This is a genomic window from Enterococcus sp. 5H (genome assembly GCF_028128615.1).
Classification (GTDB): Bacteria; Bacillota; Bacilli; order Lactobacillales; family Enterococcaceae; genus Enterococcus_L.
Window position 1 is genome coordinate 1 of the sequence record NZ_AMDP01000034.1, and the last position, 57671, is coordinate 57671.

Here is a 57671-nt window from a genome sequence, read left to right on the forward strand (position 1 = left end):
AACACTTTTTAAATCCCAATCAGTCTCAAAAGTAAATGTCCCTTTTAAATTTAACGTTTCTATTCTATTCGGATGTTCCACAGAAATTGACACGCTACCCTTGGGCCTTTTTTTCATGTTATTCACAAAGTTTGATTTTTCATCAAAATAAAAAAATAAGGTTACATAACCAGTTCTTTCTACTATTTTAGATACTGTTACACTTAACGGAAATCCATAATCGTCTATTGTTGACACAACATAGGATGATGAAGCTTTAATTATTTCTTCAGCTGTATTCATTTTTGCCTCCAATAATCTTTCGTTTTTATTATTATAACGAAAAAAGATTGTATTACAATCGACAAAAAAGAAAGTATGTCTATAAAAAAGCCACCGCATAAGCGATGACTAAAAATTTCTATTCGTTATTTTCTTTTTCTCGTTTCTCTTCTTCTCTAATAAATCTTTTCAGATGTTTTTCGTCTTTTTCTGATTCCACATGCTCTCTGTTGTTATCAATTTCAGCTTCAAACTTCTCTTTGTTTTTTTGTTCTTTAAATGATTCTCTATTTTCTTTTTCTCCGTGACGTTCACTTGGCATAATAAAATTTCCCCTTTCGTATATCATGAATTAATTGTATTCCTATTTGAGGGATTATACCAATATTTCAATCACCCACAGGCTGTAAACTAGGTATTACCTATGGGTGAATATTAAACCACCTACAACAGTAATCATCATGGTTTAATTTAGTTGGATTTCGTTTAATTGTTTGCTGTAGGTGGTTTAGATACTTATTTCACCTTATCATTATATAACGGAAATTGTGGCGTTGTGGTGCATCGATTGTGCATGGAATGTGCATTATTTTAGTTCTAAGGCTTCAACCCCATATAGAATTTCAGAAAGTTCGTTTGTCGCATCTTTAATCTGCCTATTAATCGTAGTTCTATCTACGCCGTAATATTCCGCTATCATCTCGTCATTCATTTTTATACCAAAATATTTTTTCTCTAGTAATTTGTAACCTCTGCTATCCTTTTTCTTGCAAAGTCTTTCATACTCATCAAGCCCGCGAGTTACATGGCGCATAATTTTGACTGTTTTAGCTCTGTTTTGCATTAATGCACTCAGCGTTAAGTATTTATGATTCCAAAACGTCTCCTGATCTGCAGTTAGCTGGTCATCTATAGTTTCTACATGAGCTTTTAATACGTCATACTTTCGAAGTAACAATCTAGTATTATGAAAAGCATATTTCCTCATTTTTTTAAACTCTTCCTGTTGTTCTTTTGTTAATTTGACAACAATTTTGTTTGCCAATACATCTAGTTGTTCATCTGATAATTCTGTAATTTGATTCAATCCTTTACCCCTCCTCTATTAAACAATCCCCCAAACGCTTGCCGCCTGTCCATCGTGCCGTTGCGTTTGTTTGGCTTTGGTTTTAAGTCTGGCTGTTTAGATAACTCCTCCCAAGCCGACAAATCGACAGAGCCTTTACATAGCATTCTTGAGACTTGCTCGCTTGCTTGTACTGCAGTTAAGCCAACTAACGACCATTCATGCATTAGCTTTCACCCTCCACGATTTCAATTGCCTTGGCCTTGCTTAAATTACCCTTGTGCTGTTCAATGCGATTGATGATTGATTGTTTGACCTCTGATCTAGTTTTCTGGATTAGATAACGGCCATAAGATTCTCGACTTTTTTTAAGCTCAGTTACCTTAATAGCATAGTCATCAATTTTACGATTTCTCTCATCTATTTTTGTTTTTAGTTGTTCGATTTTTTGATTCTCAAATTCTAACTTCCAGATTTCTTCTTGTTTTTCAGACAAAATAACTTCCAGCGCATCAAAATCTTCTAGCTTAGACTCAAGTTCTTTGATGGTTTGATTCTTCATATCCAACTCAGCAGTCAATCGTTTTTCCGTCTCGTATCCACGAACTACATAAGCTTTTAAATTATCCACTGGTACATGATCGGTCAATTGTGTTTCTGGCTCTGGTTGTTTCTTTTTAAATAGATTAAACATTAGCTTTCACCTGCTTTCATAAATCCTAAAATATGCGCGATTACATCCACTGTCCAACCATTACCAAGCGCTTTATAACGTTGTGTGTTACTAACACCCTCTGTGTAATTATCAGGCAACGTCTGCAATCTCTCACACTCAATCGGTGTTAACTTACGGATATAGCCCTCAATCAATACACCGTGTTTATCTTGGGCGGTTAATGTATAAAATTTACGTCCTTCATTAAAACGTTGACCATTTTGGCGCTTATTTACTCTATCTGGTGTGATACAGCCAAATAAATATTGACCCATCTTTGCAGCACCCCCACCAGCATCACCGCAAAGAGTAATAGCTTTGTTGTGGATATAGTAAACTCTGTTTGCTTGGCTATCCTTACGAAAATAACCCACTTTGCCTCGCTCAACTTCTTTGTCTAAAATTTGTAGAGTCTTATCAAAAGGTACGATGTACTCATTAAGAGGTATTGCTATCTTTGGTGCATCACCTTTATTAGTTGTGATAGTCGGGTGTTTAAAGTTAAGCGGTGTGACCACTCCGCCCATACCTCTGCCACAAGGATTTACATTAAAAGGATCAGAGTCAAATAGTATTTCTCCAAAACTCTCGTGTACAATATCTTTTAACAGAATATTTTTATCCTCTGGCTGCTCAATCCCTGGAATATTGGTCCAATACAACCGACGTCTATTTTGTGCCGATACTAAATTACTGTTAATCTCTATTGGCTCAACACCTAAATAACTGCTGATAATGTCCTGATACTCTTTTTTCATTTTGACGTTCTCAAGCAAAAAATATTTAGGTTTATAATGCTTTAGCACATCCACATACTCAAAAAACAATTTACTACGTGGATCATCAAAATTTAGTTGTTTACCGGCAAAACTAAACCCCTGACAAGGACTGCCACCAATCAATAAATCAATCTTGTGTAAGTCCCACTCTCGCCAATTTTGGACGTCTCCTAAATGGATTGTATTAGGGTGATTTTTTTGAGTGACTGAAATAGCGTATTTATCTATCTCACTTGCGTAATAATGATTTACTTTGATTCCTGCTCTTTGTAATGCCACTTGACCGCAACTAATGCCGTCAAATAATGATAAAATGTTCATAATTTTAAAAGGAGTAAAAAGCTTTTTCCTGCGCGCGCAAACCTCCGCTCCTTTCTGATGGTTATTCTTTATAAAAACTCAATGTTCTGTAATATCCAGAACCTTCAATATCATAACTTTCTCCATTAATTTCTACTGGAATCCAGAAATCCATTTGCCAGCCATTGGTGTCCATTTCTGAAATATCTATCTCAGCATGAAAGTCATCAGTCAATATATCTATAAGAACATTTGCAGACAAAAGGATATCATTAAAATTAACTTTCTCCTCAGTGCCTTTTATAACTGATTCTATCCTCTTTTTTACTAAATCTTTTTCATTTTTTGATAATACTTCCATCCCTACTCAGTCCTTTCAATCATTGCCAGCCATCCTGCACCATTTTTGGTTTATATTCTTTGTCTGACCATCCATGACCATCACATAAATTACATTCAGTTCTCTTGTACTCAATACTATCTGGTACCCATCCAGAATCGGGTAACCCACTTGGGTATGGAACTACTATTTTTTTCTGATAAAATCCAGTGCCGTTACACTGTGGGCATTGAAAGGGTCTCTCAAAATCTTCAAATATTTCTTTCAGAGTTGCATTAGCTGAATATTCTCTAATCATCATTTTTACTTCATAAGCTTTCATTATTTTCTACCTCCCGCAGTTCTTCGGCTGTTTGGATGAGGGTAATATGTTTTAATTCTTCCTTCGACAAATACTCTTCTCCAAACTGATTACCATAAAACCAAAGATCACCAGCACCATCTAATTCCTGAATTAAAACTACTTTACCTCTGAAAATACATATGTCATCTGTTTTAAACTCATCCAACTTACGCCTATGAGCTGCAAAATGTTCGGCACGTTTAAATGTGGCTATCTGTTCGGTGGTGGCTGGTTGTACATACTTCATATCAAGCTCAATCCTTGTATTGACTAATTTTCCTGTTTGAGTATTTAAAAATTCTGCTTCTACAATATCTCCCATAACAGTAGTAATTTTTAGGATATGCAACACATTCTCTAAGCTTCTATAACTGTAATACTCCCCAACCTCAAATGTTGGTTGGTGGTCTGACAATGTCCAATCTGCAAATTCTTTTACAACTTCCATGAACTGACTTACGTTCAATGTTTTATGTGCTTCTACTACTTCATTATCTTGACAACATCCGAACTTTTGAAGGTAAAACAGACTTCTAAGTGTATTTTTTTCATCTGAATCATCCTTTAAATCATCTTTTAGCCATTGCAATACTAACTCTTGATTTCTGTTTAATTCTACTGTTTTCTCTGTCAATGAATTTCCTCCTCGTGCTATAATTAAAATAAAAAAGCGGGTGTTCATTTTGTCTAAGAAATTTGGGTATTTATCTTGTATTTTCTTTGTCTTCAACTTATTTTTCCTAACGCATCAGATGTTTAAGCCATTTTTTATAGTAATGGCAATTTGGATATTGTGTTGTATTTTACTGATTATAGAAACCTTTAGAAAAGATAGTTCCTCCAAATCATCTGAAAAACAGTAGAGCTTAGCTCCTAGAGTTTATTCTCTAGGCTTTTTTGTTACTCAAAGCTTCTTTTTCTCTGTCATTGCGCTTCCTCCTTGTCTTCCGAATAACCATAACTGCAGTATGAGCTAAAAATTTCTCTTGCTTCCTCAGCTATTTCTTCATCAGTTGCATCATCAGATACTTCAAAGTATTCCGTCTCACCGACCCCAGCCCATGTAGTTTCTATGTCTACTCTAAATCTCCTTGTCATTGTGAGTCCTCCTCCAAATCTGAACCGTCATGCTCCTCCAGCTCAAAAAGTCCGTCAGGTTTTTCGTAATATCCAAACGCCTTTTCAATTTTTGCCAAAATGACTTGATCCCCTTTATCTGATTCGTCAATCCAAGGTAAATTCAATTTACTGTATTCTTCCTTTTTTTCTTCATATATTTTTCGGCATTGTTCTTCATCTCCAACCGCTTCAATACCAAAATCATTAGTCCAAACCATCCACATTTATTCTTTCTCCTCCACTGGTACAGCCTCGCCGCCGATAGCTACTGCAACCCCTTCTGCTTTATCTAAAGACAATTGAGCTGCCATATTTTCCCAACCAGTGCTATCAGTTGTGCACATTTTTGCTACAAAGCTATCGTCCCAGTCCATAAACGCCATAATCCCAACTTTGACATAATACAACTGCTCTTTCTTCACTGTGTAGCCGTTAGCTAAACTCAACAGGTCATGCAAAGAAGTATTCCTTAGCCATTGTTTCAACTCCCCTTCTCTCATTTCACAAGATAAGAAATTGCGTTTACATGAAATTAAGTAAGCCAAATTTAACTCTTTATTGCCATTATTCAAAAAAACATCTGCACATGGCGGCACCTCTACCAGTTCTGGTTGGGTTGGCTCTTCCATTGCCTCCACTTTGTCGTATATATCCTTTAAACTATCTAATCCAGCCATTGCATCCATAATTACTCTTATTACTGCACGTTTACTAAATTCAATTCCCATGCGTTGTTCCCTCCTTAGTCAAACCGTAAGTTTTACTTACGTATAGTTCCTCAATTACTTCACCCTGCTTATCTGTGTTACTGTTAATACATCAAGAAAGTAGGAATAATTATGTTAAATTTATATCCTGTTAAAGTCTATGCTAGCGCCGATCAGTTTTATTGTTCAGAAAACGATGCTCAAGCCAGTAAACCAAACAGCAGAGACATCCACATTGTATTTGTCCTCATCGGATTAGATAAAATGCGCTTGCTTTTCCGCCCTAGGGGCATTTCAAGCTTTGGTCTCATTACCTACTCAGAATTAGCCGTTGCTGTCAATCAAATTTAACTATAAGTAACTCTACCAATACTCTTATTTATTAAGAGTATTTTTCTATCTACTCCACCTCAACTAAATCTCTTTTTAAAAACCAGATTACCTCGCCATTTTTAAATCTAAGTTTTAACAAAGGGATTTTTATATGTTCGATGTCCACACACATGCCTATAGCATCTTTTGGCACTACAGTGGAAAATCTTGTTCTGTATTTTTTCTTAAGCATTATCCGCTCACCTCATTCAGTAATCCCCAGTAAGGCTTTTCTTTATAAAACTTAACTAGTTCTCTTGATTGTGACCTGACCATACTCTCTAGTAAATTTGAGCGTTGCATGGCTTTCAAATACTTTCGCTTGGGCTTAATAGCTATACTTATATTCCCTCTTGGATTTACAGTTATTAGCCCAATGCCTTGGCTCTTTAGTCGTTCATCAAAAGCTCTAGAGTTATCTTCGCCTTTGCGCCACTCATATTTACTCAATTCTTTTTCTACATCTTTTCTTAGCTCGTCCAATAGCTCTGTGGGAATGACGTAATAGTTGAAATCTCCTACGAAAGAGAGCTTAGCTTTACTCTTGAAATCAGACTTGCTTACTTTTATTTCATAACAACGGAATTCACCGTAAGAATCATAAGTGATAAAATCTACTATTCCATCTGTAGACCAACCAACGCCTATTGTGACCTCAAAACAACCATAAACACCTTGCAGTCTTGCTTTTTCCCATAACACAGATTCTATAAATTTGGTCATTTCTGTTTTTGCCATCTACTCCACCTCTCCCACACCCGAAACGTTGGTTTATTCATTTGGTTCAATCCTTTCCAAAGAATATTTTTTGACTACTGCTTCTGCGCCTAATTCTGTTGTTTCCTTTATCAACTTATCTAATTTTAAATTTTCTATATGCGATTTATAGACTTTCTCTGCCTCAGCACTCAGAACAATTACTTCCTCATAATTTAAGGTTCTAATCTCATCTACAATTTTTACAGTGTTTTCTATGCCGATAACTTCGTTGACCTTCAAAATATAGTTAATGTGCTGTTGACGATTGTCTTCGAGCGCTTCATCATCGATTAGTTTATTCATTTGGTTCGCCTGCTTCTTCAATGTCTTCTCTGCCACAAATAAGTGACTCAACACCCCAAATTCCGCCATGTTCCAGCGCAAGTTGGTGCCGATTTTCTTTTGGTAACCACAGCATATAATTGTTATTTACTAAGCATCGTCTTACTTTTAATATTTTTCCCGTGTATTTCGGAAGTGCCGTACCAATGTATTTGACGTTGTCTCCTTGTTTAATCATTTGGTTTCGTCTCCTTTACTATCTCTTCGAATAAAATGGCGAAATCATCAATTTCCAAAAGCTCCGCTATATTCTGTACCTTTTCTAACGTAATATTTCTTGTTCGACCTTTTGCCGATTTTGCATTTCCGCCAACCAAATCAAACCAAGTAATTTCTTTGTTTCGCCTATGCCAGTCAACGTTCGACCAAAAGAGTTTCTTTATATCTATTGGATCTTTCGCCATTTTCTCACCTCTGGATATTTCCCGCCGATCGTTTGACAGCTTTGCGAATCAAATCCCTCGCATTTCAAACGATTTGCTTTTCTTTTTGTTTTGAAATTCTCGTCTAAACTATCTTTATGGACCATGTGATGTCCGCCTTTGGCTGTCCGGACAATCACAGTATTTTTGTTTATGGTCACTATTTCACCAGTGATTAACTCACCGTAAATTGTTATATAATTTTTCATTTTCTTATCCCCCTAAAATGGCAGATCGTCGTCTGAAATATCAATTGTCGAGCCTGTACCACTAAACGGATCACCCTCAGTTATCGGTTTATTTGGGTTAAAAAACTGTCCTTGTGATTCTTGGCTATTATTCTGCGATTTAAAGTCGTCGTTCCCGCCGAATGAAGAATTACCCTCAGAACTGTTTGAAACGCCTGTATTTTGATTCTGCGCACCCTGAGCGCTATTCCTGTTCTCGTTTGCTTGTCTTGGTTCCAACAATTGGAAATTCTCGCAAACAACTTCCGTGACATAAACTCGTTGCCCTTGTTGATTCTCGTACGATCTCGTTTGAATACGACCGACTACACCTAGTAGTGTGCCCTTACGTGCATAGTTCGCCATTGTCTCGGCTGGTTTGCGCCAGATCACACAGTTAATGAAATCTGCCTCTCGGTTGCCATCGCTATTTGTAAAGTTGCGGTTAACAGCTAGCGTAAATGTAGCAACCGCTGAACCGTTGCTTGTATAGCGTAAGTTTGGATCAGCAGTTAATCTGCCAACTAGAACTACATTATTTATCATAAATATCCCTCAATCCTAAATAATTTATTTTGTTATACACTGTTCTTCTTGTGATTCGTAGTTCTTTTGCTATTTCAGTCGCTTTGAACCCATCCTTAACCATCTGAGCTAAGTCTTCATCTACGTTTTTGTAAAAAGGATGATTTTTCTTGTTTTCGAATCTTTTTTTCGCAGCTCGAGAAATATTTTCTCTTGTTTCCTTGCTTCTTTTAGATCCAAAATGATGATGTATTGTATGCTCAATTGGATCTACTATTTGCAAATTAGATATACGATTATCATGTTTTACTTTATTTTTGTGATGGATTGATTCATCTTTTCTTAAAAATCTGCCAATAAAAGTTTCTGCAACTAATCTATGCTCCATCATGTAGCCAAGTGAATCTGTATTCGGGTGTCCATGGACACACACTAAAACATATCCTCTTTTTGTTCTTTTTCTCCCTGTTATATCAAAGGTTTTGTCTCCAATTTTTACAGAGTAATATATTTGTTTTTCTAAAGGCGCTGGCATGTAATCACTCCTTTATTTTGTCAGTCTTCCAACTAAAGTAACGTTGTTAATCATTTGAGTTCCTCCACTTCGATCTCTGTTCTTGGGTTAAGGCTATACAACTTTTGCATCGTCACTACAGCTATTTGCCCATCGTTTTTATATAAAATTCCTTCTGCAGCATCCGTCACCGCTTTAAAATAATTGTCAATATCTGGCTTTTTATCCACGTATAGGGTTTCGTTTTCCAAGTCCTGAGCGGCTGACTTCTTACTCAATATTTTTTTAGGTGGATAAATGTAAAACGTAATTGATACACCCAAAGAGCCAGATTCAATCAAACTAGGTTTACACGCCATGACATGATATTTAACCGATTTTTTATAGGCGGTCATAGCACTATCTTCGTAAGCTCGTTTACTAAAACTGTTAAATCTTGGCCGTGCTTGTGGTTTGGGCGCTATTGGTATAGTGATTTTCATTAGTTCCCTTCTTCCCTCTGCTTGCGCAACTCTTTCTGATTTATTCATAGCCTTACACCTCATCTTCTTGAGTTAGCCAATTATGCAACGTGACTTTTGGAATCGGCTTTTGTGATTCTTCATAGGCTTGTAAGTCTTGCTGTTGCATTTTTAGTTTCTCAGCAAGTTCCTGATCTCTCTTAGCTTCAAAGCGTTCAGTATGCGCTCTGGCTTGCTCTATACTAGTGATCCCTAACTTTTCCCAAGCTTTTAGAATCGTTTCAAAATATTTAGGCGTACTAGCAGCATTTTGCCCAGCTTGCTCTATGGCATAACTGACAATTTCCTCATGACCGTTGAAATCATTTATCCATGCGGCAATGGATTGGGCGATGAATTCGTTTATCGGTTTTTCAGGGTATGCTCGTCTGTACATGTCACACGCGTTTTGATATTTATTATTTATATCTCTGTTAGTACCTAAAACATTTTTTTTATTGTTATTATTGTTTACATTGTTGTTTGTGTCGGTTTGTTGTTCACTTGTTGTCGGTTTGTTGTTCAACTGTTGTTCACTTTGTTGTTCAAAACCTTGATACATATTCCAGTTAGTTATTGATATGACGCTATATTTTGTTGTTGATTTGATGTTCAACATTTCCATGTTTTCTAATTTCTTTAGCAAGCGCCATGCTGTACTCTCAGAAATTTTGTCTTTCTTTTTTAAACCTTTGTTGTATAGCTCTGTCAGTACTTCTCTCCCTGTTATAAACTGACCAGCATCTATAGGAGCTGGCAAACCGTTAAAAATATATTTTGGGTTCGCTTTATGATTTGCAACCATCAAGCATAAAGACCAAAATCTATAGAGTACTGGATCAGTCCAAACTAAAGATTCCATTGTTTTTCTGTGGAGTGCTACCCAGCCTTTAGTCATGCTTGATAAGTTACCCTCCTATCTTCAATTTCTTTCGTTCTTCATAATTCAATTTAATCGGCGTTATATTATACTTTTTCAAAAATGCATTAATTCCAATGGTATGTTCTTCTTGGTGATGTCCTCTACATCCAGCGTAGAATCTGAGTTCGCTATGATCTATTTTCTTTCGATTCCGCCCACTTCCGACGACATCCGCATGACAGATATCAGCGTGTTTACCGCATATACAGCATTTACGATGCTTAAGACAAAGATAGTAAAAATAGCTCTCGTTTCGAGGTAATAGTTCAAACCCTTTTTCAAAAGGCACATCCCATTCGAACATAAAATCTATGACAATTTCTATTAGTTTATTCATTTGTTCAACACTTGTATTCGCGTTATTTTTTGTACTTATTTCTTGGTCATATTCTACCTGGTACATTTTCTTAAATTCTTTATGCGAGCTAGTTGTAGCATTGCCAAAATGATTGTATATATCTTTTAGCAATGCCCAATATAAAGCTCTCTGTTTATGAGTAAAGGATCGTGGATCTGATAGGGTCAAACTACCTAGAACATTGCTTAAATCACCTTTGTAATAAGTATTGAGCCTTTCTAGATTTAATGTCTCATCAAGTTGTACCTGAAGCGTATTTGTTTTTTCGTCATACCCCACGACCTTTAGTGAGTAGTCCATTTAGATCACTTCTCTTCAGTTTCTTTTTCCGCTGCTTCTCTGTCCTTCTTTTCTTTTGCTTCGTAGAAATTAATATAGTCTTTTAAGACGGTACATAGGTTACCGTATTCGTAGCCGTTGTACTCTTCAAATTCTTTGTTTGGTGATAACTTTGCGGTCGCTTTAGCCTGATTAATTACTGTCAGCGATTCTTGATTTGCCATTTGAGCTACTTTATCGACCAATACATAAATCATGTCGATTTGTCTTGGTGTAATTGGTGTTTTCTTTAATTGTTCTTTTTGAAATTTATCAGGATCATCATCGTCTGTTGCAATATTGAAGAATTTCAACATGAAATATTTTTCTCCATAGGTCAACGCCTTACCTACACCTTTTTCTCCTGCAATATCAACGCCTTGGGCGTACCATCTACATTCAACTCTATCTTGAGGATCGTCTATATTAACCCACGTCATAAGCATTTCCAATTCAGTGAAATAAGTTATACGATCTGTTGGTATAGGTTCCTTTTTTACTTTGTCTTGCATCCATCTCTGTTCATGGTTATCATTTACATGCCAATTAATTATTTCTGGTTTAAGGATCAATCCAACTTTGTTTATTTCTTCGTTCAAAGCTCCTAAAACACCACTTGATCCTACATAGCTATACTGATTGCTTTTTTGATCTTTTTTTAGATACGGTACTTTTTTTCTGACCTTAGCCAGCTTTTGGTAAACATTCAGTTTTGCTTCACTCATTTATTCAACCACTCTTTCCCGCTGATGATTTCTAGCTTTTCAGCGATTAAATTTGATGGGTCATATTCATCTAAGGCAGTCATAAAGCCTTCTTGACTACCTACAAATTTTTTCTCTATATCGTGATGCCTGAAATACATGATAAATACCCAGTCATTCTCATAGACTACGTTTCCAAAATCATCTATGTTCCAATTAGTTGTTTCGTCTATCTCATCGCCGTATTCTTCATAAAACTTTTCCGGCGGAGTGGTTAAATAGTGGTCCAAAGCAGTTGCTTCTTTTGGTGTCATTGCAATTTACCGCCTTTCTTGGTATACTTTTGTTAATTCATTTTCGTAACCGACTAACTAGGATTGCAGTCCTGTTGGTCTTTTTTTATGCAATTTCATCAATTCCTAAATCAATTTGAGGATAATAGCCAGCTTCTTTCAACTGGTTATACAGAAAGATTCTCCCTTTTTGGGTCCACTTGGTATTCATTACAATTTTTGCATCCCCATCCGCTTTGGTTATTTCAGTAGTCTGTGATTTTGTGTAACCTTTTCTCATGTGGGTTTTGTAAAGTATCCACTGTCCACCAACTTTATGTTGGATTCTTAACTCGTTTAATATTTTGTTCAGTTCTATCGCGCTCATGCCGTAGTCAGCAGCAATCTGTGTAATTGTCACAGTATCTTTAGAAGATAAAATGATATCTAAGTAATTTAACTGCGGCTGTACTTCAAGTAACTGTTGTTCCAATACTTGGTTTTGTTCTTCTAAGTCTGCAGATAATCTCAACGCTTGTGCGAAAGTCTGAGGAACACTTGTGTAGCTTCCGGTTTTCCTAATTTGAGGCAAAACATCATTCGTCACCCAACGTTTAAATTTTTTAGCATTAGGAAGCTTACTTCCAATTACTAATGAATAAAATCCTGATTCGTTTATTCCGATTAATCCACGATTCGGCATATTTTCTAAAGTAACGATTTGTGACGTTAGGATTACCCTGTCTTCTGGATCAACATGATCGTTTAAAGCTTTTCTGGAATTTGAATAACCTAAAATTTCAGTTATGTCCATCCCAACAAAAATCGGTTCATCATTAATTAAGACTGTTCGCACTTCATTTTGTTCAAAGTTGAAAATTTGTGGTGTGTTCATTTCTGTTTATCCCTCCATTGCTTCGCCAGTAAGACAGGTTCAATATTTTTGTGATAATCAACATTTAATTGTTGGTACAGTTTTTCATGTTGTTCTTTGGTCATAACTATTCCTCTCCTACTAACTCAAACAAATCTTCGACTATACAACCTAACAACTTAGCTAATTCCAAAGCCAAACTAACGCTAGGCTCATACTTTCCTTCTTTGATCCGCTGGATTGTTTTTGGTGCAACGTTTAACTTTTCAGCGATTTGTTCGTTACTCATTCCTTTGTCGTATTGACTGATAAATGAATAAATTTTTGATTTTGTCATTGTGATTTCCTCCTATCTAGTTAGTAATACAAAATTGAATACAAGTGATAATACGAGTGCGATTGCCACCAAGTAACAAACTATCTGTAATCTAAAGACAGCCTGTTTTGGTTTCTTATAGTGACAAAATGCCGCTAGTCCTTTTTTCATGTAAGCTCAACCTCCTTAAACCCTTCAGGCGTAATTTTTAGTTCCCCTAAATTGTATTTACGCAAAATTTCAATAATCTGATGAGTGTTTTCTTCGTGATGACCAGTCATAGTTATTAATTCAAACAACGATTGTTCCATTTTACGTATTCGTTTATTTTTATTTTCTAACTTTTCGGCTAAATCTCGATCAAGGTTATTTCTGTTTGCTGGAATACCATATTTAGAGCATGGATCATATAGATTATTTCCAATAAAGACACCGTTAACTTTTTTCATCTCGGTTGCTCCTTTCCGTATTGTTAGAAATTGTTTTGGTTGGTATAATTAAAATTAAAAAGGCTGGTATTGTAATGAAATTCAATAAAATATTCATAATAATTATTTTTTTGTTTATTAGTATTTTCGGAGTTTACTTCTTTATTGAACATGTTATCAGCGCCGCAGAACCGACAAGTATGTTCTATAAACTACAAGAGGTAAATATACAACTTTTTATTAAATCTTTTAGTGGTTGCATGCTTGCTTTTGCAGTTTATTTCGCAACTATCCCACATGTGCTGTCCATGATTAATCCTTCGATTAGTGTAAAGTTCATGAGAAAATTTCTTTTTTTTACATCCAAATTGTTTATTACATTAAGTTTCATTTTTTCTTTATTAGTTTCTTTGACAGAAGACCAATTCACTGTGGTTAGTGGTGTAATATCATTCTTCGCCTTGTTCTCATTTATTCTTCCAAAAGGTATCTCTAAACATTTCAAAAATTTCACTGAAGAATTGAACGACAAGGATACCGACTAATGAAATCAAAAACAATAGAATGACGTTCATATTCCTCCCCTCCTAATCCTCCACCCCACACTACACACCCATATAATGCCGATAAAAGCCCAACCTTGCACCGTCTCACCAGTGGCGAAACAACTCACGGCTATCGTTAGTAGGATTAGTGTTGCTGTGGTTAGTAGTATTGTTTGTTGCATGAGATCACTTCCTTTTGTATGGTATAATTCACTTGAAAGTGAGGTGAAACTTAATGACTCAATTTACAAGCCTTTTTGACGAACAATTTCTTGAATATATAAGAAAACAACAAAAATTATTTGCTCCAGTTAGCGAACGTTACGAAGCAATTAATAAAGCATTAGAACCAAATAGAATAGCTTTAAAGACCTTATCTGAAAAATATAGACCTTATATTGATTACGCTAATTCCATGACAGAATTATTTGAAAAAGCTCCTTCTCCGTTGTCAGGTTATGTTATTAATGACTCAAATGAATATGACACTGAACAAATAAAATCAGATATTATTTCTTTAGAAGACCGTTTATCCAATCTTGCAAAAGAACCAGATTTGTCTGAACGAGATCAAAAATTACTCAAAGATGCTCTTATATTTATTGGCAACCAGTCTTCGGAAGATATTCAAAAGTCTAGTGATAACTATTTCGCTGCAACCAATCCAGATACAGATATCAAGGATACAGGCGAAGATAAGTGGAAGTACAAATTCAATGAAACGAGTAACTCCAAAGATAAAGAACAGGCTGTAGATAAAATCCCAAATAGTAATCCCTCCTTTGTGGAAAAATTATTGTCTAAAGAGACTTTTCAAGAAGAAGCAATTAGCTTCATTCATCAATATATTTACAATTTGGTGGTGTTGGTCTCTATTGGTAAATTAGATCCATTATTTTTAGCCGTTTTAGTTACGGTGTTATTAAAGATACTGATTCCTAAAAATGACAAGTAACACTTTGATTTTTGTCTAAACTTAAAGGCTCGTGAATTGCTCTTGCTAATTCCTCGCCGTCTAAATGGATACTGGTAACTGTTTCTCTCTGCTCCTGACTACTCGCAATAGTTTGGAGCAATTTTGTTATTTCCTCTGGATTACCTTTAATAGTAATTTCCACATTTCTAGCCTCCTTGGTTGGTTACATAGCTCTAACTTTCCATGACAATTCATGATCTGCCAAAACTTTGCCATCATGACTATTTTTTGCTTTTTCGGCATCTTCGAGATTGTACTCATGTTCCTTGCCTCTTTTTCCTACTGGATTTACATTTGCTTTCTTAAGTGCTGTAGAAACCGTCGCCGTCGAACATCCCCATCGTTCAGCAAGTTCAGCTTTAGTGAAAATGGTTTGTTTGGATTTAGCAAAGTAAGTATCTTCTAAAATTTTCATTTGTTCTGTTACTTCTTCAGAAACTAAACGAGAAAGAGCATTTCTCAATTCTTCTGCCGCAGACATTGCTTTAACCCCCTTCTATGCTGATTGTTTAACTCTAAGTCTTTCTGATATTTTAGTTCTTAACTTTTGTTTATTTTTTTCTTCAAATACGAAAATTTCGTATTCTGAACCTAAAAAAATTTCATCGTAATTCAAATTAAAAGCCTTTCTGTATTTCGCAAGAAGACTATCTTTAATATTAGACGAATCCCTTTCAACGTTATAAATAGTACGATATGATACTTGAAAAAATCCAGCTAATTCTTTTTGCGTTATACCATTTTCAACACGTATTTCTTTTAGTGTTTTCATAAAATTCTGCCTCCCTCCTCAACTGATAACAACATTATAATACGTTATTTTCGTATAGTCAACAAAAATATTCGTTATTTTCGTATTTTGTTGTTTACTTTATGAAATTATGCGATATACTTATCTTAAACACTGAAAGGTTGGTACGTTTGTGAATAATAAAGAACAAAATATGATTATTGCAGAGAATATAAAAAAATATTTACGCTTGAAAGGTATAACGCAAAAAGAATTAGCTGATTCGATTGGGATTAAACCTTCTACCATGAGTGACTATCTTAACCTTAGATCAAAGCCCTCTCATGGAGTAATTCAAAAAATAGCTGATTATTTTGGGATCGGTAAAAGTGATATTGATACGACTTACAAGGAAGATTCTGATTTAACAATTTTTAACGACGAGAATAAGACAATAAGCAAACTATTCGAAAACGATAATGATGATTTTGTTCGTATTGTCAGAAATTTGGCGTCGCTAAGTGATGAACAATTGAAAATAGTAAATAATTTAGTAACTTCATTGTTGGAATTGGACAATAAAAGAGACCATAACTAGTCTCTTTCTTTTTTTAGATAATTTATCAAACTAAATAATCTTTTTAATAACGAAAAATCTTCAATTCCATTTATCAATTCACATATCTCTTTTTTATAATAATCCATACCAATACCTCCAACTCCCGATAGAAAGAAAAAGACAGTACATAAATAGCATGTACTGTCTCAAATTTATAGTTATCCTACACAATCGTATAACAAATAGGCTTTATATTGTCACAATATAAAAATAGATGATGCTATTATGTCAATAGTTTGTTATACTAAAATTGTTGTAGCGATAGCTACATTATTAGAGTAGTACACTAAAGCTTTCTCTTTAGTGTCTGTTCCTGACGCTCGACATAGGTTGGTAGCCTGTGGATGTTGGGAACAGCTCTTTATTTTTTTGCGCTTTTTTGATACGATAAAATATTAAATATTCCTTAACCACCTGATGTTATTACATAAACAGAAATTACACTAACTGCTGCAACTAATATACTAATCATTTTAACCCTCCTTTTTTGCTATCGTTTTAGATGACACTTCCATCCATAAGTGAATGATAACAGACAAATAACCCAAAATAAAGCACAATCAATACAATTGTGAAAATCGCATGACATTTGAACGTTTTGGGTAAAATTAATCAAAATTGGTATTTTTTTTACTTCTTTCATGCTAATATTACACAAAAGGATGGTGAAATGCATGGATATAGGGTCTGCTTTACGTTTTTTTAGAATGAAATTAGGATTTTCACAAAAAGATATGGCTCCAAATTTTTTAGATACTTCTGCTTATTCTCGCATGGAAGGAAATGTGCGCGGAGTTAAATTAGATGAACTTGAAGAAATGCTTTCTACACTAGGTATTTTATCTTCTGAATTTTTTATGTTCTGTGATATAGATACTGAACGTACGAATTTTAAAGATCTTTACTTTTATTGTGGCGCTCACTTAACGAACAAAAGTAAAAAACAAAGTTTATTGCGTTATTATGAAGCAGTAAAAAATAGTAATAATAAAACTTTAGCTGAACTTTCGAATTATATTGCTATAAAAAACTACTTTTCAACTCATTGGGAAGAAGTTGAAGAAATAACAGCTGAAGAGGTGGACTATGTATATAATCTGATGATGTCTAAAAGCTTTTACACATTTTATGATTATTTGATAATATCCAATATCGTTAGACTCTTCACTGCTAAACAAGTTGATTTAATAGTCTCCAGAATTATCCCTGTTTCATTTGAGAAAAATAGAACTCAAGAGACTTTGAGATACGCATATAACACACTTATCAATATTATATCTTTATGCTTGTATGCAGCAGACATAGAAAGTGCTGATAAGTACATTAAAATCGCTAAACGACAAAATAAATCTGAAACAGATATGAACTTTAAATTAAACTTACAATACCTTGACAATTTGTCTAAATATTTACAAACTGGAGAGTTGGTCTACATAGATCGAGTTCGCGATTTTATACATATACTAGAAGATGTAGGGGAAAACTTACATGCATCACAAGTGAAAAAAGAAGTGGAAACTCTAATCAAAGATAAAAGCGGCAAACAAATGTTGAACGAATACGAAGTAGGTTTATTCAAGAAGAATTAAATATTAGTTCACTCGTTGGTTTTCCGTTTGATATGTTATAATCATTTTGTAAATAAGGAATTTATTTTTGAGTTTTAAATAAAAACAATGAGCCTTCGGGCTTTTCTTTTTAACAAAATTTGAAAGGAGAAAGCGGGCGTGGCAACAATTAAAAAGTATACAAAAAAAGACGGGACTCTTGCCTATCAGTTTAATGCCTATTTAGGTGTTGATCCGTTAACAGGAAAATCCAAACGGACAACTAGACGCGGATTTAAAACGCAAAAGGAAGCTAAATTAGCTCTAGCACAATTGCAACTCGAGATTGAAAGTAACGGATTCTCCAAACAAGATTTCAGTCTTTTCAAAGACGTTTATGAGCTCTGGTACTTACAATACATAAATACTGTTAAAGCTACCACTGCACAACGTGTAAAACAATATTTCGAGAAACAAATACTCCCTGCTTTCGGTGGTTTGAAAATAAATAAAATCACTTCTGCTTATTGTCAAGAGATTGTTAATCAATGGGCAATAGAATACAAAAGATTTTACCCAATCAAATCCTACACAAATAAAATTTTTGAATTCGCAATTAGACAGAATCTAATTAAAGACAATCCTTTAAACAGGATAATTACTCCTAAGAAACAACGAGAAATAAAAAATAAAGATGAACAAAACTTTTTGGACAAGACACAGCTTAGAGATTTCCTGAAGCAAGCTGAGGTTAACGAGCCGCTAAAATATTATGCTGCATATTACACATTGGCTTTTACTGGATTACGTAAAAGTGAATTATTAGCTTTAACTTGGAATGATGTTGATTTTAAAAACAATACTTTAAATGTTAATAAAAGCGTCTCCATTCTAAACACTGGCGCTTACATTAGTACAACAAAAACAACATCCTCTGAAAGACTTATCTCAATAGACGTACTTACTCTAAATGTACTCAAAAAATGGAAGTTAGAGCAAAAGAAAGAATTACTTACTCGTGGTTTAAGAGTAAAAAATAATGATGTACAATTGTTGTTTAATGGTGATAAAAATGAGATAATGAACAACATCACATTATGGAAACGTTTAAAAAATTACACAGATTTTAATATCACTCCTCATGGGTTTCGTCACACTCATGCTTCTTTACTATTTGAGTCAGGTGCTACTATCAAACAAGTACAAGAGAGGTTAGGACACAGCGATATAAATACTACTTTAAATATCTATACACATGTGACCAAAGATGCTGAAAAGGATGTGGCAAATAGACTCATGAATTATATGGATTTTTAAGAATAGTATTCAACATGGTATTCAAATCACACGAAAAACCATTCTAAAGTTATTAAAACAACGTTTCTATAGTGTTAAATAAGATTATAGTTATCTTATTATCAGTTTTTTTATAAGGAGTGACGCTTGTGTCAGTATATGAAAAATTCATTCAGAACGAACGTTTAAGGCGATTTTTTGTTTTAGCAGCTGTTATTTTAGTGTTGTATCTCGCCCGCAGTATGATAACCATGATATTGCTAACATTTATTTTTACTTTTTTAGCACTGCATTTCGTAAAATTTGTTCAGCGCTTTATTAAAATTCCATCAATTTTATTGGTTATGGGAACCTATGCATTGATTGTTTTTCTGGTCTATCTGGCAATTACGAAGTATGTGCCTGTAGTCATCCATCAATCCATCCAAATGTATAATTCCGTCAGTAAATTTTATCAAAATCCGGCTGACGATCATAACCAATTGCTAATGATAATTGATAGTTATTTAGAAAAATCTAATTTAATGTCGCAAATTCAAAATGGTGCCAGCATCATTTTACGTTATGTGCAAGAAATTGGTTCGCTTGGTGTTTCACTGTTTCTTTCATTTATTTTGAGCTTCTTTTTTATGATTGAGAAAAAACAGATGGCAGATTTCTCCAAGTTATTTCTAACAAGTGATTTTGACTGGTTTTTCAAAGATATCTATTTCTTTGCTGATAAATTTGTGAATACCTTTGGCGTAGTTATGGAAGCTCAATTTTTTATTGCGGTTGTTAATACCAGTATCACCACACTTTGTCTGGCCTTAATCGGCTTTCATCAATTACCTAGTCTGGCAATTATGATTTTTATCCTTAGTTTAATCCCTGTTGCTGGTGTGATTATTTCTTGTATTCCTTTAAGCTTTATAGCTTATTCACAAGGCGGAATCAATGATGTGATTTATATTTTAATCGTAATAATTGTGGTTCATCTATTTGAATCATATGTATTGAATCCAAAATTTATGTCTAGTAAAACAGACTTGCCAATTTTCTATACTTTTGTGATTTTACTTGTCAGTGAGCGCTTGTTTGGCGTTTGGGGGCTAATTGTTGGAATTCCTATTTTCACATTCTTTTTAGATATTTTAAAAGTAAAAGCAATCAAGCCTTTGAAAAAAATACCAACAATCAAAAAAAGCTAAATTCTTTCAAATAGAAAAAGAAAGTGGTGATGGGTTTACAGACCATCATTCACTTTCTTTTTTGTTTTACTTATTTTCTTCGCTTTGTTTACTAAAAGCCGCAAACAAAAATGATATCATTGGCAAAATATAGCAGAATACTGCGTAAGGCAAATAACTAATCGTAGCAATTCCTAATGTTCCAGAAATGAACACTCCGCTCACCCCCCAAGGAATTAGCGGATTTATTACGGAACCTGCATCATTCAATTCACGAGAAAGTTGTGTTAAAGGAACTTTATTCTCTTTAAATTTATGGATAAATGATTTTCCAGGTAAAATAATGGAAAGGTATTGCTCACCAATCAATACGTTAATACCGATTGAACTCAGCATTGTAATAAAAACTAGTTTTTTGCGAGAGTTGATCGTTCGTTCAAAGCGATAAAGCAAACAGTCAATAATTTCCATTTTTATTAATAATCCACCCAAAGCTAATGCTAATATAATCAGCGAAACGGACCACATCATACTTTGAATTCCGCCTCTAGATAATAGTTCATCCACTTGAACATTTCCAGTTTGAGAAATAAACCCATTTTGAATCATGTCAGCTGTATGAATAAATGAAAAATCAGAACTTGAAAAAATCATTAATACAATAGATAATGTAATGCTTAACAACAACGTAGGAATCGCCGGAATTTTTTTCCACGCACAAACAAATAATACCAATAACGGCAATAGTGCCCAAGCCGAAATATTAAAATTTCCATTTAATGAATGTACAATACTTTGAATATTATTACTATCTAATGTGCCATCATAACGTAAGCCCATAAATAAAAAGTAAACACCAGAAATAATTGCAGCTGGAATCGACGTTTTATATGCATTTTTTAAATGAGCAAATAAATCTACATCTGAAATAGCCGCAGCTAAATTAACTGTATCCGACAATGGTGAAATGGAATTACCTAAAAAAGCCCCAGAAACAATTGCTCCAGCTGTTAACGCCGATTCCACACCGATCAGATTTCCCATACCGAGAAAGGCAATTCCAATAGTTGAAACAGTAGTAAATGAACTGCCAACTGCTCCGCCTACAATTCCGCAGACAATAAAAACGGTTGGGATAAAAAATTTCACCGACAAAAAGGAAAATCCCAAAACCATAATAGTTGGAATCGTTCCGTCAGCAATCCAAACACTAATCAATGCTCCAATCAAAATAAAAATTAAGATCGGAATAATACCGGACGATACCCCTTCAACCAAAGCTTCATGAATAAAATCCCAAGAAAATTTTTTATATCCAGCAAACAAAATCAGATAAGCAATCGCAATTAAAATAGCAACATGAGCAGAAATACCTAAACCAATTATACCGATACCAATCATTAACAATAATGTTATTAACAGAAACACTGCTTCACTAAACTTTACCTGATATGTTTTCATTTGTTGTTCCTCACAGTTTTATTGAGATAGCAATTGTTATCTGAGTTTTTTATGTACGAAAAAAATAATCCATTGCTTCTCATTTATTTTTTGAAAAAAGTGTAGATAAGACAAATCGATTCTTGTCTTATCTAACACCTCATCTTCTAATTATTATTCAGCGTAAATTGCTTCTAATTTTTCTTGAATTGCTTGTTTGATTTTACCCGCATATTCATCGAAGACTTCTTTATCATTCATATATGGTGACATTCCCGCCGCACGTAAAATGGTTACTTTATCTGCACGTTCCCACTCAGCACGAGAAAATCCTAAGCTGTTTACAAATTCAAACGGGCTGTGTCCATACTCTTCAATCGCAAAATCAGTATGTGATGTGATGAATTCATTCGTGTATAAACCACCTTTTGCATATGAAGCATAATCATAGAAATCATGATTTAATTTGTTCATTTTCACCAAATCAGTATTACCTTTTTCATTAAATACGTAATCAACCATGTTAAAATCAGGTTTAGTTAAAGCGTGAATTTCAATTGTTTTATCACCGACTTGGAATTCTAAGCCCTCGATAAAGTGATAGAAATGATATGCTCCTTCTATACTTGCACCCATTAATTTTCCGTAACCAGTCACGTTCAATGGCAATACTTTATGAGCAGTCCAAACAGCAGCGGCAGTGGCACCTGCTTTTGATCCTTCAAGAATATAAGCACCAAGTAAAGCTGGAATATCTGCGCCTTTTTCAAATACATATGTTGCGAAGTAAGAGATAACATCACGCATACGGATATCTTTAATCACTACACCACCAGCTGAATAAGGAATGTACCCCATTTTATGTGGATCGATTGTGACAGATTCAGCTTGTTCAATTGCTTTAAATGAGTCATAAATTTCTCTGGTTAACCAATCATTTTTTTCTTGGAAAATATTATGTTTGGCATAAACGTCTTCGATTTTATCCCATTCGATAAATTGATCGTTTTCGTCTAAGAAGATTGAACGGCCATAACCACCGTAAGCTGCATCCACATGTACATAGAAATAAATGCCTTCTTTAGCTAATTTTTCACGTAACGCAATAATTTGATCGATTCTGTCAACTTGGCCTTCCTCAGTTGAACCAACTACACCAACAACTCCTAATGTAGGAATTCCTTGTACTGCAAGATCACGGATTTGTGCTTCTAATTTGTCAATATCCATACGATATTCACTGTTTACTTCACCAGCGATCACTTGATCTAAACCAATACCGATAATATCTGCTGCTTTTAACCATGAATAATGTTTGGTTTGCGGTACAATCCATTTACCTAATTTATCTAGATTTTTACCACTACGTGCTGAATGAGCCTTGATTTCATCCATTTTATCTTGAACATTGTCTAAAATATCCAGAACTTCTGTTGTTGACATATTAAGTAGTTCCCACTCACTCTTACCAGCGACCATTTCAGGTACAACGGCTTGAATCGCAAATGGTAAAGATTTCATGTTACGTGCATACCATAGACCTTCTAAGTTAGCGATTGAACCATCTGCGGCAATATGTCCCCAACCGTCTTGGTAGCCCATCAAAGTTGCAAATTCTAAACCAACTTCTTCTTCCATTTGTGATGTTGCTGGTGATGATTCGTATGCTACATTATTTCCATTCCAAAGCATTGCTGTTGTATAGGCAATAATTGAAGGCATTAATGTTTCAGCGTTCATATGACCCCAGAAACGTCCAGCAGAATGCCATGGAAGTGATTCTGTACGTAAACGAGAAGATAAAACATTAAAAACACTTCTCATATTGTCTGCTGTTTCTTGGAATGTTTTAGAACTTCTATCTTGCGGTGTAATTACTGGTAAATCTTGCGGCATATAGTTTTGTCTCCAGCCGACATGCTCATCAATCATTTTGTTTAATAGTTCTTTGAATAAATCAACGTTTTCACCTTTATCACCGATAAATAATGCTTTTAAGTTTGTATCGTCTGTATTGAAATTTTTCACGAAATTTTCCTCCAATATTTTCATAATTACTCATGGTAAAAACATTTCCCATGCTTTTACTTATCTGTCTTTTTCCACTCTGGTTTTTTTCTCTTATAAATAATCAACGCAATAGCTATCATAATTAATGTTGCTGCAACTTGATAAATAATATAAGCAACATGACCTGATTGCGGTACGGATGTTGGCGGTATTAAACTAACTAAAATAGTTACAACCACACTTACAATTGCTAAACATGAAACAAACCACATTAGACCATTACCTTTACTGCCTAATCTAAATGGACGTTCAACACTTGGCATGCTGTAACGTAATTTAATTGCTGAAAGAGAAATCAATAAGTAAACCACACAATATAGAATTGTTGTTGTAATTGTAATAATCAAGAACGCTTCACTAATATCCGGAACAACGACATATAGGAATGACACAAGAGAAATAACGATTGCTTGGATCATCACAAATGTAATCGGGATACCTTTTTTATTCCGTTTTTGGAAGAATGGTGGTAAGTTCCCTTCATCTGCTACTTTAATCATTGATTTACTTGGACCTAAGACCCATGCGCTCAATTGAACTAATACACCGATTAGGATCATTAGAGAAACGATATTATTAAAAATCGCTGGAATTGCAAGATCTTCCGTCATGATAACGAATGGTTGGGTAATATTGGCTAATTCCATTTGACCTGCTGGTACACTGTCAGCAACACTTAAACCAGCGACTAAATTAAAGACAACTAATAATAAAACAGAAGCAATAACTGCAATTGGATAATTACGTTTTGGATTATCAATATTATTGGCATGAACAGATGAAATCTCAACCCCTGCAAAGATAAAAATAATCCCTGTTAATGTTGGTAAACTACCCAAATCACTTAAATCCGGCAATAATTTACCTGCTTCAAAATGACCTAAATAACTATCAGGATTGATCCCGTGTTTTGCCATATACATTAAACCTAAAACAACTAAAGCGACAAATGGAATGTAAACTCCGATAACCGCTCCCCAGTCACCAGCAATTTTGACCATATCAAATTTTAAATTTAATAAAGTAATCGCCCAATAGGATATTAAAATCATAATAAAAATAAACAAATTGTTATGACCCAAATCTGGACGGTCAATCACATAACCTAGTAAAACGCCAACTGTTGACGCAACCATAACCATTCCGAAAAACATTTGTACCCATAGTAACCATGAAGTAACAAAACCCCATTTTTCTCCAAAAGCATTACGTACCCAAACTTGTGGTCCGCCTTCTTCCGGCCATCCAGTAGATAGTTCAGCTGAAATCAAAGCAATTGGTAAAGCGAAAAAACACGCTGCAATCACCATATAAAATATTTGTGCCCATCCTGTTGATGCTAATGTCGGTACACTACGCACGGTTCCAAAAAAGGCCATTGTAATTCCGATTAATCCAAATAATGACAATTTCTTATTCATGTTGACCTCCTGATAATTTTTATTTTTTGTTTCTCACATGTGAAATCACATTCAAAGTATAGGTACCTTTACCAGCCAAGTCAAAAAGAGCTGAATTAAAAAAATCAGCCGTTATTTAACATTTTCCTACTCTGTATAACGCATTAGCGCTTTAGCGCGCTAAAGTATTTAAGTGGGAAAAAGCCCGTAATACAGCTTTTTGTCAATGAGGTTATTTTATTTGTTAGAAATCATTTCAATAGATTAGCTATTTCAATAAACCTAGATTAAAGAGAAGCCTCTCAATATGAGAAAGTCTTCATTTAAAAATAATAATTAAAAAAAAGAAGTATTTGACAAGTCGACTAATTTGTCGTAGAATTGCCATAAAATAACATATCAAACAATGGTAAAGCGAAGTAGCATGAATGTTCCCATTTTAGAGAGTCAGTGCTTGGTGAAAACTGACATGTACATTTTTTGTGAATTACACTTTATGGTTTCCTACCGTAAGTAGGCGTCTATCTACGATACAGATTTGAGAGGTATATAATTATTTATATACAATTTGGGTGGTAACACGGTGAAGTTCGTCCCATAGGTTTAATAGCCTATGGGGCGTTTTTATTTTTATATGAGGAAAGGAAGAAAGACTATGACAAACATTATTGACGAATTAGAATGGCGCGGCGCCATCAATCAGCAAACAGACAGCGAAGGTTTGCGTAAATATGTAGAAACTGAGAGTATTTCATTATACTGTGGTGTTGACCCAACTGGTGACAGTATGCATATTGGACATTTAATTCCATTTATGATGTTAAAAAGATTCCAAGCATTTGGTCATCATCCATACATTTTAATCGGTGGTGCTACTGGAACAATTGGTGATCCAAGCGGGCGTACAACTGAACGCCAACTTCAAACAATGGATACTGTTCAACACAACGTTGATTCTTTAACAAGACAAATGGAGAAATTATTTGAAGTTGAAAACGATAATCACTTAACTTTAGTAAACAACTACGATTGGACACATAACTTATCTCTTTTGGATTTCTTAAGAGATATCGGTAAATTTTTCAATGTGAATACAATGTTAGCTAAAGATATTGTGGCTAGCCGTTTAGACACAGGAATTTCATTTACAGAATTTACTTACCAAATTCTACAATCAATGGACTTTTTACACTTATTCCAAAACCACAATGTTCGTATGCAAATTGGTGGCGCAGATCAATGGGGTAATATTACGGCAGGATTAGACTTAATCCGTAAAAAAGAAGGCGCTGAAGCCAAAGCATTTGGTTTAACAATTCCATTGATGCTTAAAGCTGATGGAACAAAATTTGGTAAAACAGCTGGCGGAGCTGTTTGGTTAGATCCAGAAAAAACAACGCCTTACGAATTTTACCAATTTTGGGTAAACCAAGATGACCGTGATGTAATCAAATACTTGAAATTCTTCACTTTCTTAACTAAAGAAGAGATTGATGCTTTAGAAGTTAAAGTTCAAACAGAACCGCACCTACGTGAAGCTCAACGTGTCTTAGCAGCAGAAATGACGAAATTTGTTCATAGTGAAACAGATTTAAATGATGCTTTAGCTATCTCTGAAGCGTTATTTTCCGGTAACGTTAGCAAATTGACTTCAAAACAAATTGAAGAAGGTTTTAAAAACATGCCGACAGTTGAAACTGAAACATTAAACCAAAATCTTGTTGACTGGCTAATCGAATTAGGTATCGAACCTTCAAAACGTCAAGCACGAGAAGATATTACTAATGGTGCTATCTCAATTAATGGTGAAAAGATCAAAGAACTTGATTTTGAAGTTACGAACGAACAAACTTTTGATGGCAAATTTATTATTGTTCGAAAAGGCAAAAAACAATACACTTTAGTAAAAATCGCTTCAAAATAAGCATTAAGAACTTATAAGAGTACGCGATTAAAGCTTTCATTGCTTTAATCGCGTACTCTTATTTTTTACTATTTTCTCTATTGATTTTTTTAATAAACTTTCACCCTAGAAACATTTTTACTGGACAAAATAGGGTTATGATTTATAATAGAAAAATAGTTAGGCTATGGGTAAAAAATCTAGATGTAAGCCTGTAAGACAGCACTTTATTACATTTTTTATCCAGATTTTTAAGCTTTATTTTAAGGAGGAATTTATGAAGATTGACAAAATTCAAGACGGTCATGGCGATGAGTTTTTCCGTTCGTTACTCGCTTTAGAAACACTGGAAGATTGTTACAATTACTTTGATGATTTAATGACCTTAAAAGAATTAGATTCAATGATTCAACGGTTTGAGGTTGCAAAGCTACTATTATTAAATAAAACCTACAGCGATATTGCAGAAGCTACAGGTAGCAGTACAACGACTATTTCTAGAGTTAAAAGAATTTTAGATGAAGGAAATGGTGGTTTGCTTGAAATGGTTCATAGAATCGATGAGCAAGATGATGAAAACCTTCATCATTAATTTTAAAATAAATATTCATTTATAAACTCGTTCACCAGTAAATCTAAAATTGGTGAACGAGTTTATTATTATAAAAAAAGCCGGGCATGGCCTGCCCGGCTTCTCTGTGTGACAAATATGCTATTAAATATGAATTGGCAAACCTAAAGCCAACTCAGAAGCATCCATAGTAATTTCACCTAAAGATGGGTGAGGATGGATTGTTAATGCGATATCTTCTGCATTCATACCAGATTCAATTGCTAATGATAATTCAGAAATCATATCACTTGCGCCGACTCCGCCAATTTGTGCTCCGATAATTACATTATCTTCGTTTGTTGTTACTAAACGTACAAATCCTTCTGTTTTACCTAAAGAGATTGCACGGCCGTTACCAGCGAATGGGAATTTGTAAGCAGTAGCTTCTAATCCCGCTTCTTTAGCTTCAGCAATTGTCATACCAACACTTGCTAATTCAGGATCAGTGAAGGCTACAGCAGGCATTGCTTTGTAGTCAACTTCAACTTTTTTACCAGAAATTGCTTCAGCAGCAATCTTAGCTTCGTAACTTGCTTTATGAGCAAGTGCAGCACCTGGTACAATATCTCCGATTGCAAAAATGTTTGATACGTTTGTTCTACCTTGTTTGTCAACTGGTACTAAACCACGTTCGCCAACTTCAACGCCCGCTTGTTCAAGACCAAGATCATCAGTATTTGGGCGACGACCAACAGTTACCATTACGTAGTCAGCAGTTACTGATTCTTCTTTGCCGTCTACTTCATATTTAACTGTTACGCTGTCGCCATTGTCGATTGCTTCTTTAGCCATCGCTTTAGTCACAACTGTTACATTTTTCTTTTTAAAGTCATCTGTAACAAGTTTAACCATATCTTTTTCATATGTTGGTAAAATTGAAGGACTACCTTCTAAAATTGTTACTTCAGAACCTAAGTTAGCATACGCTCCGCCAAGTTCTGCACCGATCACACCGCCACCGATAATAACGAATTTTTTAGGTACTTCTTTCAAGTTTAAACCACCAGTAGAATCTAAGACACGTCCGCCAAATTTAAATCCTGGAATTTCAATCGGGCGAGAACCTGTTGCTACGATAGCATTGTTGAAAGAGTATGTTTGAGCTGAATCTGGATGAATCACGCGTAATGTGTTTTCATCAACAAAGAAAGCTTCTCCTTCAATAATCTCTACTTTGTGTTTTTTAAGCAGCATACCTACGCCGCCTGTTAGTGATTTAACAACTTTATTGTCTTTCCACTCTTGTGTTTTTGTGAAGTCTAATTTCACATCTTTAGCAGTAACACCAAACAATGTTGAATCTAATGATTCTTGGTAATGATGCCCTGCTGCGATCAATGCTTTAGAAGGAATACATCCAACGTTTAAACATACACCGCCGATAAATTCACGTTCAATAATCGCAACTTTTTGACCCATTTCAGCAGCACGAATTGCTGCAACGTATCCTCCAGGGCCTGAACCAATTACGACTGTATCTAATTCAATGGCGAAATCTCCTACTACCATCTGATAATCATCCTTCCATTAATAGTAATTCTGGATCAGCTAATAAACGCTTGATGTTGTTCATTGCTTTTTGAGCAGTTGCTCCGTCAACAATGCGGTGGTCAAAACTCATTGAAAGTTTCATTACACGGCCAACAACGATTTCTCCATCTGCATTTACAACTGGTTGTGTAGCGATTGTACCCACTCCTAAAATTGCAACTTCAGGGTAGTTAATAACTGGTGTGAACCAGCCGCCGCCAACTGAACCAATATTACTGATTGTAATAGAGCCATCACGCATATCTTGAGCAGTTAATTTACCTTCAATAGCCAAGGCTGCTTTTTCGTTGATTTCATCAGCGATAGCAAACATGCTCTTAGTATTCGCATTTTTAACGTTTGGTACATATAAACCATGATCTGTATCTGTTGCGATACCGATGTTATAGTAATTTTTATAAACAATTTCTTGTGCTGCATCGTCAATAGATGCGTTCAAGATTGGGAATTTTTGAACTGTTGCAGTTAATGCTTTTACAACGTATGGTAAGAAAGTCAATTTTGTGCCGTTTGCCGCAGCAACGTCTTTAAATTTCTTACGGTGATCCCAAAGTTTAGAAACTTCAACTTCATCATGCAATGTAACGTGTGGTGCAGTATGTTTACTGTTAACCATCGCTTTAGCAATTGCTTTACGAGTTGGTGTCATTTTTTCGCGAGTTTCAGCTTCACCTAAATCAGAAACAAATGGTTTAGCAGGAGCTTTTGGTGCTGCTGCCGTTTCAGTTGCTTGAGGTGCAGCCGTTGTTTGTTCTGCTTGTGCAGGAGCTGCTGCTTGTCCGCCGCCTGAGATAAATGATTCGATATCTGCTTTTGTAACACGTCCGCCTTTACCAGTTGGTGTTACTTGAGTAATATCTACATCTTTTTCACGTGCAAATTGACGAACTGATGGCATAGCCAACACACGTTTGTTTGGATCAGCCGCTGCTACAACACCAGTTGATGCCGCAGGTGCAGGAGCTGCTTGTTCAGTTTGAGCAGGAGCACTTGCTGCTGGAGCAGATGCTGGTGCATCATTATGTCCAGGTGCATCAATTTCAATCAATACATCCCCAACATTTGCTACTGTACCTTCTGGAACAACAATATTTTTAACTGTTCCTGTTACTGGTGAAGGAATTTCTTCAACAGATTTATCATTTTGTACTTCTAATAATGTATCGTCTTCATTGATTGTATCGCCTGATTTAACGAACCATTTTACGATTTCGCCTTCTGCAATACCTTCACCAATATCTGGTAATTTAAATTGGAAAACGCCACCGCCATTGCTAGCTGCTGGTGCTTCCGGAACCGCTGCTGGTTGTGCAGGAGTTTGTTCTTGAGCTGGAGCTGCTGCAGGCGCTGCATCATTTTCAGGATGCCCTGGCGCATCGATTTCGATCAATACATCTCCAACGTTTGCTACTGTGCCTTCTGGTACTACGATTGATTTAACTGTTCCTGTAACTGGAGATGGAATCTCTTCTACAGATTTATCGTTTTGTACTTCTAATAGTGTATCGTCTTCATTAATTGTATCGCCAGCTTTAACAAACCATTTTACGATTTCGCCTTCTGCAATACCTTCACCAATATCTGGTAATTTAAATTGATAAGCCATTTTTTAAGCCTTCCCTTCCTTTATCAAATCTGTCTAACTGATAAATTGCAGAAAACAACAGCGCTTAATTTCCACGTAATAAAAGATATTACGCGAAAATTAAGGCATGCTATTTAAAGCAAATTATTCAGTTTTAATTAAAATTCTGCGATTTCTCTAGCTTTCGCTTCGATATCTTTAGCATTTGGCAACCAAATGTTTTCTGCTTGTCCAAATGGGAAGATGGTATCTGGAGCAGATACACGGCCAATTGGCGCTTCTAATGATAATACAGCGCGTTCAGAAATCTCAGAAACAACCATAGCACCAACACCAGCTTGTTTTTGCGCTTCTTGAACCACAACTACACGACCAGTTTTTTCAACTGATTTGATGATTGTTTCAACATCTAAAGGAGCAACAGTACGTAAGTCAATGATTTCAACAGAAATATTGTCTTTAGCTAAGTTGTCAGCTGCTTTAATTGCTTCACGAACCATAGCACCGTAAGTGATGATTGATACATCTGTTCCTTCACGAGTAACAGCCGCTTTATCCAAAGGTACTTCATAAGCTTCATCCGGCACTTCCTCACGGAATGAACGGTATAGTTTCATATGTTCTAAATAAACAACTGGGTCATTACTTCTAATAGAAGAAATTAATAATCCTTTTGCATCATATGGGTTTGATGGGATAACAACACGGATACCAGGAGATTGAGCAATCAATCCTTCTAAGTTATCTGAGTGAAGTTCTGGTGTATGCACACCGCCACCAAATGGCGCACGAACAGTGATAGGCATGTTACGTGTTCCGCCCATACGGTAACGAGTACGAGCCATTTGACCAACGATTTCGTCAAATACTTCAAATACGAATCCAAAGAATTGGATTTCTGGAACTGGACGGTAACCTTCTAAAGCTAAACCAAAAGCTAAACCACCGATTCCTGATTCTGCTAAAGGAGTATCGAAGACACGGTCTTCGCCAAATTTTTCTTGTAAGCCTTCAGTTGCACGGAAAACTCCGCCGTTTTTACCAACGTCTTCACCGAAGACTAGTACGTTTTCGTCTTTCTCTATTTCAAGAGCTAAGGCATCTGTAATTGCTTGGATCATTGTTTTTTGTGCCATGATTATTTCGACTCCTTCGCTTCGTAGAATGCAATTTGTTCTTTAATGTTTTGTGGTTGAACTTCAAACATGTTTTTCAAGAAATCAGAAACTTTTTGTTTTGGAACTTTATCAGCTTCAGCGATTGCTACTTTGATTTCTTCTTTTGTTTTTTCGATAATTTCGTTTTCTTTTTCTTCAGACCATAAACCTTTGTCTTCAAGATATTTACGGAAACGAACCAATGGATCTTTTTGAGTCCACTCGTCATCCATGTCTTTAGAACGGTAACGAGTTGGATCATCACCTGATAATGTATGTGGACCATAACGATAAGTTAAAGTTTCGATTAAAACAGGACCATTTCCTGCTGCAGACCAGTCACGCGCTTCTTTAGCAATTGCATAAACTGCTAATGGGTCCATACCGTCAACAACGATCCCTGGAATTCCTGCTGCTACTGCTTTTTGTGCTAATGTTTTAGCTGCAGTTTGTTTTTCACGAGGAGTTGAAATCGCGAAACCATTATTTTGAATGATAAATACGCCATTTGCTTGGTATGCACCAGCAAAGTTGATTGCTTCATAGAAATCACCTTGAGAAGAACCGCCATCACCAGTATAAGTGAAGACAACGTTTTTCTTGCCGCGTTTTTTCATACCTAAAGCAACACCAGCTGCTTGGATGTATTGCGCACCAATGATGATTTGTGGTGGTAGAGCATTTAATTCCGGCGCATAGTGGTTACCCGCTACGTGTCCACGAGACCATAAGAAAGCTTCTGTTAATGGAAGACCATGTTGAACCAATTGAGGAACATCACGATATCCAGGTAATAAGTAATCTTCTTTTTCCATTGCAAATTGACTTGCCAGCTGACTTGCTTCTTGTCCAGCAGTTGGCGCGAAAAAGCCTAGACGACCTTGACGGTTCAATGCAGTTGAGCGTTGGTCTAATACACGTGACCAAACCATGCGAGTCATTAATTCTACTAATTCGTCATCTGATAAATCTGGTACTGCGTCTTTGTTTACGATTTTCCCATCTTTATCTAAAATTTGAAATGTTGGGAAATCAGCGTCGACTTTTTCCATAAGTGCGTTAAAGTCAATAGGTTTTTGTTTCTTTGCCTTTGCCATTTTGTCACACAATCCTCTCTGTTACGTTTCTTTTTTTCGAAAAAAGTACAACAGTCTGAAAAACTGTATTACTTTTTATCGACTACACTTACAAATTATCACTAATCAGGTAAAAGAGCAAGTAAAAAGTTGCTATTTCTTTAAAATTCATTAAATTAGCCAAAACCTTTCGTACCAAAGGTTAGTGATTAAAATCACAAACAAGAAACCGTTTTACAAATCCTGTCTATAAGCCAATCCTTTGACAATCACCTGTTATAGTCATTCTACACATTGTTATGCTACAGCAAATAGCTATGTTAGAAATTAGTTCCTTTATAGAAATTTAAATTTCATGCTTTTAAAAAAAATGATACCAGACAAAATCAGTTCAATTTTGTCTGGTATTTTATAAAAAGCGAATAATTTACTCGTTAAATTTTAAATAGCATTTTTTTTACGAATATCATTTAGAAAAACATTTATATTTTTCGTCATTTGATAACTACGATTTCTTTTTCACAAATTTTAATTTATCGTTTTCTTTCAATTTTTCTAGAAAAATGGATTTGAAGCACGTTTAAAATCAGAATACATTTTGTGAAATTTTCTTAAATCCATTCTTTCGTAATGTGAATATAGAGTTTTTTTGCTACTTCAACTGTGACTAAATATAGTACAATGATTAAAATAAACCAACCCCAGTAATTAGCTGGAAGTTTCACAAAGTCGAAAGCGTCACGTATTGGAGTTAAAACAATTAATATTCCTAAAGCAATTGCACCGATGCTAGATAGAATAACTGGTGTTGATGCAATACTTTGAATAAACGGTAATTTTCTGGTTCTAACCATATGGACAACCAATGTTTGACTGACTAACCCAACGACGAACCAACCTGTTTGGAACAGACTTTGCGTAGCAATGGTGTTAGCACTAAAGACATACCACATTACCAGATAGGTCATAATATCAAAAATACTACTGACTGGACCAATACATAAGGTAAATTTCATCAAGCCATTCGTTTCCCAATGAACTGGTTTTGCTAACTCTTCTTCATCTACATTGTCCCAAGGAATCGTCAATTGAGCGATATCATAAATTAAGTTTTGAATTAATAGTTGGATAGATAGCATAGGTAGAAACGGTAAGAAAGCACTTGCTACTAAGATTGAGAAAACATTCCCAAAGTTAGAGCTAATCGTAATTTTAATATACTTCATCATATTGCTAAAGACTTTACGTCCTTCTATAACGCCATCTTCCAAAACGTTTAGACTCTTTTCAAGTAAAATAATTGAGCTGGCATCTTTGGTAATATCCGCTGCTGTATCAACCGAAATTCCTACATCCGCTTTTCTAAGGGCTGGTGCATCATTAATGCCGTCCCCCATAAAGCCAACAGTATGCCCATTACTTTGAAGTGTTTCAATAATTCGAGATTTTTGCATTGGGTTTAGTTTAGCAAAAAGATTCGTCTTTTCGACTTCTTCTTTCATCTGCTCATCTGACATTGCATCGATTTCAGACCCTAAAACAACATGAGAAACTTCAATTCCTACATCGCCACAGACCTTTTTAGCAACAATATCATTGTCACCAGTTAAAACTTTTACATTCACACCATGCTCATGTAACGATTTGATTGCCGTAATCGCTGATTTCTTCGCTGGATCTAAGAAGCCCATAAATCCAATCAGAGTCATGTCTTTTTCATCTTCAACAGCGTAAATGGCTTCACTATGGACATCTTTTTTGACAGCGACAGCAAGAGCTCGCATGCCTTGTTCATTCATCCGAATGTTGACTTCACGCATTTTTTTACGTAATTCCGGTGTAAGCGGAACTAATTGCCCATCGATTTCAGCATGAGTACAAACGGCTTCCATTTCTTCTACGGCACCTTTGGTAATCATTAGTTGGTGTCCATCGGCATTCACAACAACAGTTAAGCGGCGGCGAGAAAAATCAAACGGAATCTCATCCAACTTAGTTACTGATTTAAAGGGACTTTCGATACCATTTTCTTCATGAAAATTAATTACCGCAATATCCATTAAATTTTTCCAGCCAGTTTGATAATGAGAATTTAAAAAGGCCATATCTAATACATTGTCATTAACATTTCCCATTGGATCTAAGTGTTGAACGAGAACAACGCGGTCTTCTGTAATTGTTCCAGTTTTGTCTGTACATAAAACATCCATACTGCCTAAATTTTGAATAGAAGGTAATTCTTTGACGATCACTTTGTGTTTAGACAAACTTAATGCGCCTTTAGCTAAATTACTAGTAACAATCATTGGCAGCATTTCGGGAGTTAAACCAACTGCTACAGCAATCGCGAAGAAGAAGGCTTCTCCCCATTCACCCTTGGTTAGTCCATTAATTAAAAAGACGATCGGGAACAAAATCATTACCATCCGTAGTAGAAATTTACTAACTTTAGTCAGACCAATATCAAAGGATGTTTTTCCTCTTTGAGTTGTTGCATTTTTAGCAATATCACCAAAAAATGTATTTTGGCCGGTCTTTAAAATAATCGCTTTTCCTTGTCCACTCAATACATCAGTTCCCATAAAAACTAAATCTTGCATATCAAGTGCTGACACATTTTCTTGATTTCGATCGACACCAGCCTCTACAAATTTTTCAACCGGCATAGATTCGCCTGTTAATGAAGACTGATTGATAAATAAATCCTTTGTCCAAATCAAAACGGCATCAGCTGGAATCATATCTCCAGTTGCCAGAGTAACAATATCACCAGGAACAACTTCATCCATTGGAATTTCTTTTGTTACGCCCTCTCGTGTAACGGCAGTGGTATTTTCAATCAGTTCTTTCAGACTTAAACTGGCTTTTTGCGAACGATATTCTTGAATAAAAGCTATCACCACACTTGCCAAAATCATCAAGCCCATTACAATGGCAGCTTCAAAATCTTTCGTTGCCGCTGATACTACCATTAATAAAGCTAAAACATAAACAAAAGGATCTTTAAATGCTTCTAAAAACATAATAATTGCTGGTGTAGGTTTTTGAGCGGAAACTTCATTTAGACCATATTCTTCTAAACGATTTTTCGCATCTTCTTCTGATAATCCTTTTTCAGAAGTGCGCAATTCCATCATTAAATCTCGTTCTGACAGCATAGCTAATTTACGTAATTCTTGATCTTTGGTTGTTTTCTTTAAATCTGTCATTTTTTTATTCATCATTTTCTTTTCCTCCTTACAATGGACTTACTTTTTGCTTTAAGTAGTTTAGGACTTAAAGAATTAACGAAGAAACACAGTTTAAATATAAGTTATTATTTTTAGAGTTAAAAGATTATAAGTGCATTTTTTCAAGCTTTATTTACTTCGTTTAGCCAGACTTACCTTGCTAAGCAGGATGAAGAAAAATTTATTTCGATTCCATCATTTCCAAGATAAAGGCTAGATTTAATTTTTTATTCGACTGACTGGGGTCTACCATGTAACTCTTCCTTTCTTTTTTGATGATGGATGTTTTGATAATTGTTTGGTTACTTTGATTATATGCTGAAGTATAGGTTTAGACTAATGATTTACTACTTTTGATTAGTATTATTTTAGTAGCTACCAGATTTCGTTGGGAAACTCCAATCTCAGTCCTTCAATTCTTAGAGCTTTAGCTCATAGAAATTGATGAGATCGAAACGAACTGTAGTGATTCAAAGCAAAACGCACACTCAACAATAGAGTGTGCGTATCAAATAGCAACTTAAATTAACATTTCTCTATCGTTGAGCTTTAGCACTATAGGGCGTAGATAATTTCTTATCAGCTACGTTATGAATGACCTTCACGATCATTCCTGTTCAACCAACTAAGAGTCTCTCGATTCTTTCGCGGCAGCAGCATATGTCCAAATAGGAGCCTCACCTAACAATTATTCAGTTTTTTATCCATCAACATCATAGTTCAAATTATCTTTATTGTCAAAGGAAACAGCAAGCCATTCCATCTTATACCACAGGAATTGGTTCACTCAAAAGTACTTTGCCGCTATTTCCAAAATAATCTACCTTCATACCAAGTAAATCTGAACGCCAATAAGCTACACCAGCTAAACCAGCTAGTTCTGCAAAAGTCTCAAAATTAATCGCCCCAGACTGGGCTTTCAAAACAGCTTCTTTAATCTTTTCAGCTGATTCCTCAGTGACAACCGTTTTCGGTACGCCATTCATTTTAACGTCAACATGAGATGATTCATCATAATAACGATAAAGTCCTTCTGCTACTAAATAATCATATTTCTCCACACCAATTTTTTTGAAATCACGAATTAATTCCGCAAAACCACCCGCATTTTTTTCATTATTCACTATTTCCTCGATTGCTTGTAAGTTTAAACTCATTGTCATCACTCTCTTTCAATTAAAAATAGATCTAAGTCAAAACTTATGAGGCTTTAACTTAGACCATACTCAATTCATTTTACTACTATTTAACTTCTTCAACTTCAGATAAGTCTTCAATATATTTATACACTTGTTGTCCGGCAATTCCGCCTTCACCAACAGCTGTCGTGATTTGACGCAATGTTTTTTCACGCACATCACCAATTGCAAAGACACCAGGTATACTGGTTTTCATATCTTGATCTGTTTCAATCCAGCCTTCAGCATTAGTTAACCCAGCATTTTTAAATGGTTCCGTTAGTGGATCTAGACCAACATAAATGAACACTCCATCAGCTGGAACTTCTTTCACTTCATCAGTTAAAACATTTCTTAATTGTCCGCCAGTCACAACCATATCGTTACCTACGATTTCTTCTAAAACTGTATTCCATTCAAATGAAATTTTTTCGTTGGCAAATGCACGGTCTTGAATGATTTTTTGTGCACGTAGCTCATCACGACGATGAACAATCACAACTTCTGAGGCAAATTGAGTTAGATAAATTGCTTCTTCCACCGCTGAGTCGCCCCCACCGATGACTAACAATTTTTTATTGCGGAAAAAGGCGCCATCACAAACAGCACAATAAGAAACACCACGTCCGGCAAATTCATCTTCACCTTTCACACCTAATTTACGATGCTCACACCCTGTTGCAATGATAACCGTTTTAGCTTGATACGTTTTATCATCACAAATAACTTCTTTATATGAACCTTGATCTTTAATATCCATTACAATTCCGTAAGCATTTTCCGTACCGAATTTTTCTACGTTTTCATACATTTTATAGGCCAGCTCAGGACCCATAATTGAATCAAAACCAGGATAATTTTCCACCTCAGCGGTATTATTCATTTGGCCTCCAGGAGCACCACGTTCAATCATCAAAACTGATAAGTTAGAGCGTGACGCATATAACGCTGCAGTCATTCCTGCTGGTCCTGCACCAATTATAATTACATCATACATAGTTTTAACCTCCGAATTTTTCAAGTACATTTACTTTACAACTTAACTAGTTGATTGTCTATATTTCTGCCCAATCAGCAAAAATCATCAAATTAATCGCTATTCATTATAGCATTCTTTTTCAGCTAATTCATCCATTTTTTACCTATCAACAGTTAGTTCATAATACAAAAAAAGAGTAGCACCTTTAATAGTCTCTACTCTTTTTTGTCCTGTTTTAATTTCATTTAGCCTTCACTGCTTTGGAGTTGATACATATCTGCGTAAAGTCCTTCTTCACCAAGCAATTGTTCATGGTTTCCACGTTCTACAATCGATCCTTTATCTAGTACTAAAATTAAATTCGCATCTCGAATCGTTGATAAACGGTGGGCGATCGCAATCGTTGTCCGACCTTGGCGCATGTTGGCTAAACCTTCTTGAATCAAGGTTTCTGTTTCCGTATCAATGTTTGCTGTAGCTTCGTCCAGCACAAGAATTTTCGGATCAGTAACAATCGTTCTTGCAAAAGAAATTAATTGCCGCTGTCCACTTGAATAGCTGGCTCCTCGTTCAATAACTCTGGCATGATATTGTTTCGGTAATGTATTAATAAATTTATCCGCTTGAACAAATTCTGCTGCTTCTTTGATTTGCTCATCTGTAATTTCAGGATTTAGCATGCGGATGTTTCCCGCAATATCTCCATAAAACATAAACGCATCCTGTAAAACCAACCCTAATTTTTTCCGCAATTCAGGTAATGGATAATCCCGAATATCACGATCATCAATTAAAATTTCACCTTCATAAAATTCGTAAAACCGCATCAAGATATTAATAATCGAGCTTTTCCCGCTTCCGGTATGACCAACTAACGCAACTGTTTCACCTGGATTAGCAACAAAGCTAATATTGTTTAATACATTATTTTTACCATCATAAGAAAAACTTACATTGCGAAATTCTATTTTTCCTTCCACAATTTCTGCATTTGCATCTGGATTTTGCTGAGGTGTTAACTCATCATTCTCAAAAATCTTTAAGATTCGGCTACCTGCTACCATTCCATCCGTAAATACACTTAAAAAATCCATCATTTGTGTCATTGGATTGAAAAAAGCCTGTACATACGTAACAAAAGCATATATCATCCCAACTTCAATTGCCGAATGTAGTGCATCATAACCAAATAAAGTTAACGATAATGCAATTGCTAATGTGTAGAGTAAATTAATAATTGGTCCTAACAACAAAGAATTGGTGCGAATCATTGAAAAACGTGTCTTCAAATAATCATTATTGGTCGCTTCAAATTCTTTTTCCAAACGGCTTTCTTGTCTAAATTGTTGAATAATCTGCATTCCTGAAATGTATTCATTTAGTTTCGTATTTAATTGACTTAATTTTTCCCGCATACTGCGATAGATTCTTGAACTAAATTTTTGATAGTACCAAATAACGATCATTAAAATCGGTAGAAAAATCAAATTGTACAACGCAATTTTAACGTTAATCTGAAACATCGCAATAAACGATGAAACCACCGCAAAAATTCCTGTTAATACCATCAAAAATACATACCAGAATTCAAATAATGTTTCCGTATCATTGGTTACTCGAGAAACAATTGAACCTGCTGGTGTTTGGTCAAAATAACGCATCCCTAAGGTTTGTAACTTCTCAAACAATTTCACACGAATATATTGGAATGTTTTTAGCGAAGCAGTTGAATACAAAAACCACTGGAAAAACCAAACAATACTTTTCACAATCACTCCAAACATATACAAACCAGCGAAGAACAAAATCACTTGGGTTGTTGCAGTTTTTGGTGTTAAATAGTTATCCATATAATTTTGAATAATTTTCGGCAACAAAATATTTATAATCGATAAAACCAGTGCAAATAAGATCGCTGAATAAAACGTACGGCGAAACGGCCGTGCGAATTTAAACAATTGCCTGACAATACTGACTTGCTCTTTTAAAGGTACTGATTTCGTCCATTCAGATTGATATTCTTCTTCCATTACCCTTCACTCCCTTCGATTTTAGCTTCTAATTGTTGTTTATCCCACATCCGTTTATACCAACCGGCCAATCTTAATAGTTCTTGGTGGGTTCCCCGTTCAACAATTTTTCCTTCATCTAAGACAATAATTTCTTTTGCATGCATCACACTACTTAAGCGGTGAGCTGAAATAATCGTTGTTTTTTCTTTTCTTGCTGTTTTTAGATTAGACAAAATCGCTTCTTCTGTTTTCGCATCAACTGCCGAAAGAGCATCATCTAGAATCAATAATTCCGGATTAACGATTAACGCTCTAGCAATCGAAATCCGTTGCTTTTGTCCGCCTGATAATGATACCCCACGTTCACCAACCATCGTTTGATAACCATTTGGAAAAGCTTTGATATCATTATTTATAAACGCCATTTCAGCGGCTTTCTCTACTTCTTCATCGGCAAAATCAGGATTAGCAAAACGAATGTTGTCCCGAATGGTCATTGAAAATAGAAAATGATCTTGGGGCACATAGCCAATTGACTTCATTAAAGCATCCAATGAATAGTCTTTGATATTGTGACCACCAAAAGAAATCTGTCCTTGATAATTATCATATTCACGCAATAATAATTTTAAAATTGTTGTTTTGCCTGAACCTGTTTTTCCAACAATACCTAACGTATCACCTTCATCAATCGCAAATTTGATTTGTTCAACGGTGGCTTGTTCATCTTTCGGATAAATAAAATCAGCAATTTCCACTGATAATTTACCTTTCGCAGGTTCTCGGATCGCATCTTTTCGTTCTACCACATGAGTCTTTTCATGAAGCAGCTCATTCACTCGGTCATAGCTGGCATTTCCCCGTTCCAAGACATTAAACAAACGACCAATCGCAAACATTGGCCACACCAACATCCCAATATAACTGATAAATGAAACTAGCTGCCCAATTGAAATTGAGCTTTCCATAATAAATTTCCCACCTACGATGATTGTCAACACATACGAAATCCCGATAATCAACGTAATAAATGGGTCAAATAATGCATCTAAAAAGTTCACTCGTTTATTTTTCACAATTGCATCATCAATTTTTTCAGTAAAATCTTGGATATCTTCTTTTTCTTGCCCGAAGGTTTTGATAACCTTCATCCCTGTAATACTTTCTTGGGTTTTATCATTAATTGTTGAAAACGCTGCTTGTGAATCACGAAATGCATCATGTAATTTTGATCCCAGAACTCTGGAAGTCACCGCTAATAATGGTAACGGTATCAATGCAATCAATGTTAAACGCCAATCTACAATTAAGATCATTGCAATAATCGTTGTTCCACCTGTGATCAATGAATCCGCAAACGTCAAAATCCCTGCTCCGGCAACATTTTGAATCGCATTTAAATCATTGGTCGCATGAGCCATCAGATCTCCTGTTCGATACTTTTGATAAAAGACATTATCCATTTTTGTAAAATGATGAAATAATTGTCGTCTTAAATCTTTTTCCAGCCTAGCCGCACTTCCCCAAATGTGCGTCCGCCATATAAAACGAAACACATATTGTCCAATCGCCGCCGCAAGTAACAGACCAATCCAAAATAAAATAGATTTAGCTGTTATATCTTTTGCCGCAATTTTATCAACAACTTTCCCAATAACCAGCGGTGGAATCAATTGAACCAACGCCACCATCACCAATGAAAACACCCCGATAGCATAGCTTTTCTTCTCTTGTTTGAAAAACCACCCTAATTTTTTAAATATAGACATGTACATTCTCCTCTTCTACTCTTGCTACTGTTCACTCACGTCATTTCTTACTGTTTTTCCCACTTTAATCCATCTCCTTTCAGTAAATAAATACAAAAAAACGAGCTAAAAATCAGCCCGCTTTGTGTTTGAATTTTGAATAGCCTCTAAAAAACCTATTTATCACCTTGGTTTTTCATTTGCTGCATCATTTGACGAATCTTCTTCTCAGAAGGTTTTTGTCCCATTGACATCATCATCATTCGTAACATATCCTCATTAACGGGAGGATTCTTTTTAAAATAGTCTTGCATATATTTACGTGCAAGGAAAAATCCACCTACTGCACCTGCTAATAAAGCGATAATTGCGATTAACACTACTACACCTGTTGACATTTAAATCTCTCCTTTCACATAAAAGCGAAACAAAAATTTATCAGCGTATCTTTTAAGCAACTGATAATCTTCTTTGCGCTTATCCATTTTCAAATTTAGTGGGGCTTGTCTGCCCATTTTTAAGAAATTGCTCTCAAGAAATCATTTTACTAGAAAGCAGCTAAAAAGAAAAGAGCTTTTGTCAGATTCCTCACAAGAAATTTACAAATTCTCTTTTTCTTATTTATTATTATTGTTGTGCTTCAATTTTTTCGAGTAAATCCGGATCAAATTTTTGCGATTTTAACATCGCAATTTCATAGCCGTAAGGTGCTTTACTGGTCTTTTTATCGGCACCAACATATGGCGTTTCCAAAATTTTTGGTAATTCTTTTAATTTTTCATGATGAACGACTTTATTTAGAGCATCAAACCCAATCGTACCAAAACCGATATTCGCATGACGATCTTTGTGTGAGCCCATTGGATTTTTTGAATCATTCACATGGACAACTTTTAGGCGATCCAAACCGATAATTTTATCAAACTCTTCCAATACACCATCAAAATCGTCTTTTACATTATAACCGGCATCATTGATATGACAAGTATCCATCGTAACTGATAATTTTTCATTTAAAGAAACACCTTCAATAATTGTAGCTAACTCTTCAAAAGTCCGACCTAACTCTGTTCCTTTACCGGCCATCGTTTCCAAGGCAATCTGAGGAATTTGTTCCTTCCATAAAACTTCGTCAAGTCCTTTAATAATTTGCTTCAAACCAGCATCAACACCCGCTCCAACGTGTGCTCCTGGATGTAACGTAATTTGAGTAGCACCTAATGCTTGAGCACGTTCAATTTCTTGACGTAAAAAAGCCGTCGCAAAACCAAAATTCTCTAATTTGATCGTATTACCTAAATTTATAATATACGGTGCATGAACAACGATATTACTTAAACCATGTTCTTTCATATACGCCTGACCGGCTTCAATATTCATTTCTTCAATTGGTTTACGACGTGTATTTTGAGGAGCACCTGTATAGATCATAAATGTACTTGAACCATAACTCGCTGCTTCTTCTGCTGAACCTAATAACATTTTTTTACCACTCATACTAACATGTGAGCCTAATAACATAAAAATCCTCCTTAATTATAAAAGCTGAACGAGCTCGTTTAGCATCGAATGAAAAATAGGAAAACTTGTGGATGGCGCTTTTTGCCATACTCACGTTTTATCTTTTTTCCGAGATGATAGCTCGTAAAGCTAGACACTTGAAAACTGAATGTACTCATTTAACTTTAATTGAACATAATCGTTCACTACATTATAAACTATTTGAATAATTTTCATCCTTTAAAAGAGTACGTGATTGCGTCTTAAAAAACAATATTTTTGCTTTTTAACAAGTAACTAATTATTTCTTATCTCGCTCTGTATGTAGAACATAGCTAGCGACCCATTCATCCATAGAAATTTTGCTAACCAACTCACCAATTAAATCATACGGTATATTTTTCGGATTACTAAACCGAATACAACTTTTTCCCATGTTTAATTTCGTTGGAACTGATTTTTCATACTCTTTTTGGAACCAACTTAATAATTCTTTATCCCCCATAATTCCCATATGGTACAATGACAGATGTTTTTTTTGTGCTGCTAAACTAATAAACGGTAATGGTTCATCTTTTCGATCTAAGTACCCTGCTGAATAAACTTCTAACGGTACAACATAAGTGGGCATTCCATATTGCATTTGCAATACAAAACCTTCTGGGATATTTTGTGCCACAACCTCAGCTAGTTTACGATAAGCTGGCTGCCATTTTTCATCAATATTCTCAATATATTCATTTATCGTTTCCATACAAAACTCCTTTATTTTCTTAATGATTGTCGGTACAACTCTTTTGATTTATAACCCATTTCCAAAATCCCGATCATTTCTACTTTCCTTTTTTCTTGAGTCGCTACTTGTTTTGCGCTGAAGATATATCTCGCCCAATCTTTTTTATATCCTAGTGTTAACTGATTATAAAGATTTCTCGCTTGTTCGTGTGCTTCAAGGAAAGCTTCAACATCAGGAATGAATTGAACATAATCCTCAGCTTTGTCACTCTGTTTAGTTTTTGTTTTTTCACTGCGCTCAACATTTTTGATACCTGTCACTGTAAAGGTATCATCTAGTTTCACCATACGATTGAATTTCAGGCTACTTTTCCCTACATAACCATCTTGTTCATTGACTTGCAAAGCTGGAAAAATTTCATCTCGGTGAACATAAGTCGAATAGGTCTTATTCCCCTTTTTAGGATAAGCAACAAAAAGAACACCCTCTTTATTCAGCACTTGATTTTCGATGACTTTATCAACAAGCTGTTTAAATTCAGTCATATCTTTAACAAAAACAAACAATAAATCGACTGCTTCTTTAGGAAATTCTGTTTGAGCATCCGTTATTTCAGATAAATAGCTTTCATTTGGTCGATTGATTATTGCTTTTTTAGAATATTTTAGCAAGTTCAATTTTTCTACAATTGTTTTTTCCATTTTTCCAGCCTTTCTTTTCGTATTAAATGTAGTAATAGTCTACCATAAAACGATTACTTGTTTCACTTTTCTTGTTTTTACATCACTAAATAAGTCTAGATTACTGCGGCATGATATACTAAAGTTAATAAAAGAAAGTTGAGGAAAAACTATGACTGTTATCGAAGAGTACATCGCTACATGCCCTGAGGATCATCAAACAAAATTAATTCAGCTTTACACATTAATTAAAGAACTTGTTCCAGAAGCTACCGAAAAAATTTCATATGGCATGCCAACTTTTTATTTAAATGGTAATTTAGTTCATTTTGGCAACGCTAAACATCATGTTGGTTTTTACCCAGCTCCTTCTGGAATTGAAGCCTTCAAAGATGAACTTAAAGATTTTAAAACAAGTAAAGGCGCGATTCAATTTCCTTTTAACCAAGAGTTGCCACTAGAAATTATTAAGAAAATTGTACTTTTTCGTGTTTCAGAAAATATGAAATAGTTGTTTGATTCAGGCTGGGAAAAAAGGTTTAGCTCCAGTCATTCTGACTTCGAATCGAATGACTGGAGCTGCTCTTTTCTCATTGTTTATTTCATATGCCTTCTAATTCTTTACAAGAGCCTTTCATTTCTTATTTTAATCTTCTGTTACATTTAACTACTCAATCGCTTCAGACTTTTCTTACCAGACAACTTCCTATAAAAACGATGATTTTTTTCACCGAGTTATATTAAGTTTTCTTGATAAAATCAGTAGAAACAGCTAGACAACTGTTCATTATTCATTTTTTTTGCTATAATATCACGGAATGTATCATTTTATTGAGGTGAAGCTTTTGGACAATCAGAATCAATCCCGTCAAACGGAACAACATTCTAATAAAAAAACAGAAAAGAAAAAGATTTTTTTAATCACAAATGTGGTTATTCGTGTCATACAATCAATATTTATCTTAGGTGTCGTTTTGCTAATATTAGGCGGTTCCTTGGGTCTTGGGATTGGTATGGGTTATTTTGCGTACTTAGTCGAAGATACTCAACCTCCAACGAAAGAAGAGCTACAAACAGAAATTAGTGATATTACTGAAGTTTCCAAAATGACTTACGCTGATGGAGCAGCAATTGCTACAGTTAAATCGGACTTAATTAGAACTCGGGTTGATAGTGAACATATTTCCACTTTACTAAAAAAAGCCATCATTGCTACCGAAGATGAGGATTTTGAAGAGCATAAAGGTGTCGTACCCAAAGCGGTTGTTCGTGCCCTTATTTCTGATGCTACTGGTATTGGTGGATCATCAGGTGGATCAACATTAACACAACAATTAGTAAAACAGCAGATTCTAACTGATGAAACTACCTTTAAGCGAAAAGCGAACGAAATTTTGTTAGCATATCGTATCGAAAAATATTTTTCAAAAGATGAAATTGTAACGACTTATTTAAATGTATCCCCCTTTGGTCGTAATAATAAAGGTGAAAATATTGCTGGTGTCGAAGAAGCTGCCAAAGGACTGTTTGGAAAAAGCGCCAATGACTTAACACTACCTCAAGCGGCATTTATAGCAGGGCTTCCTCAAAGTCCTATTATTTATACGCCTTATTCAAACACAGGAGCTTTAAAAGATGATGAAAATATTTCTTATGGAATGAAGCGGAAAGATTTTGTTTTATTCAGTATGTATCGTGAAAAAGTCATCACAAAAGAAGAATATGAAGAAGCCAAAAACTATGATTTAAAACAAGATTTCCAACCTCAACAAGAGGCCAATCAAAATACTGAAGACTTCTTATACTATGCTGTTTTGGATCAAGCTACTAAAGTTATTATGGATCTTAATATTGAAAAAGCGGGTGTACAAAAAGAAAGCTTGGATGAACTTGGTTTGGAGCAATACGAACAGCAAGCCCGCAGAGAAATCCAAAATCGTGGTTACACCATACAATCTACAATAGATCAAACCGTCTATGACACCATGCAAAATGCTGTAGCAAACTATGGTTATATGCTTGATGATGGCTATGGTGCTGGTTTAGTTGAAACTGGAAATGTGCTGATGGACAATAAAACCGGAAGAATTATTGGTTTTGTTGCCGGTCGTGATTACAATGTAAGCCAAAGTAACCATGCTCTAAGCACTGTGCGTCAAGTCGGCTCTACCATTAAACCAATTTCTGTCTATGGACCTGCAATTGATCAAGGAATGATTGGTTCTGAAAGTCGCTTAGCTAACTATCCAACTTCTTATGTCGGCGGCGGTGAGCTAACAAATGCAACAAATTCTGGAACGAACACTTTTGATACAGTTCGCCATGCCTTAGAATGGTCATATAATATCCCTGTCTACCATCTGAATGAAGCGATGAAAAAACAAATGGGAGATGACAATTTTTCTTATAATAATTATTTAAGCAAAATGAATTACCCGGCTGATGACGGTTGGGCATATCAATCTGCACCTTTAGGAGCTGTCGAGGCAACTGTTTTAACTCAAACTAATGGGTTCCAGACTCTAGCCAACAAGGGCGAGTATCAACAAGGCTATATGATTGATAAGATTACCGACAATAATGGTACAGTGATTTATGAACATAAAATGGCTCCTGTTCAAGTTTATTCACAAGCAACAGCGTCGATTATGAATGACATGATGCGCTCCGTTTTAGATTCGAAAATTACTACACCTTTTAAGGACTTGGTTGCTAGTTTAAATCCTGCGTTGGCAAATATTGATTGGATTGGTAAAACTGGAACGACTGATTTATACGTAGACTCTTGGTTAGTTGTTTCTACTCCAACAATTACCTTAGGTTCATGGTCAGGTTATGATATACCCACGGCAATGAGTCCTAACAGCGGTGATCAAAACAGTACCTATCTGGCAAACCTAATTAATGCTGTTTATGCAGTTAGACCTGATTTATTCGGAGTCGGTGAGAAATTCACCTTGACAGATGATGTTATAAAATCGACTGTTTCAGATTTTACAGGTGAAAAACCAGGAACATTCACTTATAATGGTGCCACTTACACTGCGCCAGGTCCAAATACCGTTTCGCTTTACGCTAAAGACGGTGCCCCTAAGAGCCAATACAAATTTGGTTATGGCGGTACAGATGCTAATTATAATGCTTATTGGAGCCGTTATGGACCAACAAATAATAATACAACTGGAAACTCAACACCTTCTTCAAGTTCAAGTTCCAGCTCAAGTTCAAGTTCTGATTCAAACGCAACAACGCCTTCTTCTTCCGAGAAAAAAGAAGAGGAAGATAAAAAAGAGGACTAGCTACTAAGATTGAATGTGAGACAAAAGTAAACGGCAGTTTTTCTCCACACCTCAAATCCGAATAAACGCTTTTATCTCGGACTTTAATGGCTGTTCAGTTATTAGATGCTAATCCTATAAAAAAGAAACGGCACTTCGTAGAGGTTATGATAACCTTACGAAGTGCCGCTTCTTTTTTGTTCTATCTTTCAAGTTTTGATAAATTAATCATCCCAATAATCATATTCAACTTGGTAGTGATTCGATTCGCTATTATTTTCCTTAAAGAAAGCTTTCACACCAGAAAAGAGAACTACCCCCAATAGCAGTAGAAAAATTGCAGTCAAAATTGCTGATTGAACTCTTCTTTTTCTGCGTTTAGCTAGAAAATTTGTATTCTTCAAGATTTCTTTTTTGTAATTTTCTGAGTGCTTAATCTGAGTAATATCATAGTAGAAAAATTCTAAAGGCTGCTCCAGCATATCCTTACTAAGTTCAGGCGCAAAACCAACTAATAAAGTATATTGTCTAATTTTTGATGGGAAATTTCTGGTATTCTTTTTATTTAGTTTTACAAATAATTCTTGATCGTCTAAAAAGTAGTAGGCTTTATCATCTTCTTGTGTTTCAATTACCTGCATTTTCTGAAATCCTTCTGGTAATTGAGTTTTGATCTTTTGAAAATAACTATCAAAAGCCTCACCACGTATGTATTTTAGAATGTAAAACACACCTGCAAGCTCAAATAAAAATACAATAACCAACAATACTTTAATAATCATATCTGCTAGACCAATTCCAACAATTGTAACCATCATAATAGCTAGCAACGAAAACAAGTACATTTGATAACTCCTCATGTACAGTTGTCTAATTCCTGATTGATAATATTCTAAATCATGTTCAATATTCTCTTTTATTTCTTCCATTCTCTCCACCTAACCTTTTATTCTAATAATTTTCCTTTATTTAACGAATAATTGTATCAAATATAAATTTACCAACGCCGCCGTCCACACTATTACCAACAATATGACGACATTGTTCTTTCACAACTTCTTTAGCATTTCCAACTGCAACTGGAATATCAACAACTTCCAGCATTGCTAGATCATTTTCACCGTCACCAATTCCATAACTGACCGCATCAGGAAATTTATTCATAAACTCTTTAATTGCATAACCTTTACTACTTTTTGGATTAACAACTTCTAAGCACTGGATAAATGAAGAAAAAACATAGGCCGAATCACTTCCCAACAATGATCGTAAAATCTGATGTTCTTCATCACTGGCTTCCATTAATTCAATCTTCATTACTTTTAATTCAGGATGTTCAGCCAGATAACGCAATGGATTGTCTACATGCTGACACTGCTCTTCAAAGAATGATTCTTTAAAGTCCATAATTTGTTTCCCAGTTTCCCCCAACGGTGCTAATTTTTCTCTTAATGCTAAAATATTCATCTCATAATTTTCAACAGGTCGTAAAATGATACCTTCATTTGTATGTATATGATAAAAAATATTCCGTTCTTCTAACACAGTAATAGCTTTTGTACACTCTTCTAAAGACAAACAGTGATTATACTGAATCCGCTCCCCAACTAATTTATAGCCGCCGCCATTGCTAAAGATAACATCGCATTCACTCTCAAGTTCTGCCATTAAATCAGCCAGCTGTGCATACCCTCTTCCAGTAATAAAAACAAAATGATCTCCTTGCTTTTGCAATGCATAAATTGCATCGTAATTAATCTGTGGTACTTCTACACCCAAATCTTGAAAAGTTCCATCTATGTCACAAAAAATAACATTCATTGATTTCCCTACTCCCTAACTAGCTATCTTTTTTTGGTAAATCAAGCCAAATTTTTTACTCTACCATAAATTATAGCATAAAGAGAGTTCGATTTTTTCATTTTTGATAATTTCAATTTTATGGTTTTATTTTCTTCAAAAAAACCATGCTAAATGCTTTTTCAGCTTTTAACATGGCTTTTTATCATCTCATTTTCACTCGTCTTTTTCCTATTATTTCTAATCTTACAAATTGTAATCAACGTGAGTCTCACTCATAAACATGACAATTTTATAAATGAAACTTATTAGATTTAGAAAAATAATTGGTTACTTTAATTTAACTTTGTCTGACAACCTAGCTAGCTTTATTCCAAATTCTCCTAAATATTCTGGAATAGTCATTCTGTATAATCGATAATCGCAGCATGAATTTCTCTAAATTCTCGTTTATCATTAAAACCTACACGTAAGGTTTGAGAAATTAACGTTTTTGCTTCAGCTTCATTATCATTACCATAGACGACTGCTGTTTTTGATGCAGGCCGTTTATCAACTTCTTTGTAGTCTTCATTGAAATTTTTAATTGCTACATCAGCTTTTCCTTTGGGAATATCAATGATTTGAGCTACTGCTAGTAATAATTCATCAAAATTATTTTTAGGATATGCTTCTTCTTGACTATAATTTGACAGAGCTAAACTTTGAGAAGCCAAACGGGCTTCTTTTTTCTCTGGATCAAAAGAATATTTCAGATCAATTAGCGCAAAAACCACTAGCTCCTCACCCTTGTAAATCGGATAATAGCCACGAACTAATAGTTCATTTCCAGAGGCATAGAGGGTATACTCTGCCTTTTTTTCTTCAAGTTCCTTAGTAGTAATTTTTTCATCAAATAAATGCTTTGTTTGTTGAATAATTTGAGGGACTTTTACAGAAAATTTATTTTGTAGTAGATCCAGTGCTTCATCTTCCGAAATTTCAGGATAGTCAAATGTGCCAAAAGGTTTTTCACGCTGCTTATGCCAACTAAGTTGTTGATGGGCTATCTCCGTAGTTTGATTTTCGCTAGAACATGATGCCACTAGCAGCACGCCGATAAATAACGCTAACAAAATTAAATAAAAATTTTTTCTCATCATTTATCCCCTTCCTCGTTCACGACAGTTAGTGGAACATCAGATGCATCAGGGAAGCGTTCTTTTGAAGGAATTAAGGTCACTTCACTTGTATCACTTAACTCATATAAAGAAACACTCTCGTTACTTTTTCCGATTGGAATCGCTTCTTGCTTTTGTTCAGTCAACTTGGGTATATCTAATATCGTATTTTCTTTTGGTAATTTCCCTTCTGTTAAAGCTGTATCGTGCTGGGTTACTTGTACTGCTTCATCCCAAACTTTTGCTGTAATGGCGCTTTTCTCTCCACTATTTGTGACCGTATACCTCAATGCAAGCAGTTTTTGTCCATCATCACCTTCTAACGTCATAACACCTACCAACTCAATTGATACGTTCTCATTTTTAAAGACTATTTCGTCTGTATCTGTTGATGCTTTATCTCCAGTATCATTGACTTCTTTGACTGAGAGAGCTGATTCATCAATGATCTCTGCTCTTTTTTTATGGTTCCCATCATTTGCTGAATAATAGTTCAACTGGAGTAGTCCATGTTCTGTTTCAATATAATAAAGATGCAGCCAAGTAGCACGCTTTTCAAACATAGTATCTAATGTATACTTCACTCCTTTATACTTGCCTATTTCAAATTCTTTCATATAAATTTCAGATTCTTTTTCGTAATTATATTGGTTTTTGAGCTCTGTACGCATTCGTTTAACAAAGTCCTCATTAATAGTTTCTAACTCTTTTCTTTCTCCCATCACAACCAAAATAGAATTGCTTTTCTTATCCTGTGCACCGAAAACAGCTTCATTACTATACTTTACTTTAAAATCTGTTGTTGGTTCCCACGTACTTGGCAGCTGAATCGTATAATTAATCCCTTTCACTTCAAAAGATTCTTTTTTGTCTGATAGTTTAGCAGAACAACCGCTAAAAACCAGTATGAGCACTAATAATAGGCTTTTCATAATTTTTTTATCCATAATAACCTCCGTCTACAATTAGTTTTATGGTCATTCTTTAGATTTTTTTGTTATATACCAGTTATAGACAATAAAAAGTAAGATACAAACTAGCAAAAGAGTAGCTCCGATTTTAAGTCCTTGAGGAATAAAAACAAATTTGATTGTATGACTACCTTTTGGTACCGGTAATGCAAGAAAAGCATCTTTAAAGGTCGGAATAGCCACCTTTTTACCATCAACATATGCCTGCCAGCCTTTATCGTAAGGAATCGTCGTCAAGATAACCTGATCTTTTACCAAATTCACACTTGCTTCTGCAGTACGTCCTTCAGTCTTAAAAGCTACACTTTTTTCATTCACTTTTTCAATGGCTTCTTTAAAGGTATCGACATTGATGAACATTGCATTCGGTTTTACCAAATGAACGACTCGATCTCCCGTAAAACTTACTTCTACCTTTACAGTCTTAGCTTCGTCATAGTAGCCTAAATTATAGTATTGCCCAGTTCCTTCTAGCCCTGCCCAACTTTCAACGCCATTAACGTTAGTCTTCACGTCAACCTCTGCACCTTGTCCATATAAACTTAAATAGGCTTGTGATCGAGCGGGTACTTCGACAGAATAAGTTATTTTTCTCAATTTATTTGGTACAGTTTTCGAGTAAAATAAAACAGAGTCATGATCTTCAACCTGAACATTTTCTTCTTTAATCGTTTCAATTTCCGAAAAATAGAAAAAGGAATCTTTTTTACCAGATAAGTATTGCAGTAATTCTGTTTGATTTTTTACAACATCTTTTTTATAAATCCCTTGATCTGTTACTATCCCTAACGGTAACGCGAACTCATTCTCATAAACTCCATATTTACCAGTTGTTTTCTTTAAAGTAAAACCAAATTTATTGGGATCATTTTGAGCTAAATTATATTTAATCCCTAATAATGCATCCATCACCAAAGTATTATTAATATACTGAATCGTTAAGTTGGTTCCTGTTGAACGAAAGCCTAATTCATTCATATACATCGAAGAATGACGGTTTCTAATCGATGAAAACATTGAAACACCGCTATACCCATGAATAAAACTTTCATTTCTTGAACTACTATCCAGATTTGCTAGTCGGTATAATGTATCATTTTCCTCTTTAGTCCATTCAACTAACTGATTTACATCTTCATAATTTTGATCAAAAGCAATTCGTTCAGGATAACGCCACTCAGTAGCAATTCCTCCAACTAATCTTTGTGCATTTAAAGTCATTTCCCCAATAAAAACTACAAATAAAAGAATCAGCACAAAATTTTGTTTTCCTTGCCAGCGATCTTTTAACAATAAAATGGCTAAATAAAGGATCAATAAAACGACACTCGCCATAACAGAAGTTTTGTCCAAAAAGTCATAACGTCTACGATTCGCTAAAAAAACCATCAGTAAATATATGGCAATCATCCCGATAACAACATTGAGTATGCGGTTACTATCCTCTTTCGTGACTTTCTCCAATCCAAATCCTGCTAAAAGCAAACCTAGAAAAGAGAATAAGAAGCTAAATCGGAATAAAAACATATTCGGTGCATGAAAACCGTGCCAAAATAAATTCATTGGCTCAATATAAAAACTCGCAATCAAAAGCAAAAACAAGCTCCCAAAAACCAGTTTATTTTTTAGCTGTATTTTAGGACTTACAAAATAGAAAAGACAAAAAACCGTTCCCAACAGACCAAAATAAAGAAACGGTGCACTACCGTATTTACTCGTATCATAAACACCCACCATTGTTTTGACTGGAATATCCCAAATACCAGTATCTCGTGTAAAAAAATGATTCAGTTCGGTTAAACTTTCCCCATTGTTTTTCAAATCCAATAACGTCGGTAAAATAGTCACCATCGATGCCCCACCAGCTAAAAGTGAAGTGACTAGATATGGAATTAACGTTTTTTTATACCTTTTAGGTGCTAAAATGAATCGACAAAAAACATACAAAAAAGAAAAAACACCAATCATAAATGCCATATAAAAATTAGACAAAAATAACAATAGATAACTGATAAATAGCAACACTGGTTTCATTTGATCCATCAAACGATGAATACCTAGAATAACTAATGGCAGATAGATTAAACCATCCAGCCACATTTGCTGTGGAGAATAAGCAATGCAGAATCCACTTAAGGCAAAACTCACACTCAATATCAATTTGCTCCATTGAGGTATTTTGAAAATTCTGTCACTCATTATCCAAAACGATCCGCCGATTGCCCCAAACTTCAGCAAAAGAATCAGGTAAAGCGCATCAGGTATTTGGCTATTATCAAAGAAATAAACCAACGGACTAAAAATTCCATTGATATAATAAGCCATAAACGACCAGTAATTTAGTCCCAAAGAACCGTACCAAGTATAAAAAAAACTTTGTTTCCCATGTAGTGCATTATTAAAACTAGCAAAAAAATTCGAGGTTTGAGATAAAGCATCACTAGCTAAAATAGTTTTTTCACTCCCCGGGTAAATCCCTAAAAGAAAATAGACAAACCCCATGATGCCGATTGGTAAAAGAATGCTCAATAAAAACGCCCAGCCTTTGTCTTTGATCCATTCTTTGTATTTCATTTCATTTTTCCTCCTAGAACCATTTTTAATTTATGCGTCCCATTCGATTAAATGGATAAATTCGATAAATTACTACACCTTCAATTTGATCAGATTTGATAAGCCCAAAATAACGACTATCTTTTGAGGCAGCTCGATTGTCACCTAAAACAAAGTAACTTCCTTGTGGGATTATCTGAGTATCACGTAAATTCCGAGCCACTTCCTCACTCACTGTCACTTTCAATGTACTATCCGGCAGCTGAATACTAGATAGTTTCTGATTATTTTCTTGATTCCAAGCATCAGCCTGTTTTGTGCGCAAATATACACCTGTTTGATCTGTCCAAAGTTGATCTCCAGGCATACCGATAATACGTTTAACATAACTAGACTCTCCCTGAATTTCCGGATCAAAAGTAACCATGTCATATCGGTTTGGCGACTGATTTTTTCTCACGATGATTCGATCATTATTTTTAAGGGTAGGTAACATGGATTGACCATCCACACGATGCGATTGAATTTGCAACAAACCAACAATGCATACTCCTATAAAAAGAAGCAGCACGCCTTCACGAACACTCATCTTTTTTTGGGTTTGTACCGTCTGTACTAATTTTTGTCGGGACTTTTTCTCTTTTGAAAAATTCTGTCTTTTTTTTACTGAAGACTGCCCTTTGCTAGACATCTGCGTTCGCCTTTTTTTGATTGTCACAAATGTTCCTCCCATGTGATACTTTACCTTAGTTAAAATTGAGTCATGTTATGTAGCGGAAAAATTCTCGCTTTCACAACACCTAAAATATTTTCTTCATCAACCCACCCAAACTGGCGACTATCTGCTGCATAATGACGATTATCCCCCAAAACAAAATAAGTACTTTCTGGTAAGGCCCTAGAATCTGTCAAGGAACCTAAAGAAAAATTTTCAGTAAGTAAACGGTCTTCCGTTTTTGCTTCGCTCAGTTCATTGGATAAAAATCGTTCTACGACTAATTTTTGGTCGATCATCAATTGATCCTCTTCATACGAAATTTCTTCTCCCGGTAAAGCAATCACTCGTCGAATCATTAACTGACTCGTCACTGGATTCTTGAAATAGATCAGATCAAAGCGTTTGATTTTTGCTCGCTTACTTACAAACAGACGATCTCCGTCATTTAGTGTAGGTGTCATGCCGTATCCATTCACAGTTGGAAAGCTAAAGAAAATCCATTGGAGGAGAAAAAAAAGACTCATCATCAGAAAAAAGCTGATCCCAATTTCTTTGTAAAATTGACGCCTACGCTCACTTCTTTTTCTTTTCTGACTCATTCTTTTTCTTTGGATTTTTTCCCTGTTCCCTTTTTTAAAGATAGGGTGTGTTTTTGTAGCTTTAAGTGTAAAATCGTTTTTAGACTTCTGATTTTGTGCTCTACCACTTTTTTTATTTGTTTTTTTTATTTGCTCCCGCTTTTTCTGATCTATTACTCTACCTTTTTGTTTCATCTTGAGTCTCCTAATTTTTCTGTTTTAGTGCTGACTCATTGACTTTAAAATAAGTGAATACTTCTTTTTGACGTTCTTTGATTTTACTTAAATCTTTCAAATAACTCTCCATTGTTTCTTCGTTTCCAAGTTGTTCTTGTGTTAAAGTGGATAAGTTCATTCCAACATATTTCATCGATACATAATAGCGAGTCAATCGTTTAGCACCTTCTTTTGATAATCCAGCTGATACCGGTCTATTTCCATATGTAACCAATAATGAACTCACTTCTTGAAATTGAGGATAAACTTTTTCAATGCTGCCGCCTTCTTTAATCGTTCCAAGCTTCTGTTCTAAATCTTCTGTCAGCAAATATCCTTGAACAACTACTTTCGCATCTTCAGATGTCAAATTTGTCAATTGATAATATCGCGCATATACAGCTGAACCCACCGAGAAAAACAGTATAACTATAAAGATCAATGCATTTTTTAAGTAACGTTTTTGCCGACTAACTAGCAATTGTCTCTTACGCACCCATTTTTTCCGCTTGATCTTACTCTTTGGTCGTTTCTGCTGACTTTTTTTTAGCTCCATTTTAATAGAAAAAAAATAGAATAAGCAAAATAATACAAACAAAAAACAAAGCATAGCTAAAGAAAGTAACCCTATAAAAAACCAATCTAATAGAACCATGTTACTGATCCCCTTTCTTCTTTAGCTGCTTTTCTTTCTTCTATTTTTTGGCTTATTGTTACTGTTTTTTTTCTTTGATTTCTTCTTATTATTCATCGCTCGAACGACAAAGAAAATGGCTAAAAAGACAACAAATACGCCACCTGCAATCATTGCAATCAGTTTCCAGTCAATCCCTCTTTCTTGAATTAATGTCACATCTTGAGCATTGTATTTATCTGCATCTTCTTTCGTGATTTTGAACTCTTCATCCCAGGCCCACTTCTGTTCTCCACTTGTTACTAAAATATGAGCTTTGTAATCTCCTGGCTCCATCTGGTCGCCGTTCATCTCCAAAGGAAAATCAATTAATGAGTTGGGAGCCATTCGCATATCTGCGCGCTTAGTATCATACAAAACAGCTTCTGATCCTTTTTTAGTCACTTCCATTTCAACTGTCATTCCACTCACAAATTCAGCAGATGTGTTAGAAAAATTTGCAAAAATACTATTTCGGTAATTTGATAATCCTGCATAAAC

The 57671-nt window shown here is 35.1% G+C and carries 65 protein-coding genes, 1 riboswitch and 1 other annotated feature (1 of these 67 running past the window's edge); of the genes, 10 read left to right on the forward strand and 55 right to left on the reverse strand.

The window, feature by feature from the left end:
* The 12 genes from C240_RS11485 to C240_RS11540 form a co-directional block, all read right to left on the reverse strand.
* The coding region (locus C240_RS11485) for a hypothetical protein (protein WP_442896594.1) at nucleotides 1–282 on the reverse strand (282 nt) is incomplete at its 3' end.
* A 118-nt stretch (nucleotides 283–400) separates the two neighbouring features.
* Nucleotides 401–583: a hypothetical protein gene (locus tag C240_RS11490; protein WP_271495810.1), complete on the reverse strand. Its 183-nt coding sequence runs from the start codon at nucleotides 581–583 to the stop codon at nucleotides 401–403.
* Between the two features lie 264 nt (nucleotides 584–847).
* Nucleotides 848–1348: a hypothetical protein gene (locus C240_RS11495; RefSeq protein ID WP_271495812.1), complete on the reverse strand. Its 501-nt coding sequence runs from the start codon at nucleotides 1346–1348 to the stop codon at nucleotides 848–850.
* Nucleotides 1345–1554, reverse strand: a complete 210-nt coding sequence (locus tag C240_RS11500) for a hypothetical protein (RefSeq protein WP_271495814.1) — start codon at nucleotides 1552–1554, stop codon at nucleotides 1345–1347. The genes C240_RS11495 and C240_RS11500 overlap by 4 nt, the downstream gene beginning before the upstream one ends.
* The gene (locus tag C240_RS11505; RefSeq protein ID WP_271495816.1) at nucleotides 1554–2021 is read right to left on the reverse strand and encodes a hypothetical protein; all 468 of its coding nucleotides are present in this window, start codon (nucleotides 2019–2021) and stop codon (nucleotides 1554–1556) included. Before C240_RS11505 ends, C240_RS11500 begins: the two co-directional genes overlap by 1 nt.
* Nucleotides 2021–3142, reverse strand: coding sequence for a DNA (cytosine-5-)-methyltransferase (gene dcm, locus C240_RS11510; RefSeq protein WP_271495818.1), 1122 nt, complete (start codon nucleotides 3140–3142; stop codon nucleotides 2021–2023). The genes C240_RS11505 and dcm overlap by 1 nt, the downstream gene beginning before the upstream one ends.
* A gap of 61 nt (nucleotides 3143–3203) precedes the next feature.
* The gene (locus C240_RS11515; RefSeq protein WP_271495820.1) at nucleotides 3204–3482 is read right to left on the reverse strand and encodes a hypothetical protein; all 279 of its coding nucleotides are present in this window, start codon (nucleotides 3480–3482) and stop codon (nucleotides 3204–3206) included.
* Nucleotides 3483–3501: 19 nt separating this feature from the next.
* A complete protein-coding gene (locus tag C240_RS11520; RefSeq protein WP_271495822.1) occupies nucleotides 3502–3783 on the reverse strand; it encodes a hypothetical protein in 282 nt (93 codons plus the stop codon).
* On the reverse strand, nucleotides 3770–4438 hold the full coding sequence (locus C240_RS11525) for a hypothetical protein (RefSeq protein WP_271495824.1): 669 nt from the start codon (nucleotides 4436–4438) through the stop codon (nucleotides 3770–3772). The genes C240_RS11520 and C240_RS11525 overlap by 14 nt, the downstream gene beginning before the upstream one ends.
* A 290-nt stretch (nucleotides 4439–4728) precedes the next feature.
* Nucleotides 4729–4902, reverse strand: coding sequence for a hypothetical protein (locus tag C240_RS11530; protein WP_271495826.1), 174 nt, complete (start codon nucleotides 4900–4902; stop codon nucleotides 4729–4731).
* On the reverse strand, nucleotides 4899–5147 hold the full coding sequence (locus C240_RS11535) for a hypothetical protein (RefSeq protein WP_271495828.1): 249 nt from the start codon (nucleotides 5145–5147) through the stop codon (nucleotides 4899–4901). Before C240_RS11535 ends, C240_RS11530 begins: the two co-directional genes overlap by 4 nt.
* On the reverse strand, nucleotides 5148–5651 hold the full coding sequence (locus tag C240_RS11540) for a DUF1642 domain-containing protein (RefSeq protein ID WP_271495830.1): 504 nt from the start codon (nucleotides 5649–5651) through the stop codon (nucleotides 5148–5150).
* Nucleotides 5652–5762: 111 nt separating this feature from the next.
* Here C240_RS11540 and C240_RS11545 point away from each other — a divergent pair, with 111 nt between their 5' ends.
* A complete protein-coding gene (locus C240_RS11545) occupies nucleotides 5763–5981 on the forward strand; it encodes a hypothetical protein (RefSeq protein ID WP_271495832.1) in 219 nt (72 codons plus the stop codon).
* Nucleotides 5982–6194: 213 nt separating this feature from the next.
* Here the strand turns inward: C240_RS11545 and C240_RS11550 are convergent, their stop codons facing one another.
* From C240_RS11550 to C240_RS11620, 15 genes are all read right to left on the reverse strand, one after another.
* Nucleotides 6195–6740 (reverse strand): hypothetical protein, encoded by a 546-nt coding sequence (locus C240_RS11550; protein ID WP_271495834.1) that lies wholly within the window; start codon nucleotides 6738–6740, stop codon nucleotides 6195–6197.
* 33 nt (nucleotides 6741–6773) lie between these two features.
* Complete coding sequence (locus C240_RS11555) at nucleotides 6774–7064, reverse strand: hypothetical protein (RefSeq protein WP_271495835.1); 291 nt, start codon at nucleotides 7062–7064, stop codon at nucleotides 6774–6776.
* Nucleotides 7057–7281, reverse strand: coding sequence for a hypothetical protein (locus C240_RS11560; protein ID WP_271495837.1), 225 nt, complete (start codon nucleotides 7279–7281; stop codon nucleotides 7057–7059). Before C240_RS11560 ends, C240_RS11555 begins: the two co-directional genes overlap by 8 nt.
* On the reverse strand, nucleotides 7274–7507 hold the full coding sequence (locus tag C240_RS11565) for a hypothetical protein (protein WP_271495839.1): 234 nt from the start codon (nucleotides 7505–7507) through the stop codon (nucleotides 7274–7276). Before C240_RS11565 ends, C240_RS11560 begins: the two co-directional genes overlap by 8 nt.
* Nucleotides 7489–7734, reverse strand: a complete 246-nt coding sequence (locus C240_RS11570; protein ID WP_271495841.1) for a hypothetical protein — start codon at nucleotides 7732–7734, stop codon at nucleotides 7489–7491. The genes C240_RS11565 and C240_RS11570 overlap by 19 nt, the downstream gene beginning before the upstream one ends.
* Nucleotides 7735–7746: 12 nt before the next feature.
* Complete coding sequence (ssb, locus tag C240_RS11575; protein ID WP_271495843.1) at nucleotides 7747–8298, reverse strand: single-stranded DNA-binding protein; 552 nt, start codon at nucleotides 8296–8298, stop codon at nucleotides 7747–7749.
* Entirely contained in the window at nucleotides 8288–8812 is a 525-nt protein-coding gene (locus C240_RS11580) for an HNH endonuclease (RefSeq protein ID WP_271495845.1), read from the reverse strand. Before C240_RS11580 ends, ssb begins: the two co-directional genes overlap by 11 nt.
* A 50-nt stretch (nucleotides 8813–8862) precedes the next feature.
* The gene (locus C240_RS11585) at nucleotides 8863–9273 is read right to left on the reverse strand and encodes a RusA family crossover junction endodeoxyribonuclease (RefSeq protein WP_271495944.1); all 411 of its coding nucleotides are present in this window, start codon (nucleotides 9271–9273) and stop codon (nucleotides 8863–8865) included.
* Between the two features lie 52 nt (nucleotides 9274–9325).
* Entirely contained in the window at nucleotides 9326–10189 is an 864-nt protein-coding gene (locus C240_RS11590; protein ID WP_271495847.1) for a DnaD domain-containing protein, read from the reverse strand.
* A 10-nt stretch (nucleotides 10190–10199) separates the two neighbouring features.
* On the reverse strand, nucleotides 10200–10871 hold the full coding sequence (locus C240_RS11595) for a putative HNHc nuclease (protein WP_271495849.1): 672 nt from the start codon (nucleotides 10869–10871) through the stop codon (nucleotides 10200–10202).
* A gap of 5 nt (nucleotides 10872–10876) precedes the next feature.
* The gene (locus tag C240_RS11600; protein ID WP_271495851.1) at nucleotides 10877–11614 is read right to left on the reverse strand and encodes an ERF family protein; all 738 of its coding nucleotides are present in this window, start codon (nucleotides 11612–11614) and stop codon (nucleotides 10877–10879) included.
* Nucleotides 11611–11907 (reverse strand): hypothetical protein, encoded by a 297-nt coding sequence (locus tag C240_RS11605; RefSeq protein WP_271495853.1) that lies wholly within the window; start codon nucleotides 11905–11907, stop codon nucleotides 11611–11613. Before C240_RS11605 ends, C240_RS11600 begins: the two co-directional genes overlap by 4 nt.
* An 85-nt stretch (nucleotides 11908–11992) precedes the next feature.
* Nucleotides 11993–12760 carry a phage antirepressor KilAC domain-containing protein gene (locus C240_RS11610; protein WP_271495855.1) on the reverse strand — a complete coding sequence of 256 codons (768 nt, stop codon included), beginning with the start codon at nucleotides 12758–12760 and terminating at the stop codon, nucleotides 11993–11995.
* Between the two features lie 106 nt (nucleotides 12761–12866).
* Nucleotides 12867–13076 (reverse strand): helix-turn-helix transcriptional regulator, encoded by a 210-nt coding sequence (locus tag C240_RS11615; RefSeq protein ID WP_271495857.1) that lies wholly within the window; start codon nucleotides 13074–13076, stop codon nucleotides 12867–12869.
* 146 nt (nucleotides 13077–13222) lie between these two features.
* Nucleotides 13223–13504 (reverse strand): hypothetical protein, encoded by a 282-nt coding sequence (locus C240_RS11620; protein WP_271495859.1) that lies wholly within the window; start codon nucleotides 13502–13504, stop codon nucleotides 13223–13225.
* A gap of 759 nt (nucleotides 13505–14263) precedes the next feature.
* Between C240_RS11620 and C240_RS11625 the strand changes: the two genes are divergently transcribed.
* Entirely contained in the window at nucleotides 14264–14983 is a 720-nt protein-coding gene (locus C240_RS11625; RefSeq protein WP_271495861.1) for a hypothetical protein, read from the forward strand.
* Here C240_RS11625 and C240_RS11630 read toward each other — a convergent pair.
* Genes C240_RS11630 through C240_RS11640 form a run of 3 tightly spaced genes read right to left on the reverse strand, consistent with a single transcriptional unit; the run spans nucleotide 14967 to nucleotide 15776 of the window.
* Nucleotides 14967–15146 (reverse strand): hypothetical protein, encoded by a 180-nt coding sequence (locus C240_RS11630; RefSeq protein WP_271495863.1) that lies wholly within the window; start codon nucleotides 15144–15146, stop codon nucleotides 14967–14969. The two genes, C240_RS11625 and C240_RS11630, sit on opposite strands and share 17 nt — an antisense overlap.
* Before the next feature lie 21 nt (nucleotides 15147–15167).
* A complete protein-coding gene (locus C240_RS11635) occupies nucleotides 15168–15485 on the reverse strand; it encodes a MarR family transcriptional regulator (RefSeq protein ID WP_271495865.1) in 318 nt (105 codons plus the stop codon).
* A 15-nt stretch (nucleotides 15486–15500) separates the two neighbouring features.
* Nucleotides 15501–15776, reverse strand: a complete 276-nt coding sequence (locus tag C240_RS11640; RefSeq protein WP_271495868.1) for a helix-turn-helix transcriptional regulator — start codon at nucleotides 15774–15776, stop codon at nucleotides 15501–15503.
* A 151-nt stretch (nucleotides 15777–15927) separates the two neighbouring features.
* On the opposite strand from C240_RS11640, the gene C240_RS16385 reads away from it, so the two are divergent.
* The 4 genes from C240_RS16385 to C240_RS11660 all read left to right on the forward strand — a co-directional run bounded on the left by C240_RS16385 (nucleotide 15928) and on the right by C240_RS11660 (nucleotide 20386).
* A complete protein-coding gene (locus C240_RS16385; protein WP_442896595.1) occupies nucleotides 15928–16332 on the forward strand; it encodes a helix-turn-helix domain-containing protein in 405 nt (134 codons plus the stop codon).
* A 695-nt stretch (nucleotides 16333–17027) separates the two neighbouring features.
* The gene (locus C240_RS11650) at nucleotides 17028–17942 is read left to right on the forward strand and encodes a helix-turn-helix domain-containing protein (RefSeq protein ID WP_271495870.1); all 915 of its coding nucleotides are present in this window, start codon (nucleotides 17028–17030) and stop codon (nucleotides 17940–17942) included.
* A gap of 138 nt (nucleotides 17943–18080) precedes the next feature.
* A complete protein-coding gene (locus C240_RS11655; protein ID WP_271495872.1) occupies nucleotides 18081–19217 on the forward strand; it encodes a site-specific integrase in 1137 nt (378 codons plus the stop codon).
* 128 nt (nucleotides 19218–19345) lie between these two features.
* Nucleotides 19346–20386, forward strand: coding sequence for an AI-2E family transporter (locus C240_RS11660; protein WP_271495874.1), 1041 nt, complete (start codon nucleotides 19346–19348; stop codon nucleotides 20384–20386).
* A gap of 66 nt (nucleotides 20387–20452) precedes the next feature.
* Here the strand turns inward: C240_RS11660 and nhaC are convergent, their stop codons facing one another.
* From nhaC to tyrP, 3 genes are all read right to left on the reverse strand, one after another.
* Nucleotides 20453–21826, reverse strand: coding sequence for a Na+/H+ antiporter NhaC (gene nhaC, locus C240_RS11665; RefSeq protein WP_271495876.1), 1374 nt, complete (start codon nucleotides 21824–21826; stop codon nucleotides 20453–20455).
* 153 nt (nucleotides 21827–21979) lie between these two features.
* On the reverse strand, nucleotides 21980–23857 hold the full coding sequence (tdc, locus tag C240_RS11670; RefSeq protein WP_271495878.1) for a tyrosine decarboxylase: 1878 nt from the start codon (nucleotides 23855–23857) through the stop codon (nucleotides 21980–21982).
* Between the two features lie 32 nt (nucleotides 23858–23889).
* Nucleotides 23890–25296, reverse strand: coding sequence for a tyrosine-tyramine antiporter (gene tyrP, locus C240_RS11675; protein ID WP_271495880.1), 1407 nt, complete (start codon nucleotides 25294–25296; stop codon nucleotides 23890–23892).
* Between the two features lie 376 nt (nucleotides 25297–25672).
* Nucleotides 25673–25876 (forward strand) — a binding site (T-box leader).
* Between the two features lie 54 nt (nucleotides 25877–25930).
* On the opposite strand from tyrP, the gene tyrS reads away from it, so the two are divergent.
* Together tyrS and C240_RS11685 are read left to right on the forward strand one after the other, a co-directional pair.
* Nucleotides 25931–27199, forward strand: coding sequence for a tyrosine--tRNA ligase (gene tyrS, locus C240_RS11680; RefSeq protein WP_271495882.1), 1269 nt, complete (start codon nucleotides 25931–25933; stop codon nucleotides 27197–27199).
* A gap of 256 nt (nucleotides 27200–27455) precedes the next feature.
* Nucleotides 27456–27770 carry a YerC/YecD family TrpR-related protein gene (locus C240_RS11685; protein ID WP_271495885.1) on the forward strand — a complete coding sequence of 105 codons (315 nt, stop codon included), beginning with the start codon at nucleotides 27456–27458 and terminating at the stop codon, nucleotides 27768–27770.
* 123 nt (nucleotides 27771–27893) lie between these two features.
* On the opposite strand, the gene lpdA is transcribed toward C240_RS11685, so the two are convergent.
* From lpdA to C240_RS11750, 13 genes are all read right to left on the reverse strand, one after another.
* Nucleotides 27894–29300: a dihydrolipoyl dehydrogenase gene (gene lpdA, locus C240_RS11690; RefSeq protein ID WP_271495887.1), complete on the reverse strand. Its 1407-nt coding sequence runs from the start codon at nucleotides 29298–29300 to the stop codon at nucleotides 27894–27896.
* 7 nt (nucleotides 29301–29307) lie between these two features.
* Nucleotides 29308–30948, reverse strand: a complete 1641-nt coding sequence (locus tag C240_RS11695) for a dihydrolipoyllysine-residue acetyltransferase (RefSeq protein WP_271495889.1) — start codon at nucleotides 30946–30948, stop codon at nucleotides 29308–29310.
* A gap of 137 nt (nucleotides 30949–31085) precedes the next feature.
* Nucleotides 31086–32063, reverse strand: coding sequence for an alpha-ketoacid dehydrogenase subunit beta (locus tag C240_RS11700; RefSeq protein WP_271495891.1), 978 nt, complete (start codon nucleotides 32061–32063; stop codon nucleotides 31086–31088).
* 2 nt (nucleotides 32064–32065) lie between these two features.
* Complete coding sequence (gene pdhA, locus C240_RS11705; protein ID WP_271495893.1) at nucleotides 32066–33181, reverse strand: pyruvate dehydrogenase (acetyl-transferring) E1 component subunit alpha; 1116 nt, start codon at nucleotides 33179–33181, stop codon at nucleotides 32066–32068.
* Between the two features lie 590 nt (nucleotides 33182–33771).
* On the reverse strand, nucleotides 33772–36384 hold the full coding sequence (mgtA, locus tag C240_RS11710; protein WP_271495895.1) for a magnesium-translocating P-type ATPase: 2613 nt from the start codon (nucleotides 36382–36384) through the stop codon (nucleotides 33772–33774).
* A 533-nt stretch (nucleotides 36385–36917) separates the two neighbouring features.
* Nucleotides 36918–37086: riboswitch (M-box (ykoK) riboswitch) on the reverse strand.
* A gap of 68 nt (nucleotides 37087–37154) precedes the next feature.
* On the reverse strand, nucleotides 37155–37547 hold the full coding sequence (locus C240_RS11715) for a DUF1398 family protein (protein ID WP_271495897.1): 393 nt from the start codon (nucleotides 37545–37547) through the stop codon (nucleotides 37155–37157).
* Nucleotides 37548–37632: 85 nt separating this feature from the next.
* Nucleotides 37633–38565 (reverse strand): thioredoxin-disulfide reductase, encoded by a 933-nt coding sequence (gene trxB, locus C240_RS11720; RefSeq protein WP_271495899.1) that lies wholly within the window; start codon nucleotides 38563–38565, stop codon nucleotides 37633–37635.
* Between the two features lie 227 nt (nucleotides 38566–38792).
* Nucleotides 38793–40577 (reverse strand): ABC transporter ATP-binding protein, encoded by a 1785-nt coding sequence (locus C240_RS11725; RefSeq protein ID WP_271495901.1) that lies wholly within the window; start codon nucleotides 40575–40577, stop codon nucleotides 38793–38795.
* Nucleotides 40577–42328: an ABC transporter ATP-binding protein gene (locus C240_RS11730; protein ID WP_271495902.1), complete on the reverse strand. Its 1752-nt coding sequence runs from the start codon at nucleotides 42326–42328 to the stop codon at nucleotides 40577–40579. The genes C240_RS11725 and C240_RS11730 overlap by 1 nt, the downstream gene beginning before the upstream one ends.
* 155 nt (nucleotides 42329–42483) lie before the next feature.
* Nucleotides 42484–42705 (reverse strand): YneF family protein, encoded by a 222-nt coding sequence (locus tag C240_RS11735; protein WP_271495904.1) that lies wholly within the window; start codon nucleotides 42703–42705, stop codon nucleotides 42484–42486.
* A 229-nt stretch (nucleotides 42706–42934) separates the two neighbouring features.
* Nucleotides 42935–43828 carry a deoxyribonuclease IV gene (locus C240_RS11740; protein ID WP_271495906.1) on the reverse strand — a complete coding sequence of 298 codons (894 nt, stop codon included), beginning with the start codon at nucleotides 43826–43828 and terminating at the stop codon, nucleotides 42935–42937.
* 280 nt (nucleotides 43829–44108) lie between these two features.
* Entirely contained in the window at nucleotides 44109–44561 is a 453-nt protein-coding gene (locus C240_RS11745; RefSeq protein WP_271495908.1) for a DUF1801 domain-containing protein, read from the reverse strand.
* A gap of 11 nt (nucleotides 44562–44572) precedes the next feature.
* The gene (locus C240_RS11750) at nucleotides 44573–45244 is read right to left on the reverse strand and encodes a YdeI/OmpD-associated family protein (protein WP_271495910.1); all 672 of its coding nucleotides are present in this window, start codon (nucleotides 45242–45244) and stop codon (nucleotides 44573–44575) included.
* Nucleotides 45245–45395: 151 nt separating this feature from the next.
* Between C240_RS11750 and C240_RS11755 the strand changes: the two genes are divergently transcribed.
* Nucleotides 45396–45734: an iron chaperone gene (locus C240_RS11755; RefSeq protein WP_271495912.1), complete on the forward strand. Its 339-nt coding sequence runs from the start codon at nucleotides 45396–45398 to the stop codon at nucleotides 45732–45734.
* Nucleotides 45735–46041: 307 nt separating this feature from the next.
* Complete coding sequence (locus C240_RS11760) at nucleotides 46042–48522, forward strand: transglycosylase domain-containing protein (RefSeq protein ID WP_271495915.1); 2481 nt, start codon at nucleotides 46042–46044, stop codon at nucleotides 48520–48522.
* Between the two features lie 203 nt (nucleotides 48523–48725).
* Here C240_RS11760 and C240_RS11765 read toward each other — a convergent pair whose 3' ends face one another.
* From C240_RS11765 to C240_RS11805, 9 genes are all read right to left on the reverse strand, one after another.
* The gene (locus tag C240_RS11765) at nucleotides 48726–49430 is read right to left on the reverse strand and encodes a hypothetical protein (protein ID WP_271495917.1); all 705 of its coding nucleotides are present in this window, start codon (nucleotides 49428–49430) and stop codon (nucleotides 48726–48728) included.
* Nucleotides 49431–49470: 40 nt separating this feature from the next.
* Nucleotides 49471–50322, reverse strand: a complete 852-nt coding sequence (locus C240_RS11770; protein WP_271495919.1) for an HAD-IIB family hydrolase — start codon at nucleotides 50320–50322, stop codon at nucleotides 49471–49473.
* Nucleotides 50323–50702: 380 nt separating this feature from the next.
* Entirely contained in the window at nucleotides 50703–51443 is a 741-nt protein-coding gene (locus tag C240_RS11775) for a hypothetical protein (protein ID WP_271495921.1), read from the reverse strand.
* Complete coding sequence (locus tag C240_RS11780; RefSeq protein WP_271495924.1) at nucleotides 51440–52408, reverse strand: DUF5067 domain-containing protein; 969 nt, start codon at nucleotides 52406–52408, stop codon at nucleotides 51440–51442. Before C240_RS11780 ends, C240_RS11775 begins: the two co-directional genes overlap by 4 nt.
* 30 nt (nucleotides 52409–52438) lie before the next feature.
* On the reverse strand, nucleotides 52439–55006 hold the full coding sequence (locus tag C240_RS11785) for a YfhO family protein (RefSeq protein WP_271495926.1): 2568 nt from the start codon (nucleotides 55004–55006) through the stop codon (nucleotides 52439–52441).
* Between the two features lie 25 nt (nucleotides 55007–55031).
* On the reverse strand, nucleotides 55032–55703 hold the full coding sequence (gene lepB / locus C240_RS11790) for a signal peptidase I (protein WP_271495928.1): 672 nt from the start codon (nucleotides 55701–55703) through the stop codon (nucleotides 55032–55034).
* A 32-nt stretch (nucleotides 55704–55735) separates the two neighbouring features.
* Nucleotides 55736–56476: a signal peptidase I gene (lepB, locus tag C240_RS11795; protein WP_333908813.1), complete on the reverse strand. Its 741-nt coding sequence runs from the start codon at nucleotides 56474–56476 to the stop codon at nucleotides 55736–55738.
* Between the two features lie 10 nt (nucleotides 56477–56486).
* Nucleotides 56487–56993: a hypothetical protein gene (locus tag C240_RS11800; protein WP_271495932.1), complete on the reverse strand. Its 507-nt coding sequence runs from the start codon at nucleotides 56991–56993 to the stop codon at nucleotides 56487–56489.
* Between the two features lie 180 nt (nucleotides 56994–57173).
* Nucleotides 57174–57671 carry the end of a DUF916 and DUF3324 domain-containing protein gene (locus C240_RS11805; protein ID WP_271495934.1) on the reverse strand. It continues 576 nt past the right edge of the window, so only the last 498 of its 1074 coding nucleotides appear in the window; its start codon lies off the right edge, out of view; its stop codon occupies nucleotides 57174–57176.

Bases quoted from the DNA above. Each gene is read 5' to 3' on its own strand.
- trxB (WP_271495899.1), bottom strand. From the start codon at position 38,565: ATGTATGATGTAATTATAATTGGTGCAGGACCAGCAGGAATGACTGCA.
- C240_RS11530 (WP_271495826.1), bottom strand. From the start codon at position 4,902: ATGACAAGGAGATTTAGAGTAGACATAGAAACTACATGGGCTGGGGTC.
- C240_RS11775 (WP_271495921.1), bottom strand. From the start codon at position 51,443: ATGATGAGAAAAAATTTTTATTTAATTTTGTTAGCGTTATTTATCGGC.
- C240_RS11620 (WP_271495859.1), bottom strand. From the start codon at position 13,504: ATGAAAAAAGTTAACGGTGTCTTTATTGGAAATAATCTATATGATCCA.
- tyrS (WP_271495882.1), top strand. From the start codon at position 25,931: ATGACAAACATTATTGACGAATTAGAATGGCGCGGCGCCATCAATCAG.
- C240_RS11520 (WP_271495822.1), bottom strand. From the start codon at position 3,783: ATGAAAGCTTATGAAGTAAAAATGATGATTAGAGAATATTCAGCTAAT.
- C240_RS11780 (WP_271495924.1), bottom strand. From the start codon at position 52,408: ATGGATAAAAAAATTATGAAAAGCCTATTATTAGTGCTCATACTGGTT.
- C240_RS11650 (WP_271495870.1), top strand. From the start codon at position 17,028: ATGGATATAGGGTCTGCTTTACGTTTTTTTAGAATGAAATTAGGATTT.
- C240_RS11570 (WP_271495841.1), bottom strand. From the start codon at position 7,734: ATGAAAAATTATATAACAATTTACGGTGAGTTAATCACTGGTGAAATA.
- C240_RS11715 (WP_271495897.1), bottom strand. From the start codon at position 37,547: ATGAGTTTAAACTTACAAGCAATCGAGGAAATAGTGAATAATGAAAAA.
- C240_RS11685 (WP_271495885.1), top strand. From the start codon at position 27,456: ATGAAGATTGACAAAATTCAAGACGGTCATGGCGATGAGTTTTTCCGT.
- C240_RS11555 (WP_271495835.1), bottom strand. From the start codon at position 7,064: ATGAATAAACTAATCGATGATGAAGCGCTCGAAGACAATCGTCAACAG.
- mgtA (WP_271495895.1), bottom strand. From the start codon at position 36,384: ATGATGAATAAAAAAATGACAGATTTAAAGAAAACAACCAAAGATCAA.
- nhaC (WP_271495876.1), bottom strand. From the start codon at position 21,826: ATGAAAACATATCAGGTAAAGTTTAGTGAAGCAGTGTTTCTGTTAATA.
- C240_RS11500 (WP_271495814.1), bottom strand. From the start codon at position 1,554: ATGCATGAATGGTCGTTAGTTGGCTTAACTGCAGTACAAGCAAGCGAG.
- C240_RS11755 (WP_271495912.1), top strand. From the start codon at position 45,396: ATGACTGTTATCGAAGAGTACATCGCTACATGCCCTGAGGATCATCAA.
- C240_RS11505 (WP_271495816.1), bottom strand. From the start codon at position 2,021: ATGTTTAATCTATTTAAAAAGAAACAACCAGAGCCAGAAACACAATTG.
- C240_RS11580 (WP_271495845.1), bottom strand. From the start codon at position 8,812: ATGCCAGCGCCTTTAGAAAAACAAATATATTACTCTGTAAAAATTGGA.
- C240_RS11640 (WP_271495868.1), bottom strand. From the start codon at position 15,776: ATGAAAACACTAAAAGAAATACGTGTTGAAAATGGTATAACGCAAAAA.
- C240_RS11605 (WP_271495853.1), bottom strand. From the start codon at position 11,907: ATGACACCAAAAGAAGCAACTGCTTTGGACCACTATTTAACCACTCCG.
- C240_RS11515 (WP_271495820.1), bottom strand. From the start codon at position 3,482: ATGGAAGTATTATCAAAAAATGAAAAAGATTTAGTAAAAAAGAGGATA.
- C240_RS11760 (WP_271495915.1), top strand. From the start codon at position 46,042: ATGTATCATTTTATTGAGGTGAAGCTTTTGGACAATCAGAATCAATCC.
- C240_RS11615 (WP_271495857.1), bottom strand. From the start codon at position 13,076: ATGACAAAATCAAAAATTTATTCATTTATCAGTCAATACGACAAAGGA.
- dcm (WP_271495818.1), bottom strand. From the start codon at position 3,142: ATGAACATTTTATCATTATTTGACGGCATTAGTTGCGGTCAAGTGGCA.
- C240_RS11750 (WP_271495910.1), bottom strand. From the start codon at position 45,244: ATGGAAAAAACAATTGTAGAAAAATTGAACTTGCTAAAATATTCTAAA.
- C240_RS11735 (WP_271495904.1), bottom strand. From the start codon at position 42,705: ATGTCAACAGGTGTAGTAGTGTTAATCGCAATTATCGCTTTATTAGCA.
- C240_RS11740 (WP_271495906.1), bottom strand. From the start codon at position 43,828: ATGTTATTAGGCTCACATGTTAGTATGAGTGGTAAAAAAATGTTATTA.
- C240_RS11545 (WP_271495832.1), top strand. From the start codon at position 5,763: ATGTTAAATTTATATCCTGTTAAAGTCTATGCTAGCGCCGATCAGTTT.
- C240_RS11730 (WP_271495902.1), bottom strand. From the start codon at position 42,328: ATGTCTATATTTAAAAAATTAGGGTGGTTTTTCAAACAAGAGAAGAAA.
- C240_RS11770 (WP_271495919.1), bottom strand. From the start codon at position 50,322: ATGAATGTTATTTTTTGTGACATAGATGGAACTTTTCAAGATTTGGGT.
- C240_RS11595 (WP_271495849.1), bottom strand. From the start codon at position 10,871: ATGGACTACTCACTAAAGGTCGTGGGGTATGACGAAAAAACAAATACG.
- tdc (WP_271495878.1), bottom strand. From the start codon at position 23,857: ATGAAAATATTGGAGGAAAATTTCGTGAAAAATTTCAATACAGACGAT.
- C240_RS11635 (WP_271495865.1), bottom strand. From the start codon at position 15,485: ATGTCTGCGGCAGAAGAATTGAGAAATGCTCTTTCTCGTTTAGTTTCT.
- C240_RS11695 (WP_271495889.1), bottom strand. From the start codon at position 30,948: ATGGCTTATCAATTTAAATTACCAGATATTGGTGAAGGTATTGCAGAA.
- C240_RS11560 (WP_271495837.1), bottom strand. From the start codon at position 7,281: ATGATTAAACAAGGAGACAACGTCAAATACATTGGTACGGCACTTCCG.
- C240_RS11565 (WP_271495839.1), bottom strand. From the start codon at position 7,507: ATGGCGAAAGATCCAATAGATATAAAGAAACTCTTTTGGTCGAACGTT.
- C240_RS11610 (WP_271495855.1), bottom strand. From the start codon at position 12,760: ATGAACACACCACAAATTTTCAACTTTGAACAAAATGAAGTGCGAACA.
- pdhA (WP_271495893.1), bottom strand. From the start codon at position 33,181: ATGGCAAAGGCAAAGAAACAAAAACCTATTGACTTTAACGCACTTATG.
- C240_RS11785 (WP_271495926.1), bottom strand. From the start codon at position 55,006: ATGAAATACAAAGAATGGATCAAAGACAAAGGCTGGGCGTTTTTATTG.
- C240_RS11540 (WP_271495830.1), bottom strand. From the start codon at position 5,651: ATGGGAATTGAATTTAGTAAACGTGCAGTAATAAGAGTAATTATGGAT.
- C240_RS11585 (WP_271495944.1), bottom strand. From the start codon at position 9,273: ATGAAAATCACTATACCAATAGCGCCCAAACCACAAGCACGGCCAAGA.
- ssb (WP_271495843.1), bottom strand. From the start codon at position 8,298: ATGATAAATAATGTAGTTCTAGTTGGCAGATTAACTGCTGATCCAAAC.
- lpdA (WP_271495887.1), bottom strand. From the start codon at position 29,300: ATGGTAGTAGGAGATTTCGCCATTGAATTAGATACAGTCGTAATTGGT.
- lepB (WP_333908813.1), bottom strand. From the start codon at position 56,476: ATGAAACAAAAAGGTAGAGTAATAGATCAGAAAAAGCGGGAGCAAATA.
- C240_RS11535 (WP_271495828.1), bottom strand. From the start codon at position 5,147: ATGTGGATGGTTTGGACTAATGATTTTGGTATTGAAGCGGTTGGAGAT.
- C240_RS11590 (WP_271495847.1), bottom strand. From the start codon at position 10,189: ATGACTAAAGGCTGGGTAGCACTCCACAGAAAAACAATGGAATCTTTA.
- C240_RS11490 (WP_271495810.1), bottom strand. From the start codon at position 583: ATGCCAAGTGAACGTCACGGAGAAAAAGAAAATAGAGAATCATTTAAA.
- C240_RS11700 (WP_271495891.1), bottom strand. From the start codon at position 32,063: ATGGCACAAAAAACAATGATCCAAGCAATTACAGATGCCTTAGCTCTT.
- C240_RS11600 (WP_271495851.1), bottom strand. From the start codon at position 11,614: ATGAGTGAAGCAAAACTGAATGTTTACCAAAAGCTGGCTAAGGTCAGA.
- C240_RS11625 (WP_271495861.1), top strand. From the start codon at position 14,264: ATGACTCAATTTACAAGCCTTTTTGACGAACAATTTCTTGAATATATA.
- C240_RS11550 (WP_271495834.1), bottom strand. From the start codon at position 6,740: ATGGCAAAAACAGAAATGACCAAATTTATAGAATCTGTGTTATGGGAA.
- tyrP (WP_271495880.1), bottom strand. From the start codon at position 25,296: ATGAATAAGAAATTGTCATTATTTGGATTAATCGGAATTACAATGGCC.
- C240_RS11765 (WP_271495917.1), bottom strand. From the start codon at position 49,430: ATGGAAGAAATAAAAGAGAATATTGAACATGATTTAGAATATTATCAA.
- C240_RS11745 (WP_271495908.1), bottom strand. From the start codon at position 44,561: ATGGAAACGATAAATGAATATATTGAGAATATTGATGAAAAATGGCAG.
- C240_RS11725 (WP_271495901.1), bottom strand. From the start codon at position 40,577: ATGGAAGAAGAATATCAATCTGAATGGACGAAATCAGTACCTTTAAAA.